The sequence below is a fragment of the Halogranum amylolyticum genome (assembly GCF_900110465.1).
GTDB classification, from domain to species: domain Archaea; phylum Halobacteriota; class Halobacteria; order Halobacteriales; family Haloferacaceae; genus Halogranum; species Halogranum amylolyticum.
Genome location: NZ_FODV01000012.1, coordinates 57,672 through 113,599 on the forward strand (window position 1 = coordinate 57,672; position 55,928 = coordinate 113,599).

Annotated in this window: 56 protein-coding genes and 2 pseudogenes (2 of these 58 cut by a window edge); 39 read left to right on the forward strand and 19 right to left on the reverse strand. The window is 64.8% G+C overall.

Translation table 11 applies throughout. From position 1 onward, the window contains the following. The 4 genes from BSG17_RS17595 to BSG17_RS17610 all read left to right on the forward strand — a co-directional run. Window positions 1-364 carry the final stretch of a TorD/DmsD family molecular chaperone gene (locus BSG17_RS17595; RefSeq protein ID WP_089826436.1) on the forward strand. The gene continues 398 nt to the left of window position 1, outside the view, so 364 of the gene's 762 nt are visible here — the last part of the coding sequence; its start codon lies beyond the left edge, outside the window; its stop codon occupies window positions 362-364. Then, window positions 354-1,442, forward strand: a complete 1,089-nt coding sequence (locus tag BSG17_RS17600) for an Mrp/NBP35 family ATP-binding protein (protein ID WP_089826438.1) — start codon at window positions 354-356, stop codon at window positions 1,440-1,442. The genes BSG17_RS17595 and BSG17_RS17600 overlap by 11 nt, the downstream gene beginning before the upstream one ends. Before the next feature lie 63 nt (window positions 1,443-1,505). Next, window positions 1,506-1,919, forward strand: a complete 414-nt coding sequence (locus BSG17_RS17605) for a hypothetical protein (protein WP_089826440.1) — start codon at window positions 1,506-1,508, stop codon at window positions 1,917-1,919. A gap of 132 nt (window positions 1,920-2,051) precedes the next feature. Further along, complete coding sequence (locus tag BSG17_RS17610) at window positions 2,052-2,501, forward strand: universal stress protein (RefSeq protein ID WP_089826442.1); 450 nt, start codon at window positions 2,052-2,054, stop codon at window positions 2,499-2,501. Window positions 2,502-2,688: 187 nt separating this feature from the next. On the opposite strand, the gene BSG17_RS17615 is transcribed toward BSG17_RS17610, so the two are convergent. The 3 genes from BSG17_RS17615 to BSG17_RS17625 all read right to left on the reverse strand — a co-directional run bounded on the left by BSG17_RS17615 (window position 2,689) and on the right by BSG17_RS17625 (window position 8,184). Next, a complete protein-coding gene (locus BSG17_RS17615; protein ID WP_089826444.1) occupies window positions 2,689-3,414 on the reverse strand; it encodes a hypothetical protein in 726 nt (241 codons plus the stop codon). 114 nt (window positions 3,415-3,528) lie between these two features. Beyond that, window positions 3,529-4,179 (reverse strand): helix-turn-helix domain-containing protein, encoded by a 651-nt coding sequence (locus BSG17_RS17620; RefSeq protein WP_089826446.1) that lies wholly within the window; start codon window positions 4,177-4,179, stop codon window positions 3,529-3,531. A 306-nt stretch (window positions 4,180-4,485) separates the two neighbouring features. Further along, window positions 4,486-8,184, reverse strand: coding sequence for a glycoside hydrolase family 97 N-terminal domain-containing protein (locus BSG17_RS17625; protein ID WP_089826448.1), 3,699 nt, complete (start codon window positions 8,182-8,184; stop codon window positions 4,486-4,488). A gap of 279 nt (window positions 8,185-8,463) precedes the next feature. On the opposite strand from BSG17_RS17625, the gene BSG17_RS17630 reads away from it, so the two are divergent. The 11 genes from BSG17_RS17630 to BSG17_RS17680 all read left to right on the forward strand — a co-directional run bounded on the left by BSG17_RS17630 (window position 8,464) and on the right by BSG17_RS17680 (window position 19,613). Further along, entirely contained in the window at window positions 8,464-10,419 is a 1,956-nt protein-coding gene (locus BSG17_RS17630) for an acetate--CoA ligase (protein WP_089826450.1), read from the forward strand. Between the two features lie 138 nt (window positions 10,420-10,557). Next, window positions 10,558-12,366, forward strand: coding sequence for a bacterio-opsin activator domain-containing protein (locus BSG17_RS17635; RefSeq protein ID WP_089826451.1), 1,809 nt, complete (start codon window positions 10,558-10,560; stop codon window positions 12,364-12,366). A 231-nt stretch (window positions 12,367-12,597) separates the two neighbouring features. Then, window positions 12,598-14,589, forward strand: coding sequence for an acetate--CoA ligase (gene acs, locus BSG17_RS17640; protein WP_089826453.1), 1,992 nt, complete (start codon window positions 12,598-12,600; stop codon window positions 14,587-14,589). A gap of 59 nt (window positions 14,590-14,648) precedes the next feature. Continuing rightward, window positions 14,649-15,107: a DUF4212 domain-containing protein gene (locus BSG17_RS17645; RefSeq protein WP_089826455.1), complete on the forward strand. Its 459-nt coding sequence runs from the start codon at window positions 14,649-14,651 to the stop codon at window positions 15,105-15,107. After that, the gene (locus BSG17_RS17650) at window positions 15,104-16,786 is read left to right on the forward strand and encodes a sodium:solute symporter family transporter (protein WP_089826457.1); all 1,683 of its coding nucleotides are present in this window, start codon (window positions 15,104-15,106) and stop codon (window positions 16,784-16,786) included. Before BSG17_RS17645 ends, BSG17_RS17650 begins: the two co-directional genes overlap by 4 nt. A 2-nt stretch (window positions 16,787-16,788) precedes the next feature. Further along, window positions 16,789-17,247, forward strand: coding sequence for a universal stress protein (locus BSG17_RS17655; RefSeq protein ID WP_089826459.1), 459 nt, complete (start codon window positions 16,789-16,791; stop codon window positions 17,245-17,247). 1 nt (window position 17,248) lies between these two features. Further along, complete coding sequence (locus BSG17_RS17660; RefSeq protein ID WP_089826461.1) at window positions 17,249-17,497, forward strand: DUF8119 family protein; 249 nt, start codon at window positions 17,249-17,251, stop codon at window positions 17,495-17,497. A 272-nt stretch (window positions 17,498-17,769) separates the two neighbouring features. Continuing rightward, window positions 17,770-18,171, forward strand: a complete 402-nt coding sequence (locus tag BSG17_RS17665; protein ID WP_089826547.1) for a DoxX family protein — start codon at window positions 17,770-17,772, stop codon at window positions 18,169-18,171. A gap of 85 nt (window positions 18,172-18,256) precedes the next feature. Next, window positions 18,257-18,766 (forward strand): metal-dependent hydrolase, encoded by a 510-nt coding sequence (locus tag BSG17_RS17670; RefSeq protein WP_139246682.1) that lies wholly within the window; start codon window positions 18,257-18,259, stop codon window positions 18,764-18,766. A 2-nt stretch (window positions 18,767-18,768) separates the two neighbouring features. Further along, window positions 18,769-19,338, forward strand: a complete 570-nt coding sequence (locus tag BSG17_RS17675; protein WP_139246683.1) for a hypothetical protein — start codon at window positions 18,769-18,771, stop codon at window positions 19,336-19,338. Window positions 19,339-19,406: 68 nt separating this feature from the next. Further along, window positions 19,407-19,613 (forward strand): hypothetical protein, encoded by a 207-nt coding sequence (locus BSG17_RS17680; protein WP_089826466.1) that lies wholly within the window; start codon window positions 19,407-19,409, stop codon window positions 19,611-19,613. 147 nt (window positions 19,614-19,760) lie between these two features. Here BSG17_RS17680 and BSG17_RS17685 read toward each other — a convergent pair whose 3' ends face one another. Further along, a complete protein-coding gene (locus tag BSG17_RS17685; protein WP_089826468.1) occupies window positions 19,761-20,138 on the reverse strand; it encodes a hypothetical protein in 378 nt (125 codons plus the stop codon). Window positions 20,139-20,289: 151 nt separating this feature from the next. On the opposite strand from BSG17_RS17685, the gene BSG17_RS17690 reads away from it, so the two are divergent. Further along, window positions 20,290-20,571 carry a hypothetical protein gene (locus tag BSG17_RS17690; RefSeq protein ID WP_089826470.1) on the forward strand — a complete coding sequence of 94 codons (282 nt, stop codon included), beginning with the start codon at window positions 20,290-20,292 and terminating at the stop codon, window positions 20,569-20,571. Window positions 20,572-20,635: 64 nt separating this feature from the next. Here BSG17_RS17690 and BSG17_RS27135 read toward each other — a convergent pair whose 3' ends face one another. Then, window positions 20,636-20,785, reverse strand: coding sequence for a hypothetical protein (locus BSG17_RS27135; protein ID WP_170864852.1), 150 nt, complete (start codon window positions 20,783-20,785; stop codon window positions 20,636-20,638). 191 nt (window positions 20,786-20,976) lie between these two features. Between BSG17_RS27135 and BSG17_RS17695 the strand changes: the two genes are divergently transcribed. Both BSG17_RS17695 and BSG17_RS17700 read left to right on the forward strand, forming a co-directional pair. Further along, entirely contained in the window at window positions 20,977-21,855 is an 879-nt protein-coding gene (locus BSG17_RS17695) for a universal stress protein (RefSeq protein ID WP_089826471.1), read from the forward strand. 91 nt (window positions 21,856-21,946) lie between these two features. Beyond that, window positions 21,947-22,378, forward strand: coding sequence for a hypothetical protein (locus BSG17_RS17700; protein WP_089826473.1), 432 nt, complete (start codon window positions 21,947-21,949; stop codon window positions 22,376-22,378). A gap of 33 nt (window positions 22,379-22,411) precedes the next feature. On the opposite strand, the gene BSG17_RS17705 is transcribed toward BSG17_RS17700, so the two are convergent. Next, entirely contained in the window at window positions 22,412-23,044 is a 633-nt protein-coding gene (locus tag BSG17_RS17705) for an RNA 2'-phosphotransferase (protein ID WP_089826474.1), read from the reverse strand. Window positions 23,045-23,362: 318 nt separating this feature from the next. Between BSG17_RS17705 and BSG17_RS17710 the strand changes: the two genes are divergently transcribed. The 6 genes from BSG17_RS17710 to BSG17_RS17735 all read left to right on the forward strand — a co-directional run bounded on the left by BSG17_RS17710 (window position 23,363) and on the right by BSG17_RS17735 (window position 28,800). Then, on the forward strand, window positions 23,363-24,682 hold the full coding sequence (locus tag BSG17_RS17710; protein WP_089826476.1) for a metallophosphoesterase: 1,320 nt from the start codon (window positions 23,363-23,365) through the stop codon (window positions 24,680-24,682). Window positions 24,683-24,772: 90 nt separating this feature from the next. Then, window positions 24,773-26,056 carry a TIGR00341 family protein gene (locus BSG17_RS17715; protein ID WP_089826477.1) on the forward strand — a complete coding sequence of 428 codons (1,284 nt, stop codon included), beginning with the start codon at window positions 24,773-24,775 and terminating at the stop codon, window positions 26,054-26,056. A 253-nt stretch (window positions 26,057-26,309) separates the two neighbouring features. Beyond that, window positions 26,310-26,927 (forward strand): HdeD family acid-resistance protein, encoded by a 618-nt coding sequence (locus tag BSG17_RS17720; protein ID WP_089826479.1) that lies wholly within the window; start codon window positions 26,310-26,312, stop codon window positions 26,925-26,927. 39 nt (window positions 26,928-26,966) lie between these two features. Then, window positions 26,967-27,572, forward strand: coding sequence for a hypothetical protein (locus tag BSG17_RS17725; protein WP_089826481.1), 606 nt, complete (start codon window positions 26,967-26,969; stop codon window positions 27,570-27,572). Further along, the gene (locus BSG17_RS17730) at window positions 27,569-28,237 is read left to right on the forward strand and encodes a DUF2238 domain-containing protein (protein WP_089826483.1); all 669 of its coding nucleotides are present in this window, start codon (window positions 27,569-27,571) and stop codon (window positions 28,235-28,237) included. The genes BSG17_RS17725 and BSG17_RS17730 overlap by 4 nt, the downstream gene beginning before the upstream one ends. Next, window positions 28,234-28,800, forward strand: coding sequence for a DUF308 domain-containing protein (locus BSG17_RS17735; RefSeq protein WP_089826486.1), 567 nt, complete (start codon window positions 28,234-28,236; stop codon window positions 28,798-28,800). Before BSG17_RS17730 ends, BSG17_RS17735 begins: the two co-directional genes overlap by 4 nt. A gap of 60 nt (window positions 28,801-28,860) precedes the next feature. Here BSG17_RS17735 and BSG17_RS17740 read toward each other — a convergent pair whose 3' ends face one another. After that, complete coding sequence (locus BSG17_RS17740; RefSeq protein ID WP_089826488.1) at window positions 28,861-29,931, reverse strand: Gfo/Idh/MocA family protein; 1,071 nt, start codon at window positions 29,929-29,931, stop codon at window positions 28,861-28,863. A gap of 78 nt (window positions 29,932-30,009) precedes the next feature. On the opposite strand from BSG17_RS17740, the gene BSG17_RS27140 reads away from it, so the two are divergent. After that, window positions 30,010-30,180, forward strand: a complete 171-nt coding sequence (locus tag BSG17_RS27140; protein WP_170864853.1) for a hypothetical protein — start codon at window positions 30,010-30,012, stop codon at window positions 30,178-30,180. Window positions 30,181-30,234: 54 nt separating this feature from the next. Here the strand turns inward: BSG17_RS27140 and BSG17_RS17745 are convergent, their stop codons facing one another. Then, window positions 30,235-30,765: an SHOCT domain-containing protein gene (locus BSG17_RS17745; protein ID WP_089826490.1), complete on the reverse strand. Its 531-nt coding sequence runs from the start codon at window positions 30,763-30,765 to the stop codon at window positions 30,235-30,237. A gap of 70 nt (window positions 30,766-30,835) precedes the next feature. On the opposite strand from BSG17_RS17745, the gene BSG17_RS17750 reads away from it, so the two are divergent. After that, complete coding sequence (locus tag BSG17_RS17750) at window positions 30,836-31,081, forward strand: hypothetical protein (RefSeq protein ID WP_244531587.1); 246 nt, start codon at window positions 30,836-30,838, stop codon at window positions 31,079-31,081. A gap of 208 nt (window positions 31,082-31,289) precedes the next feature. Here the strand turns inward: BSG17_RS17750 and BSG17_RS17755 are convergent. The 3 genes and pseudogenes from BSG17_RS17755 to BSG17_RS17760 form a co-directional block, all read right to left on the reverse strand. Further along, window positions 31,290-31,787: pseudogene (locus tag BSG17_RS17755) on the reverse strand (halocyanin domain-containing protein); the annotation flags it as partial. 30 nt (window positions 31,788-31,817) lie between these two features. Further along, window positions 31,818-31,946, reverse strand: a complete 129-nt coding sequence (locus tag BSG17_RS28320; protein WP_280141192.1) for a hypothetical protein — start codon at window positions 31,944-31,946, stop codon at window positions 31,818-31,820. Further along, window positions 31,921-32,610, reverse strand: a pseudogene (locus BSG17_RS17760) (RNA-guided endonuclease TnpB family protein); the annotation flags it as partial. The pseudogene BSG17_RS17760 and the gene BSG17_RS28320, both read right to left, overlap by 26 nt. Before the next feature lie 232 nt (window positions 32,611-32,842). On the opposite strand from BSG17_RS17760, the gene BSG17_RS17765 reads away from it, so the two are divergent. Then, window positions 32,843-33,658: a hypothetical protein gene (locus BSG17_RS17765; protein ID WP_089826494.1), complete on the forward strand. Its 816-nt coding sequence runs from the start codon at window positions 32,843-32,845 to the stop codon at window positions 33,656-33,658. Window positions 33,659-33,799: 141 nt separating this feature from the next. On the opposite strand, the gene BSG17_RS17770 is transcribed toward BSG17_RS17765, so the two are convergent. The 5 genes from BSG17_RS17770 to BSG17_RS17790 form a co-directional block, all read right to left on the reverse strand. Then, window positions 33,800-35,056, reverse strand: coding sequence for an RNA-guided endonuclease TnpB family protein (locus BSG17_RS17770; RefSeq protein WP_089826496.1), 1,257 nt, complete (start codon window positions 35,054-35,056; stop codon window positions 33,800-33,802). Between the two features lie 343 nt (window positions 35,057-35,399). Beyond that, window positions 35,400-35,732: a hypothetical protein gene (locus BSG17_RS17775; protein WP_089826498.1), complete on the reverse strand. Its 333-nt coding sequence runs from the start codon at window positions 35,730-35,732 to the stop codon at window positions 35,400-35,402. Window positions 35,733-35,992: 260 nt separating this feature from the next. Then, complete coding sequence (locus BSG17_RS17780; protein ID WP_089826500.1) at window positions 35,993-36,352, reverse strand: hypothetical protein; 360 nt, start codon at window positions 36,350-36,352, stop codon at window positions 35,993-35,995. A 140-nt stretch (window positions 36,353-36,492) separates the two neighbouring features. Then, entirely contained in the window at window positions 36,493-37,896 is a 1,404-nt protein-coding gene (locus tag BSG17_RS17785; RefSeq protein ID WP_089826554.1) for a GntP family permease, read from the reverse strand. Between the two features lie 236 nt (window positions 37,897-38,132). Further along, a complete protein-coding gene (locus tag BSG17_RS17790) occupies window positions 38,133-39,476 on the reverse strand; it encodes a cytochrome P450 (RefSeq protein WP_089826502.1) in 1,344 nt (447 codons plus the stop codon). Between the two features lie 155 nt (window positions 39,477-39,631). On the opposite strand from BSG17_RS17790, the gene BSG17_RS17795 reads away from it, so the two are divergent. The 5 genes from BSG17_RS17795 to BSG17_RS17815 all read left to right on the forward strand — a co-directional run bounded on the left by BSG17_RS17795 (window position 39,632) and on the right by BSG17_RS17815 (window position 45,881). Beyond that, complete coding sequence (locus BSG17_RS17795) at window positions 39,632-40,315, forward strand: helix-turn-helix domain-containing protein (RefSeq protein ID WP_089826503.1); 684 nt, start codon at window positions 39,632-39,634, stop codon at window positions 40,313-40,315. A 339-nt stretch (window positions 40,316-40,654) separates the two neighbouring features. Then, window positions 40,655-41,779 (forward strand): MFS transporter, encoded by a 1,125-nt coding sequence (locus BSG17_RS17800; protein WP_089826556.1) that lies wholly within the window; start codon window positions 40,655-40,657, stop codon window positions 41,777-41,779. Between the two features lie 736 nt (window positions 41,780-42,515). Beyond that, window positions 42,516-44,906: a penicillin acylase family protein gene (locus BSG17_RS17805; protein ID WP_089826505.1), complete on the forward strand. Its 2,391-nt coding sequence runs from the start codon at window positions 42,516-42,518 to the stop codon at window positions 44,904-44,906. Further along, window positions 44,903-45,301: a hypothetical protein gene (locus BSG17_RS17810; protein ID WP_089826506.1), complete on the forward strand. Its 399-nt coding sequence runs from the start codon at window positions 44,903-44,905 to the stop codon at window positions 45,299-45,301. The genes BSG17_RS17805 and BSG17_RS17810 overlap by 4 nt, the downstream gene beginning before the upstream one ends. A gap of 106 nt (window positions 45,302-45,407) precedes the next feature. Further along, complete coding sequence (locus BSG17_RS17815; protein WP_089826558.1) at window positions 45,408-45,881, forward strand: FKBP-type peptidyl-prolyl cis-trans isomerase; 474 nt, start codon at window positions 45,408-45,410, stop codon at window positions 45,879-45,881. A 24-nt stretch (window positions 45,882-45,905) separates the two neighbouring features. On the opposite strand, the gene BSG17_RS27145 is transcribed toward BSG17_RS17815, so the two are convergent. Beyond that, the gene (locus tag BSG17_RS27145) at window positions 45,906-46,055 is read right to left on the reverse strand and encodes a hypothetical protein (RefSeq protein WP_170864854.1); all 150 of its coding nucleotides are present in this window, start codon (window positions 46,053-46,055) and stop codon (window positions 45,906-45,908) included. Window positions 46,056-46,167: 112 nt separating this feature from the next. Between BSG17_RS27145 and BSG17_RS17820 the strand changes: the two genes are divergently transcribed. Further along, on the forward strand, window positions 46,168-47,529 hold the full coding sequence (locus BSG17_RS17820) for a PQQ-dependent sugar dehydrogenase (RefSeq protein ID WP_089826508.1): 1,362 nt from the start codon (window positions 46,168-46,170) through the stop codon (window positions 47,527-47,529). Window positions 47,530-47,758: 229 nt separating this feature from the next. On the opposite strand, the gene BSG17_RS17825 is transcribed toward BSG17_RS17820, so the two are convergent. Beyond that, window positions 47,759-48,133, reverse strand: coding sequence for a CBS domain-containing protein (locus BSG17_RS17825; protein ID WP_089826510.1), 375 nt, complete (start codon window positions 48,131-48,133; stop codon window positions 47,759-47,761). Window positions 48,134-48,336: 203 nt separating this feature from the next. Here BSG17_RS17825 and BSG17_RS17830 point away from each other — a divergent pair, with 203 nt between their 5' ends. The 3 genes from BSG17_RS17830 to BSG17_RS27150 all read left to right on the forward strand — a co-directional run bounded on the left by BSG17_RS17830 (window position 48,337) and on the right by BSG17_RS27150 (window position 50,277). After that, the gene (locus BSG17_RS17830) at window positions 48,337-49,584 is read left to right on the forward strand and encodes a digeranylgeranylglycerophospholipid reductase (RefSeq protein ID WP_089826511.1); all 1,248 of its coding nucleotides are present in this window, start codon (window positions 48,337-48,339) and stop codon (window positions 49,582-49,584) included. Window positions 49,585-49,630: 46 nt separating this feature from the next. Then, the gene (locus tag BSG17_RS17835; protein WP_089826513.1) at window positions 49,631-49,978 is read left to right on the forward strand and encodes a DUF7964 domain-containing protein; all 348 of its coding nucleotides are present in this window, start codon (window positions 49,631-49,633) and stop codon (window positions 49,976-49,978) included. Between the two features lie 155 nt (window positions 49,979-50,133). Beyond that, window positions 50,134-50,277, forward strand: coding sequence for a hypothetical protein (locus BSG17_RS27150; protein ID WP_170864855.1), 144 nt, complete (start codon window positions 50,134-50,136; stop codon window positions 50,275-50,277). A gap of 224 nt (window positions 50,278-50,501) precedes the next feature. Here BSG17_RS27150 and BSG17_RS17840 read toward each other — a convergent pair whose 3' ends face one another. After that, window positions 50,502-51,083 carry a hypothetical protein gene (locus BSG17_RS17840; RefSeq protein ID WP_089826515.1) on the reverse strand — a complete coding sequence of 194 codons (582 nt, stop codon included), beginning with the start codon at window positions 51,081-51,083 and terminating at the stop codon, window positions 50,502-50,504. A 272-nt stretch (window positions 51,084-51,355) separates the two neighbouring features. On the opposite strand from BSG17_RS17840, the gene BSG17_RS17845 reads away from it, so the two are divergent. The 3 genes from BSG17_RS17845 to BSG17_RS17855 all read left to right on the forward strand — a co-directional run. Beyond that, window positions 51,356-55,192 carry a PAS domain S-box protein gene (locus BSG17_RS17845; RefSeq protein ID WP_089826517.1) on the forward strand — a complete coding sequence of 1,279 codons (3,837 nt, stop codon included), beginning with the start codon at window positions 51,356-51,358 and terminating at the stop codon, window positions 55,190-55,192. A gap of 150 nt (window positions 55,193-55,342) precedes the next feature. Next, entirely contained in the window at window positions 55,343-55,717 is a 375-nt protein-coding gene (locus tag BSG17_RS17850; RefSeq protein ID WP_089826519.1) for a DUF7344 domain-containing protein, read from the forward strand. Beyond that, a protein-coding gene (locus BSG17_RS17855; RefSeq protein WP_089826522.1) for a DUF7344 domain-containing protein crosses the window boundary here: on the forward strand, window positions 55,707-55,928 show its 5' portion. It continues 120 nt past the right edge of the window; the window shows 222 of its 342 coding nt (coding positions 1-222); it begins with the start codon at window positions 55,707-55,709; its stop codon lies beyond the right edge, outside the window. Before BSG17_RS17850 ends, BSG17_RS17855 begins: the two co-directional genes overlap by 11 nt.

A 55,928-nucleotide genomic window follows, 5' to 3' on the forward strand; every position in this document is an offset into this window, starting at 1 on the left:
ACCCGGACGAGGCGACGGCGTCCCCGACCATCTCGCCGCGATCTTCGAGTTCCAGCAGGCGCTGTGCACCCACGAGGCGGCCCTCGACGACGACACCGCGGCGTTGGACGGGCTCCTGTCGCTGCAGCGCTCGGTGTTCGGCGAACTCGCCTGGCTCGACGCGTTCGACACCGCCGTCCAGAAGCGAGACTCGGCAGTCGGCGTCTTCGCGACGCTGAGTCGACTCGCCCGAATCTTCGTCGCGTGGGACGCTCGCGAATCACCGGCCGCAGTCAGTGATTCCGAGACGCCCGCGTCGCCCGACCACACAGCCGAACCATCCGACGAACACGACCACCCGACCAAGACCACCAATGACAGCTGACTCGACGACTCTCATCGACGCGCTTCGAACAGTGACCGACCCGAAACTCGACGACGACATCGTCGCGACCGGCCTCGTCACCGACGTCCGAGTCGACGGGGAGACGGCACGTCTCGAACTCGACCTGGGGGCCCCGCACGCACCGACCGAAGCGGCGATCGCAGACGACGTTCGTGAGGCAGTTCGGTCGGTCGGGCTCACACCCGACCTCCGAGCGACGCCGACAGCGGCGGCCGAGAGAAGCGTCCTCCCGCGAGTGAAGAACGTGGTCGCCGTCGCCTCGGGGAAAGGCGGCGTCGGGAAGTCGACGATCGCGACGAACCTCGCGGCCGGGCTCGCCGACCGAGGCGCACGGGTCGGGATTCTCGACGCCGACGTGTACGGGCCGAACGTTCCCCGGATGCTCGGCGTCAACGACGACCCGACTGTCTCGTACGACGGCGAGACGGACCGCATCGTCCCACCGGTGGCGTACGACGTCTCGGTGATGAGTGTCGGACTGCTCGTCGACGAGGGCGACCCGGTCGTCTGGCGTGGGCCGATGGCCCACAACGTGCTCTCGGATCTGTTCGACGACGTGGTCTGGGGTCCGCTCGACTATCTCGTGGTCGACCTCCCGCCGGGGACGGGCGACGTACAGCTGACGATCCTCCAGCGGCTGCCCGTGACGGGCGCAGTCGTCGTGACGACACCGCAGGACGTCGCCACCGACGACACGCGCCGTGCGATGCGGATGTTCGCCGAATATCAGACGCCCGTGTTGGGCGTCGTCGAGAACATGTCGACGTTCCGGTGTCCGGACTGCGAGACCACACACGAACTGTTCGGGCGGGGTGGCGGAGAGACGCTCGCGGCGGAAGTCGACGTGCCGCATCTCGGTGACGTCCCGCTCGACCCCGCCGTCCGAAGCGGTGGTGACGGCGGATGCCCCGTCGTCCTCGAAGCGAACGAGACGGGAGAGGCGTTCCGCGACCTCACCGGTCGTGTCGCCGACGCCGTCGGCTATCTCGGTCGACACGCCCGCGCGTCGAACGCAGCGAACGCGTCACCCGTGTCCCCCTCGGAAGCAGAGGATTGAGTCTGTCAGTCGACGACGGCAGTCGCCATTCTTTTCAGCCACTCGACGGAAGCTGTCGCTACGATGGTCCTCCCGAGACGAATGCTCGAAGGAGCCGGCGTCGCCGTCGGTCTCTTCGTGCTCTTCGGTGTCGTGACCGGGCTGATTCCGAACCCCGTCTACGTCCGAATGGTTCCGCGAACGCCGCTCGACTATCTGTATCTCACGACGACGTCCGTGTTCGCGGGTGCGTTCGTCGCCCAACGACCAGTCACCGTCGGTTCGGGCGACGACCGCTTCGCGGCCGGCGGGGTCGTCGGCGGATTTCTCGCGTTCGGCTGTCCCATCTGCAACGTCGTCTTGCTCACACTCTTCGGGTCGTCGGCGCTGATGACGTATCTCGAGCCGTACCGTCCGCTGCTCGGAGCGGTGACGACGGTCTTCCTCGCGGGACTCTTGTACTATCGCCACCGGCGCACCTGTGAGACGTGCGACTAGCGTCAACTGCCTCGAGGTCATCCCCCGTGGCATCAGCCTCGAAACGCTGTGAAACAGCTCGGCTCCCGGTCGCTCTGATGGCGCGAGAACCGGGGCGGGTATTTATGGCCCGTCCGGACGAGCCTCCTCCCGATGTACGAACGTATCCTCCTTGCGACCGACGGAACCGTCGCGTCGACGAACGCCGAAACGCACGCGATCGAGACGGCAGCCGAACACGGGGCCACGCTCCACGCGCTGTACGTCGTTGACGAGAGCGTCTACTCCGCCTATAGCGGCGACGAGTACGTCGACGAGGCGGAGGGGCCGGAGCACGGACTCGAAGAGCACGGCCAAGAGACGCTTCGGCGGATCGAAGCGCAGGCCGACGAGGCCGGCGTGACCGTGGTCGACGCGCTCGAACACGGGATGCCCCACGAGGTCATCGTCGACTACGCGACCGAGGAGGACGTCGATCTCGTCGTCCTCGGGACGAAGCGCCGTCCCGACGAGTACCGAAGTCTCCTCGGGAGCGTCACCGACCGTGTCCTCCGACTGACCGACCGCCCGGCGCTTGTCATCAAGACCGACGTCGAGGAGTAGCACCATCGAGAGTTTCGGTGCCGATACCGATGTGACTGGGTGCGTCTGTCAGTGACCCACGACTGAAGTCGTGGACTTCCTCCTCGAATCTCTGTGAACGGTTCCAGTTCGAACGTCAGAAAGTGCGCCAGAATGCTCTTGTCGGTGTCGTAGACAGGAAGCGGGAGCAGCGACCGGATCCGTGTGGCTAGTACTCGACCCCAGTACCGGTCGATATCCAATCGAACTCTTCGATTCTGTCGTTGCCGCGGTCGTCCTCCTGGCTCTCCGCGACGAATTCGAGGACGGCCGCCACTTCCTCGAAGTTCTCGCCGCGAGCGAGAGTGTCCGTCTGCGGGTTCCAGTCGACGAACCCGTAGTCGTCGAGCGTGTCGAGGTGGACACACCTGAGTTTGCGTTCGAGGACGTCGGGGTCGTCGTCGACAAACGCGTGAGACGACTCTGACTCGCAGTCTGGATGCTCTGATTCCCGGTCTGGATGGGCCGTTGGGTCAGCGAGGAAGCGGAGAACGTATCGTCCGAAAGGGTGACCGAGTGCGTCGAACACCTCGTCCAGCGAACAGTCGGTCGGTGGCTCTGCGTCGGAAAGCGGACGCCGAGAGGCGAGACGATCGAACAACGGAGACAGTTCGTCGAATCGCTCGCCACGAGTGATGGTGTCTGTCTCGCGGTCCCACTGGACGAATCCGAGGTCGACGAGTTTCGAGAGGTGGTCGTAGTAGCGTCCCTTCTCGAGGAGGTCCGAGTCATCGATCTCGTCGACGACCCAGTCCGAGGCGACGCCGTGTTCGGCCCGGTGATCGGAGCCGGCGAGCGCCACGAAGAGACGTCGACAATGCTCGTGAGCGAGAAGGTCGAACGCCTCCTCGGAGAAGCGGTCGACTGTCACGAACGCGGTGTTGTCAGTTGCCATTGGGTATCCTGTGGCGCGTTTGCGCCCAGTGAAACGTATCGACGGTGGCAGTACCGAAACGCGCCGTGGTTGACGTGGCTACGTGTTTTTACGTAAAGACGATATGACGTTCGGTCAGTCGACAGACACGGCGTTCGTGACGAGTGTTTCGACACCACCACGGATGCGTTTCGAGGCGGCTTGCGGCGTGATCCCCAACTCGTCGCCGATCTCCTTGAGCGAGACTCTGCTCGGGGTCTCGAAGTACCCACGTCTGCTCGCCACGACGAGCGCCTCTCGCTGGCTCGAGGTGAGACCGTCCAAATCGTAGGCGTCCGACGCCGGTTCGCTGACGCGGTGAACGGTCAGCGGCAGTTCACTGTCGGTACACGCCTGTTGGAACGACGCGAGCGACTCGTGGGTAGCGGCCCGTAACCTGAACTGCCACGTGTCGTCGGTTCCGACGGCCGACTCGACGATGACGTCGTGACTGCGAAGCGCTTGGAGGAACCCGTCGCTGTCCAGCGTATCGGCCCACTCGATGTGATAGAGTCGCTTGTCGGGGCCGACATCGACCTCTCTGAGGCGCCCGACCCGAGGATCGCGACGCACCGACTCCTCAAACGCAGCGTAGTCCTCCGCCTCTGCCCAGAAGTAGGGTGCTAGCATCTCACCCGTCGGAACGAGTTGTGTCAACTCGATTCGGACGGGTCGGTAGTCGTTGAGAACTTCTCCGAGCTGAAAGGAGTCACTCGGAACCGAAATCTCGGCGAGGACGACGCTCACGGGTTACACTCCTCTGGAGACAGGTGAGAACAGTCGATCGGAGTCGAACGGTCCGGGAGGTGACGTCTGTCTGTTCCGACCTCCGTTTCGAGATCGTCACCCGGTTGCTCATGGGAACGATGACCGCCGACTCCTGTACGCCACGACCACCATCCGCTTCGGGTTCCGTCTTCAAAGGTAGCCATCGTACACATGCGTACTCGGAGAATATCTACGGGTAAAAATTTATTAGCCAACAGCTATTTCACGGACCCCTGCCCGAGACAGGCGCTATCGCGCCCACCGTCGATCGGGGGAGTCGGGCGCCTACAGCGGACGGAACGGGAGCGTCGCCCGCTGACCACTTGTGTAGGCCAGTGTGTCGGCCTGTGAGACGCCGTCGGGCGTGACGAGATCCATGACGAGCGGCGCCTGGTCGACCGCGCCGGCCTTCGCGCCGCCGAAGACGTAGCCGGCGTTGGATTCGGCGACCGGTCGCAGACTGCCGCGGTCCTCCGACTGGACCATCGCGACGACCTCGAGGTCGGCGGCGTCGACGCCGTCGAACGCCCCGCGGTCGAGGCTCATCGTCACGGTTCCGGCCGACGTGTCGACGCTCTCGGCGACGGACACGGCAGAGCCGTCGTCTCTGGTGAGCGGCGCACCGCTCGACGTCACCGCACTCTTGGTGAACCCGCTGATCTCGAGGCGGTAGTGCCACGGCCGCTCGAAGTCGACGTTTGCCCCGAGATCGTCGAGGCTTGCGGTGCTGCCGCCGTCCTTCGACGGATCGCGAACCCAGACGACGAACAGCTGCGGCGAGAAGCCGCGGCCACTCCCGAAGGCGTTGTAGAGCGTCTCGACCTCGAACGTGAACTCGTAGAGACTCGGCGTCTGCGCGACGGTGAACGACTGGAGGTCGAACGCGCCGGGCCGGAACGCCTCGTTCGTCGGGTAGGTGTACGTGCCGGGGCCGTCGTCGTCGCCCTGCGGGTCGGCGACGGAGGCGACAGTCACCGGCGGCTCGATTGTCACCGTCTCGGTCGCCAGCGTCGTCCCGTCTGCCGTCCGGACGGTCAGATCGTACGTCCCCGGGTCGTCGATGGCGTACGAGAGCGTGACCGACTGCTCGGTCGTGTTCGGCGGGAAGCGGACGTTCGTCGTCGCCGACAGCTCTCCATCGAGGAGTAGCTCGACCGTCGTCCCGCCGACGTAATCGCTGTCGTTCGACCCGGTGGCCGTGACGAACTGCTCTTTGACGAACGCCTCGTCGTCGACGTCGACGGAGAGCTCCTGCGTCGGTCGCTCGTAGGTCGGCAGTTCGGCGATCTCTGTCCCCGTCGCTCGCCGGAGTCTGATCGCCGTCCCGCCGGATTCGACCATCGACGCGAGGATCGTCGTACTCGGGTCGACGAGCACCTCGTCGATACGGACGTCGGTGAGGTTCTCGTCGAACGAGGCGTCGACGCCGTCCGAGTAGATCTCGGCGACGTACTTCGGCCCTTTCGGCTCGCGACCGTTGCCCGGTACGCCGTTCGATCGCTCGGCGTCTCCGTTCGCTCCGTTCCCGCCCGGACGCAAGAAGTCGAGCGGGACGTCCAGCGCACGACCGTTCTCGTCGGTCATCGCGCCGACGTACCAGACGTCGTCCTTCCGGCGCGCGGTGACCATGTAGCCGCCGATCTCGGCATCGAGTACCGTCGTATCGTCCCAGCCGGCGGCCGGGACGTCCTCGACGAACTCGAAGGCGGGCACCGTCGGTCCCCGAGTCGGCTCCGTCGCGGGCGTCGGCATCGACTCGCCGACGGGCGTCAGCGCCACCGAGTCAAGGTTGAAGCCACCCGTGTCGTCGTCGGTCAGCGTCAACGTGACGTCGGTGTTTCCGGCGTCGAGCGAGACGGTCGTGGCGGCGGTCGTCCACTCGTCCCAGTAGTCGGTCGGCGAGAGCGTGAGTCGAGTGCGCTGCTCACCGTCGACGGCGACGGTGACCGTCCGCGGTGTGTCTGCCGGGACAGCGTTGTTCTCGCTGTCGCTGGCGTACCGTAACTGCAGGTCGTAGTCGCCCGCCTCGGCGACGTCCGAGACCGTCCACGAGAGACTCGACCCCGTCTCGACGGTGTTGGGGTCGAACTCGACGTACCGCCCGCCCTGTGCGTTCGCCCACGTCGCCGACCGCGCGAGTCCGTCGCGGTCGGCGAACTCGGCCTGCATCACCTCGCCGACGCCGGCCTCGGCGTCCTGCTCCGCGAGGTAGGAACTCGGGAGGTCCGCGACCATCTGCAGGCCGCTGAAGTAGGTCGGGTACATCGCGAGCTGTTTCGCGCGCGTCGTCTCGATGCCGCCGGATCCCGAGTCCATGTCGAAGATACCCGGCGTGTACTCGACGGGGCCGCCCAGCATCCGCGTAAAGGGGAACGTCACGTGGTGCGAGGGGCTGACCGTCCCGAAGGAGTCGTACTCCTGGCCGAGCACGCCCTCGCGGGTCATCACGTTGGGGTAGCTCCGCCGTTCGCCGGTCGGTTTGATCGGTTCGTGCACTTCCAGCATCTGTCGGTGTTTGGCCGCCTCGCGATAGACGAGGTAGTGGTGGTTGACCAGCGGCTGACAGTGGTGGTTGTACGTTGTCCCGTCGATGGAGACGCCGCTGTCGGCGACGTAACCGGTCTTGATCGAGCGGATGCCGAGGTCGTCGTAGTCGGCGAAGGGGTTCGGGGAGTCGTCCAACTGCGACTCGTAGTTCGAGACGTTTCCGGCGGTCTCGTTGTGGGCCGTCATCTCTACCGGCGGGTCGAGTCGGCGGCCGAACTCGGTCACCTCCTCGATGTCGAAGTCCGGGTAGGTGTCGTCGAAGTCCATCGTACTCCCGTCGCCGGGATAGGAGCTCCACCCTTCGTTCCACCCCTCGACGAGCACGCTCGGGATGCCGTGCTCGCTGGCGAACTCCATGTAGCGCTTCATTCGCCCGGTCTGTGCGCCGTGGTTGCCCGACTCCGCCCCCGTGTACTCCCAGTCGGCGCGCCCCGTGATCATCAGCCACCAGACGCCGAGGAACTTCTGGGGTTCGATCCAGTCGGTTCCCTGCGGGAACTCCGCGGAGTCGCGCGGTTCGTTGAGGTTAACGACGAGACTCGACTCGACGAGCCCGCCCGGCGAGTCGGCCACCTGGAGCGTCCGCCACGGCGTCCGATGCGGTGCCGACGCCGTCACTTTCGTCCCGTCCGGCAGCGGTGCCAGCGTCGACTCGAAGGTGGTCGACCCCGTCGAAACGGGTTCGACGCCCATCGCCGCGTAGTCGACGAGGTCCGCCTCGTGGACGCTCACGTAGCAGTCCTCGGCGGCCTTCATCGTCATCGGGGTGTGTGCACCGCCGAACGGACTCAGCTGTCCGACCTCGCTCAGCGGCGACTCGGTGTACTCGTACTCGTAGCTGTTGAAGTCGTTCTGGATCCACCAAGAGGTGTAGTCGCCCGCGAACGCGAACTCGGTGCGTTCGGAACTGATCGTGAAGTCCCCGAACCCGCTCTCTTCGGGGAAGACGTACCGGAACCCGACACCGTCGTCGAACGCGCGCAGTTCGAGCGTGAGCGCACGCTCCGCGCCCCCGGACTCGCGAAGGCCGACGCGGAGCGCCTCGTAGTGTTCGCGGATCTCGTCGTACTGGTCCCAGACCGGCGTCCACGTCTCGTCGACACCGGTTCGCTCGGTGCCGGTGACCGTCACGTCCGCCTCGAACGGCGCCTGACGTTGGAACTCGAAGCCGAGCGCGGAGTCGTCGACGACGGTCCGCCCGTCGTAAGCGACGCGATACATCGGGACGCCGTCGGCGACGTCGACGGTCACCTCGACGCAGCCGTCCGGTGACGTGAGCGTCTGGACGGCCGAGTCGTCACCCGTCGTCACCTGTGTGGCCGTCTCGGCGGCGACGTTCAGCGAGAAGGTGGAGGCTGCGGCCAACGAAGCCAACCCGCTCACGAACGTCCGTCGATCGAGGTTTGCTAACGAACGATTACTTTGTTCATCAACCATTACGAACGACAATTGATAGCACGGTATTAAATCTAGTGGGTAGTTGAGAGAACGTCGTGTCAGAGAGAAAGGAACTCGAGCGACTGGAGAGAACGTGAATCCTCTCTCAGTAGTGTTTCGAGACACATCATCTCTGCAAGTGAAGATCGGCGTTTAGGGGTGTTGAAGAGGTTCCTTTCGAGAGAAGTACAGACCGAAGCCACCCCTACCCATTCGCCTCGTCGAACGAACGGTTCGGGGCAAACAACTTTGGGAACCCTTGCCAAAGTCCAACCACGAATGAGCGACGGGAGGAACGAGATCGCGACGGGTCAGTCGCGGATGGACGACCGGATCGCCCCTCCACCATCGTTCGTCGAGCAGGCGAACGTCACCGACCCGACCGTCTACGAGACGTTCGACGCGGAGTGGCCGGACTGTTGGCGACGTGCTGCCGACCTGCTGACGTGGACGCAGTCCCCCGAGTCGGTGCTCGACGACGGCGGCGACAGCGACGGCGTCCGATGGTTCCCCGGCGGCCGTCTCAACGCGTCGGAGAACTGTCTGGACCGCCACGTCGACGCCGGGCGCGGGGACCAGACGGCGATACAGTGGGAGGGGAAACTCGGCGAGACCCGGACGAAGACGTATCGGGAACTGCATCGGGACGTCAACGCCTTCGCGGCCGGACTGCGCGACCTCGAGGTCGAGGCAGACGACGTCGTCACGCTGTTCATGCCGGTCATTCCCGAGTTGGTCGTGGCGATGCTGGCGTGTGCGCGCATCGGCGCACCCCACTCGGTGGTGTTCGCCGGGTTCTCCGCGGACGCGCTCGCGACTCGGATGGAGCGCGCGGAGTCGGACGTGGTCGTCACCTGCGACGGCTACTACCGCCGCGGTAACGCCGTCGACCTGCTGAGCAAGGTCGACAACGCCTGTCTCTCGGTTTCCTACGAAACGACCCAGGTGGTGGTCGACCGCCTCGGCGACGAGCGGTATCTCGGCGACCACCGACGGTACTGCGACCTGCTCGCGGCCCACGACGGCGAGACCGTCGACCCGGTCGAGCGCGCGGCCGACGACCTCCTGTTCTACATCTACACCTCGGGGACGACGGGCGAACCGACGCAGGTCCGCCACACGACGGGTGGGTATCTGTCGCACGTCGCGTGGACGAGCCACGCCGTGTTGGATCTCGAACCGCGGGACACTCACTGGTGTACCGCCGATATCGGCTGGATCACGGGCCACTCTTACGTCGTGTACGGCCCACTCGCGCTCGGCGCGACGACCGTCCTCTACGAGGGGACGCCCGACCAACCGGAGAAAGATCGGTTCTGGAAGATCATCGAACGTAACGCCGTCGACGTCTTCTACACGGCACCGACTGCGATCCGCGCGTTCATGAAGTGGGGAGCGGACCACCTCGCAGACTACGACCTCTCCTCGCTGCGCCTGCTCGGGACGGTCGGCGAACCGATCGACGAGACGGCGTGGAAGTGGTACTACAAGCACATCGGCAACGAGGAGTGCCCCATCGTCGACACGTGGTGGCAGACCGAGACCGGCGGCATGATGCTGTCGACGCTACCCGCAGTCGACGCGATGCGGCCCGGGGTCGTCGGGCGACCGCTCCCCGGCGTCGAACTAGCGGTGGTCAACGGACTCGGCGAGGAGCTGCCGGACGGCGAGACGGGACAGTTGGTCGTGACGAAACCGTGGCCGGGACAGCCGAAGTCGCTCTGTGAGGGCACTGAGTGGGCGCAATCGATACACCTGACAGAGAGTATCGACCGCTGGCGCTACGCGACCGGCGACAGCGCGATGCGACACGACGACGGCTACGTCAGCCTTCTCGGCCGGCTCGACGACGTGCTCAACGTCTCCGGCAAGCGCCTCGGGACGACGGAGATCGAGTCGGCTATCGTCGCCATCGACGGCATCGCGGAGGCCGCCGTCGTCGGCGGCGACGACGAGCTGCGGGGGTCGACCGTCCACGCCTATGTCAGCCCAGAAGCGAACGTCGCCGCCGCCGACGACCTCCGGACACGGGTGCGGGAGGGCGTCGAGGACGCTATCGGCCCCGTCGCCGTCCCGACGGAGATCACGTTCACGAGCGCACTCCCCAAGACGCGTTCGGGGAAGATCCTCCGACGTTACCTCGAAGCGATCGCGAACGGGGAGGACCCCGGCGACACGAGCGCCCTCCGAAACCCGGAGGTCGTCGGCGAGCTCGAATCACTCGTAGACGACTGATTTCGCTAAAGATCGAAATAGCGAAGCTATTCTTCTCCGCTCGCCCCGAGTGCGCATCGTGAGCCATCTGATTCCGACTGTTCGTCGGTGTAACAAGCCGAAGTCTTTTTCGTGTTCTTCGAAGAAAGCGAAATAGACATGGCTGCCTCCGCGAGACGAGCGGTCCTCACACCGGCGGAGTTCGACCAGTTCCGACACGTGACCGAGACCTACCGAGAGGATCTCGTGGTGGCGCTCGCCGGGCGCGTCGGACTCCGACCGGCGGAGATCGCCCGACTACGACTCGCCGATCTCCAGCAGTATCGACGCGACGGACGACCGCACTACCTGTTGACTGTCCGCGAAGACGACGAAGGGGAGACGCGGACGGCGTACGTCCCGCGGGACGTCGCACACGACCTCCAGAAGTTCGGGAACAGCCACGACGACGACCCCGCTGACCCCGTCTTCGGCGTGAGTGCACGGCGGATCCAGATGCTCGTCTCGGCGGTGAGCGACCGGACGACGACCGACCGGCTGCAGTCGGTGTCGTCGCGCGAGCTCAGACAGTCCTTCGCGTACCGGCTCCTCGTCGACCAAGGGGTCGATCCGCGGATCGTGCAGGCGGTCGGTGGGTGGAGCAGCCTCGACCGTCTGGCGGCGTTTCTGGACCGGCCGACCGAAGACGACATCCTCGAGGCGTGTACAGCCGCCGAGGACCGTCTTCGAGGCGGTGGAAGCCGGCGTCACCGCCTCACGAACGGAGACGGCACGTCCTCGCGTACCAGCCTCGACGGCGCGTCCTCGTCCGCGCGTACCGCTCCCGACCGAGCGTTCACGCGCCGGACGGACGAACTCGTGACCTGTATCGAGGAGCTCGGCGAGCGACTCGACGACGCCGCCACGCGCTCGGAGGTCGTCACCGCGGCGTGTGCGGCGCTGGCAACCTGCTTCGACGGCGTCTGGTTCTGCGGCGAGAACGGCGACCTGCGCGAGAGCGCCGGCGGACGGACAGTCTCCTCGACGACGGTCCGGAACACGCTCGAGGGGACGGACGTCCTCGACGTGCTCGCCGACGGCGACGAGACGGTCGTCGTCGACGAGGTCGCCGACGATCACCGCTCGTCGGACGAGCGGCTCTGTGTCGTCGCCGTTCGATCCAGCGATGCGCTCCACGGCTACCTCTGTGTGGCCGATCGGACGTTCGACGCCCCGAGTCGTCGCGTACTCGCCGACGTCGGGCGTCGAGTCGGACGGACACTCGTCGCCGTCGAGCGCAAACAGCTCCTCTTGGCCGACACGGGCGTCGAACTCACCCTACAGACGACCGCCCGCGAGTCGGTACTCGTCGACGCCTCGAGTCGACTCGACTGCCGGTTCGAACTCGAAGGTGCGGTTCCGATGTCGGGTGGGTCGCTCCTCCACTTCGTCACCGTCAGCGATGCCAGCGTGGGTGACGTCCTCGAGTTCGTCGACGACACCGAACAGGTGACCGACGCCCGTCTCATCCGTGACTACGGGTCGGAGGCGCTCCTCGAGTTCGTCGTCTCGGGCACGGCGCTCGTCCCAACGATGGTCGAGACCGGCGGGTCGGTCCGCACGCTCACGGTCGAAGACGGCACCGCACACGTCACGGGCGTCTTCTCCGGGCACGCCGACGTCAGAGGCATCGTCGAACAGTTCACCGCGACCTTCTCGGACGCACAGCTGCTCTCGAAGCGCGAGATCGAGGAACCGGTCCAGACGACCGCACGCGTCGAACGGGTCGTCGACGAGGAGCTGACCGAGAAACAGCGGGCGGTGCTCCGTGCGGCGTTCCTGTCGGGGTACTTCGAGTGGCCACGCGGAAGCACCGCAGAGGAGTTGGCCGCCTCAATGGACATCTCCTCGCCGACCCTCCACAACCACCTGCGCAAAGCCCAACAGAAGGTGTTGGCGGCAGTGTTCGCCGACGCCTCCGAGCGGTGAGACGACTCTCTCGCTCTCCTCCCGCGACACCGCCGGTTCGACGAGTCGACCGCCGGGTCGATACTAACTGTTTAGCCCCCCTCGGAGCCGGTCGCCGTGTCGCAAACGAGCGACCTAAACGGTGAAACAGGCGTATCAGGCCGTGTAGCGCACCAATCCAGAGATTTTCACGATTGTTAGCTAGTTAGGCGGGATGTTTATAGGGCTCTCTACTGCTTGTCAGAGTACCACATGTCAGAGGGTGACCCAGACGTCGAACTCGAAGCACGACTCGCCGAACAGGAACGGTTCGAACCGTCGTCGTCGTTCGTCGAGCAGGCGAACGTCTCCGACCCGGAGCTCTACGACGAGTTCGAAGCGGAGTGGCCGGCGTGCTGGGAGCAGGCAGCCGACCTTCTCGACTGGGACGACGAGTACGACACCGTCCTCGACGACTCGAACCCGCCGTTCTACGAGTGGTTCACGGGCGGGTCGATCAACGCCTCGTACAACTGCCTCGACCGCCACCTCGAGGAGCGCGGCGACGAGGTCGCCATCGAGTGGGTCGGCGAACCGGTAGACGAGGACGACCGGAGCTACACCTACGAGGAGCTCCACCGCGAAGTAAACGAGTTCGCGGCGGCGCTCCGCGAGATGGGTGTCGGCGAGGACGACGTCGTCACGATGTACATGCCGATGGTACCGGAGTTACCCATCGCCATGCTGGCGTGTGCGCGCATCGGTGCGCCCCACTCGGTGGTGTTCGCGGGGTTCTCCGCGGAGGCGCTCGCGACCCGGATGAACGCCGCCGACTCGGAGTATCTCGTCACCTGTGACGGCTACTACCGCCGCGGCGACCCTCTCGAGCACAAAGAGAAGGCCGACGAGGGGCTGGCGGGCGTCGACCACGACGTCGAGACGGTCGTCGTCGACCGCCTCGGCGACGTGTACGATCACTCGCTCGCGGAGAACCACCACGACTACGCCGAACTCGTCGCCGAACAGGAGGGCGCGGAGGTCGAACCGGTCCAGCGGGACGCCGAAGACATGCTGTTCCTGATGTACACGTCGGGGACGACCGGGGAGCCGAAGGGGGTCAAACACACCACCGGCGGCTACCTCTCGTGGGTGACGTGGACGTCGCAGGCCGTCCTCGACATCAAACCCGAGGACACCTACTTCTGCTCGGCCGACATCGGGTGGATCACGGGTCACTCCTACATCGTCTACGGACCGCTCTCGCTCGGGACGACGACGATGATGTACGAGGGGACGCCCGATCACCCCGAGAAGGACCGCCTCTGGGAGATCATCGAGGAGTACGAGGCGGATCAGCTGTACACCGCGCCGACGGCGATCCGCGCGTTCATGAAGTGGGGTCCGGAGTACCCCGACGACCACGATCTCTCCTCGCTGCGCCTGCTCGGAACGGTCGGCGAACCGATCAACCCGCGGGCGTGGAAGTGGTACTATAAGCACATCGGCAACGAGGAGTGCCCCATCGTCGACACGTGGTGGCAGACCGAGACTGGCGGGATGATGGTGACGACGCTGCCGGGCGTCAAAGACATGAAACCCGGGTCGGCAGGTCCGGCGCTCCCCGGACTCGACGTCGAGATCGTCGACACGCGAGGTGAACCCGTCGAGGCGGGCCGAGCGGGCTATCTCACGGTGAACAAGCCGTGGCCGGGGATGCTCCGGACGCTCTACAACAACGACGAGCGGTACATCCAGGAGTACTGGGCGGAGTACTCGGACGTCGACAGCGACGACCCCGACGACTGGGTGTACTTCCCCGAGGACGGCGCGAAGATCGACGAAGACGGCTACATCACCGTGTTGGGCCGCGTCGACGACGTACTCAACGTCTCCGGTCACCGACTGGGGACGATGGAGATCGAGTCGGCGATCGTCGGCGTCGAGGGCGTCGCCGAGGCCGCCGTCGTCGGCGGTCAGCACGACCTGAAAGGCGAGGCCGTCTACGCCTACGTCATCACCGAAGACGGCTACGAGGGCGACGACGAGATGCGCGAGCGCATCGTCGAGGGCGTCGAGGACGCCATCGGCCCGATCGCTCGCCCCGAACAGGTCGTCTTCACCCCCGAGCTCCCCAAGACGCGCTCGGGGAAGATCATGCGCCGCCTGCTCGAAGACATCGCCAACGGCGACGACCTCGGCAACACGTCGACGCTGCGGAACCCCGACGTCGTCGAGGACATCGCATCGAAAGTCGGCGACGACTGAGAGACGACCCACCGTTTTTCGATAGGACACACAGACGACAACACACGACAACCGAAACTATGACAGACAGACACAGGCACGATTCCGAGGAGCAGCCGTCGGTCGAGACCGACGGTGGCACGCTCACGCAGGCCGCACAGGCACATCGAAACACGAACTATCTCGACGAGGAGGTGAACCTCCTCAAACCGAGCACGGCGTTCATGCGGGACCACCTCAAGATGGTCTGGATCAGCTTCCTCATCTGGGCGCTCATCGTCTTCGGCCCGGTGACGGCGACGCTCCTCGCCCCCGGCGTGATGACGACGACGATGCCGGTCATCGGCTTCCCGCTGCACTACTTCCTCGTCGCCTTCGGCGCACCGACCGGGGCGCTGATCCTGGCGGCCGTCTACGCCCGCCAGCGGGACAAACTCGACGAGAAGTACGGTATCGATCACAGCGTCGTCGACACGGACGAGGCCGAGAGCGATGAGCTGAGCGAGGCGACCGCCACCGACGGAGGCGTCGACCGATGACGGTTCCGCTCCAGGCCGAGGCGCTCGACATCTCGTTCAAGCTCGTGCCGGCGATCATCGTCTTCCTGATGATGGCGTCGTTCCTCGTCATCGGCTACATCTTCAAGGTGGCCGACGCCGAGGGGATGTGGGTCGCCGGCCGCGGGATCGGTAACATCGAGAACGGGATGGCCATCGGTGCCAACTGGATGTCGGCCGCGTCCTATCTCGGACTGGCAGGCCTCGTCGCCTTGTCGGGGTTCTACGGACTCGCGTTCATCGTCGGCTGGACCACTGGTTACTTCGTGCTGCTGATCTTCCTGGCCGCACAGATGCGCCGGTTCGGGAAGTACACGGCACCGGACTTCGTCGCCGACCGGTTCAACTCGCCGACCGCTCGCGCACTGGCGGCGTTCACGACGCTGCTCATCGCGTACGTCTACTCGGTCGGCCAGGCCCGCGGGATGGGACTGGTCGGTCAGTACGTCTTCGGGCTCGACATCATCCCGATGATCGTCGTGATGATGACGCTCACCGTCGGCTACCTCACGCTCTCGGGCATGCTGGGAGCGACGAAGAACATGGCCGTCCAGTACGTCATCCTCATCGTCGCGTTCCTCGCGGGCGTGTACGTCGTCGGCTTCACGCAGGGGTACTCGACGATCCTCCCGCAGATCGAGTACGGGATGCTCATCAACGACCTGAGCCGAGAGTTCTCGGCTCCGTTCGTGAACAACACCTACTACGTCTGGATCGCGACGGCGTTCTCGCTCATCGTCGGGACCTGTGGGCTGCCGCACGTGCTCGTGCGGTTCTACACGGTCAAGAGCGAACGGACGGCCCGCTGGTCGACCGTCTGGGGGCTGTTCTTCATCCTGCTTCTCTACTGGGGCGCACCCGCGATGGCGGCGTTCGGAGTCGACCTCTTCGCGCAGGTGAACAACCTCTCGCCGGAGGCCGTCTTCAGCGGCGAGCAGGCGATGACCGGCGCGGAGGGTGACGTCATCGTCGTCCTCGCCGCGCAGTTCGCCGACCTCCCCCGCTGGTTCGTCGGTCTCGTGGCGGCCGGTGGGATGGCGGCGGCGATCGCGACGACCGCCGGGCTGTTCATCACGGCGTCGTCGGCCGTCGCACACGACATCTACTCGGAACTCATCAACCCCGACGCGACGCAGCGTCAGCAGGTGCTCATCGGTCGTGCAACCATCGTCGCCATCGGCGCGCTGGTGACCGTCACCGCCTTCAACCCGCCAGCGCTCATCGGCGAGCTCGTCGCCTACGCGTTCTCGCTCGCAGGCACCGTGCTGTTCCCGATGTTCTTCCTCGGACTGTGGTGGGAGAACACCAACCGACAGGGTGCGCTGGCCGGAATGACCGTCGGTCTCCTGCTGTGGATCACGTCGATCATCAACAGCGTGCTCCCGGCCTACGTCGGCTTCCTCGCCGACCTCGCCGGTGGCTCCGGACAGGCGCTCATCCCGATCTACGCACAGTACGTGCCGCCGATCGGCGCTGCGCTGGTCGGGACGCCCCTGGTCTTCCTCGTCACCATCGCCGTCTCGTTGGTGACGCCGGAGCCGCCGCTGGAGACCAAGCGGATGGTTCGACAGTGTCACAGCCCCGAACCGATGGGCCAGCAACAGACCGCCGAAGACATCGTCGCCAACAGTGACAGTGGCGGAACGCCCGCGGACGACTAACAATGTACGAACACATCCTCATCCCGACCGACGGAAGCGACACGGCGAACGTCGCCGTCGAACACGCTGTCGACCTCGCTGCGAAGTACGGCGCGCAACTGCACGCGCTGTACGTCGTCGACATCGACGCCGTGAGCTTCGGACTCGGAACCGAACAGGTCGACCGTATCACGCAGGGCAACTTCGGTGAGATGACCGAACTGCAGGAGAAAGCCGAGAGAGCCACCGGAACCGTCGTCTCGACGGCCGCCGAACACGACGTCGACGTCCACGAAGAGGTGCGCGTCGGCACGCCACACAAGGTCATCGCCGACTACGCCGAAGACAACGAGGTCGACGTCATCGTGATGGGAAGTCACGGCCGGTCGGGCGTCCGGCGGGCGCTCCTCGGGAGCGTCACCGAACGCGTACTCCGGTCGACGCACATCCCGGTGTTCGTCGTCGACGAGCGGAGGGAGTGAGATGACCGACGCCGACTCGACCGACGGCGGGATCGTCGCGACCGTCCGCAACCACGTCCGCGAGCACCGCGGCGGGATGGTCGTCGACCTCGTGTTCGCGCTCACGTGGGTGACAGTTGTCACCGTCCTGTTCCAGGTCGTCCAGGGACCGAACTGGGCCTACCAGCTCTGTCTCGCGTCGGGCGTCGTCGCCTACTACGGCTTCTTCACGTCGCTGTCGCTCGCCAAGGACCGACAGTCGACGCGGTAGCGGCGACCCACGCCGCCTCCCTCGTTCTCTCGTTCCGTACCGCACCCGGGCAGCAACACGACCGACACCAGGTTGTCCTCGTGTTACCTGTTGTTATTTGGTTCTGTTAATGTAACACTGGAGTGTATGGAACAAAACTGTCGACGCGAGTACAGAATCGAGAAGCGACTGCCGACTTCCGGGGGACGGTGACCCACGTGTCACGTTCGCTGTCGAGCGAGCAGAGCGCACGGTTGGGGCCGGTACTCGTCCGACTCGCGCTGGCGATCCCGATGGTCGTCTCCGGCGTCGGGAAGGTCCTCGGAGCCGGACCGAAGGCGATGGGTATCACCGGGTTCGCCGGGTTCCTGGCGAGTCTCGGCATCCCGCTTCCGACCGTCGTCGCGTGGGGCGTCGGACTCCTCGAACTCGTCGGCGGCGTGCTACTGATCGTCGGCCTGTTCGTCCGTGTGACCGGGGCGCTGCTCGCGGTGAACATGCTCGTCGCGACCGTCCTCGTCCACCTCCCAAGCGGTTACCCCACGTCGGACGGTGGCGTCGAACTGACGCTCACGCTGTGTCTGCTCGGGTTGTCGCTCCTCGCGAGCGGCCCCGGTACGCTCTCGCTCGAACGGACGTTCTTCGGCGACGAACTGCTCGCGTCGACCGGACGCGAGTCGACGCGGGCCGACTGATCGGTTCGAGGCCCGTCGTCTCGGTGTCGGAGGCGACGACGACCGGCCACATTGTATTTCAAACGTTCGGCACGTACTGGACAGTGTGCAGTCCCCTGGCCACATCGGCATGGCACTCCTGTTTGCCGTCCCTGCGTGGTTCGTCTTCTCCGAGGCGAAGGCGAGTCTGGCGTTCACCGCGCTGACGGCGTCGATGGGAATGTTCCCGGACGGCGACCTGGTGTTGATGCAGTACTTCTTCGTCGAACACCACGGACTGACGCATAGCTTCGTGTTCATCGTCCCGGCGGCGTTGCTGCTCGGTGCGGTCGTCACGGGTGGCTATCTCCTCGTCCGCGACGACACGCACACGTCGACGGCCGCCGTCTACGCGTTCGCGACGATAGCACTGTTCACGGGGATGACGGCCCACGTGGTCGCGGATCTGGTGACGACGCCCGACATCGCACCACCGCTCAAACCGCTGTACCCGCTCGTTACTGACCGGGTGATCCTCGATGTGGCGTTCGTCAAGTCGAAGCTGTGGAACCTCGGGACGCTCGCGCTCGGCATCGTCGCACAAGGTAGCCTCGCACTCAGAGCGTATCTTCGGTGATCATGAACAGACGAACGTTCCTCACGACGGCGGCGCTCGCGACGACCGGACTGGCCGGTTGTAGCTCAACTTCGACCGACAGTGGCGACAACAAACCCGGCGGACAGCCGACGAAGACCACCGCGGCCAAGCAGTCCGGAGGACAGCGACTCGCGTTCGGCGAGACGTTCGAACTCCCACAAGTACGGCTCACGCTGGAGACGCCGCGTGCGACGAGCCGCTACACGTACACCGAAGACGGTGAAAAACAGACTGCCGAGGCGGGAGAAGGAAAACAGTGGGTCGTCGTCCCGGTTCGCACAGTGAACACCACCGACCGGACCGTCCGACTTCCGTTAACGCTGAATTTCAAAGGCGTCGTGAACGAGCGCGTCTTCCACCCCGGACGGAACAAGAGCGTCCCCGCGAAGTACATCGGCGGGAAGGTCGACAGCGGCGAATCCCGCGAGGGCGACGTGATGTTTCTCACCCCGGCGGACGTCTCCGTCGACGAGTTCCGTATCCGCTACAAAGAGAAGCGATCGAGCGGGTCGCACGAGGTCTGGTGGCAGGGGTCCGGACAGAGCGACTGAGCGCGAAGTGACGACCGACGGGTCGCGACAGCCCACAGGACTATCCACGACGGCGGCGAAGGGTCGATATGACCGACATCGGCAGTCCGGCCGGGTTCGACATCGCGACAGTGTTGACCGGTTCCGGCGTGACGCTCCTCCTCTCTGCAGGGATCGCGCGGTACGGCCACCGTTTCGAGTACAATTCGGGCGAACTGTACGCGCTCTCCGGTGGGGTCTTGATCGCGCTCGGCGTCGTGTTCGGCCTCCTGCTCGTCCTCACCGGCAACCGGTGATGCGTAGCCACTCGGGGACGTGACGAACCGAGGCGTCGAGAAGAGCGGCGCGTCGACGTCGGCTACACGCCGGGCGTCGGATCCGCTCGCGTCGAGTATCCGCTGATCTCACGGTAGAACGGTGTCGGCGTCCGTGACCCTCCTCGCTCAGGCGAGCGCCACCGTCGCGACCAACCCGACGAAGCTCCAGAGCGCGACGCCGAACAGGAGGAAGACGACCGAACGCGAGCGAATCGACGGGACGACACCCTCCTCGCTGCGCCCGGGCGTGAAGTCGCCGCGACCGAGCTCCGCCGAGCCACCGGATTCGCCGCTGACGTTCCCCTCGGCGGCGATCCCCGGCCCGGAGTCGCTCGCACCGGCGAGGATGCCACCGACGAAGAGTGTCCCGATGAGGAGGGGTAACAGCACGTACCGGACCGGGAACGCCGCGAGGTAACTCGCGCCGACCGCGACCGCGACGACGACGGCGGCGACGACGCCGCCGTAGACCGAGAGTTCACGTTTGACGTACGGAGGGACCATACCCAGCTTCTTTCACGGGGATATATCAATATTCCGTCCCCCCGAACGACGGAAAGAGAACCGTTCCTCCGACGAACTCGAGGTTGCCGTCGTTGGCAGGTCCCGAGTAACCATACACAACGACTATATCGACACACGTTAACATACAACTATGTTCCATCCGGAAGGAGGATCGCTCACCGACCCCGAACCGAGACGACGGACGGTTCCGGCGCGGGAACACTACATCTGCGGGAGCGTCGCGTTGGTCGTGGTCGGACTGTTCGCGTTCGCTACGTACTCGCTTCTCGTCGGCGTCGCGATGAACTTCGGCGTGCTAGCGACGACGATGTTGGTGTTCGCCCTCGCGATCAGTTGGTTCCTGCTCTGGGAACTGTTCGTCGTCGCGTGGGAGTGGCGAGCGGGACGGCTCTCGCTGTCGCTTAGAGAGTGAGACTCGGACGTTCGTCGAGCGGGGCGGCGTGAGCGTCGAGCGGTGACGAAGCGTGCCGAGCGCCTCACTCGAGGAGTCTCTCGAATCCCTCGTCTTCTTCCAACAACGACGCGACCTTTCGGACGTGGAACTTCGTGGTCTCCGACTCCGCACGCAGAAACGCTTGGCGGAGATGGTATTCGATCTGACGGTGGGCCTCAGGTGGGTCGGCCATAATCAGTACTGTCTCTGACGCACCGTCGGAACCTGAACGCGTCGCCAAACTGATTAGGTTAGCGTCACCGACCATCGTTCCGACGGGGTAGTGTCGTGCTCTGACGGGAACCTGAGCGCTTGGTGGTACTCGAGAGACAGACGGCGTGTCGACGCCCCTCCTTTTTGTATCGACGCGTCGATGTGTGAGACGTGTTCACCGACATCCTCTTTCCCACCGACGGCAGCGACGGAACTGCGCGTGCACTTGACCACGCGATCGATATCGCAGCGGCTCACGACGCGACCCTGCACGTCCTCAACGTGGCCGACACGACTCGCGACAGCGTGACGAACGTCCGCGGCGACGTCGTCGACGCGCTCGAGGAGTCGGGGACAGGGGTCGTCGACGAGGCCGCCGAACGAGCGAGCGACCGCGGCGTCGAGACGGTTACGACCGTCGAACAGGGTGAACCGTATCAGACCATCGTCGACTACGCAACGGCGCAGGACGTCGGCCTCGTCGTCATGCCGACCCAGGGTCGCAGCGGCCTCAGTCGTCTCTTGCTCGGCAGCACCACCGAGCGCGTGGTCAGACACTCGGACGTCCCCGTCCTCACCATCGGCCCCGACGCCGACCCGACGTACCCGTACCACGACCTGCTTGTCCCGACCGACGGCAGCGACTGTGCGACCGCCGCGCTGACGCTCGGGGCCGACCTCGCAGCCCTCGACGACGCGACACTCCACCTGCTGTCCGTCGTCGCCGTCACCAGCCTCGGCGTCGACGTCCGGGCGGACATCCAGATCGACGCCTTCGAGGAGGGCGCCCAGGAGGCCGTCGACGAAGCGGGGACGGTGGCGACCGACGCGGGCGTCGACTCGATCACGAAGTCCGTCGAGATCGACACGTCGATCCACCGGGCGATCCTCTCGTACGTCGACGAACACGACATCGACGTCGTCGTCGTCGGAACACACGGACGGACCGGGTTCGACCGATACATGCTGGGGAGCGTCACCGAGAAACTCGTTCGCAGTGCGCCGGTGCCAGTGTTGACGGTTCGCGACGCACCCGACGACGAGGAGTGAGCGTTCGAGACTCCTTGCAAGCGAAAGCCACAGCCCTATCTCCGTGGCGGGGCGCAGTCACGAGTAGAACTCCTGTCGAACGCTACTCACCATGACAGACACTTCAGACGACAGACGGCTCGAACGTATCGAACAGGGACTGGAAGTGCTCTTCGCCTCGGAGGTCGCAAGAGAGGTGTTCGCAGCGGTCGACTTCGAGGCACTCCTGGCCGACGAACCGGCGGTCGACGCGGTCGACGTCGACCGACTCGCGGGGGCGATCGGTCGACCGCTCGGACGTGCGATCGCCCAGTACGTCGTCGACAGCGACGGGACGGTCGGCGTCGCCAAACGGGCACTCGGGAGCGAGATCGGCAGTCGGATCGCCGCCGAGACGTTCCGGGCCGCGACGGAGAACGTCGACGTCGAGGCGGTCGTCGAGACGCTCGTCGAACTGGACGAGGAGTCGCCGGGACCGGAGCTCCAAGGAGCCATCGACGACTACGTCGAACACAGCAGCAACGAACAGCCGACCGAATCCTAATCGAACTGCGAACGGGCGACGGCGTCGACCGACTCATTCGGGGCGGGACTCGACCGAGAGATACCGTGGCGGCACGTGGTCGACGGTGTACGTCTCGGGGCCTCGCTCGTCGACGCCGAATCCGTTTGCGACCATCGCGTCCGCGTCGACGACGACCACGACCGGGTCGTCGTCGTGCCGTCTCCCGACGGTACGTGCTTCTTCGCGCGTCGTCGAGAGATGCACCCGTTGGCGTCCCATCGGTCGGAGTCCCGTCTCTCGGATCGACTCGATGTTTCGGCGCGCCGTCCCGTGGTACAACTGCGATGGGACCGCCGACTCGGTCGGTTCGAGCGTCACGTCGATCGAGTGGCCGTAGGCCGCTCGGATGCGACTCGATCGCCGTTCGAACCGCCCCTTCGGGTCGGTAGCGACGACCCCGTCGACGTGCTCGCGCTCGGCCCACGAGTACTTCCGCGTCACGGCGTCGACGAGCGCGTCGTAGTCGACCCAGCCGTGTCCGTCGGGCGAGAGGCCGGCATCGTCGGGGAAGTGACGGAGCGCACCGCTCGCGAACTTCGAGAGGCGGACGCGTCGGTCGTCGCCGAGGACGTCCGCGCCCGCAGCGTCGCACTCCGGACACGACTCTCCCGCGAAGTAGCCGTGGTTGTCACAGGCCCTGATCACACCGACGGGGAGTGGCGGCAGCGACTACTGTCTTGTGGGCCGTGTCCCTACTTGGGTGCCGATGCTGTCGGGTGTTCGATAACCGGCGGGCGTATTACCTGAATTCACCGTTGAGCATCTCGGCAGCAGGGTCCATCGAACAGACGGACGGATCGTCGACCGACTCACAGATCCGATGTCCGCACTGTAGCGAACCGGTCGGCAACCTCGAGCACAGCGAAGAGCGAGACGTGGCGTGAGTCGAGTTCACGCGCTTTCGTCGGTGTCCACCGAGTACCGACAGAAGGATGTTGTTGTGAGATAATATCACTCATTGAGATGGCCACCCAGTATTACTTCATCAGTGACCTCCATATCGGAGGTGATGAACATCTCTGCCAGTGTGACTTCGAGGACGAACTGATCGAGTTCCTGGCTCGACTGGAACAGGAGGGTGGCGATACGGAACTGATTGTCTCAGGAGACATCTTCGGACTGTGGGAACTGACCGAGGTCGACGGTCCGGATAAACTCGCCTATCTGACTGAGCAGTTTCCGGCCCTCTTCGAGCAGTTCCGCGCAACTGGCGAGCGGATCCACATCACGTTCATCCCGGGCAATCACGACTACGAACTCGCCTGCTACCCCGAATTCGTCGACTTTCTCGTCGACTACAACGTCGACCTACAACAGGAACTCCACCTCGAACGAGCGGTCGGTGACGACACGATCTGGATCGAGCACGGGATGCAGCACGATTCGAACAATCGGATGCCCAACTTCGGAGATCCGCACGCGAACCCGCTGGGGTACTTCGTGAACCGTCACGTCACGAGCACGGCAGGCCGACTCTCCGGACGGGGTCGATACAGTTGGCTCAAAGACATCCAGTCTGTCGCTCCGATGGAAGAGATCCCACGCTGGATCTTCTCGAAGTACTTCTACCGAGAGATGAGTCCACTCCTCAGATACGCCATCGTCCCGTTCCTTCTCTTGTTCAACTTCAGCGTCCTCTACACACTCGTGTTGGTAGCAAGGCAGTTGGGAATCTTCCAGCCTCCCGTGTTGGACGATGTCCTGTCCCGGTTCGGTATCATCGGAGACGTGGTCGGAACCGTCATCGCCGTCAACGTGGCCATCGTCGTCCTTCTTACGGTCATCTCCGTTCCGCTGTATCTCTTCACTCGAGACGGCCGTCGGGTAGCCGAACGGTTCGGGTTGTTACAAGAGGTCGGACGGAGAGAGGCAGTCGTTCCGTACCTGAACGCGGCGAGCGAAGTCTTCGCCGCCGATTCATCCACGACTGTATTCGTCTACGGTCACACACACCGCGTCTCGCTGACCGAGTTGGACGGACGCTACGTGGTGAACACTGGGACGTGGCTGAAGCGACTGTCCCGTGTCGAACCACCGGTTACGCTTCTTCCGTCGGTGTACTATCCGTCGTATCGACTGAGCTACTTCCGGATCTTCGCGGAGGACGGCCACACGATCATCGAATACGACGAAGTCTCGAAGGAAGCAACTCCCGAACTCACACTCTTAGAACGTCTCTTCACTGCCCGTCAGAAGCCTCGAGAGGAGATTCCGAGGCGAACCGTCGTCGACCGGCCCGCATCGTCGTTGTCCACCGCCAACCCGGAGTCGAAGGCGGACTAACGCTTCTGTGCCATGTCAGCTACTGAATCCCCCGAATGTCCGGAGAAAGTCAAATCCACGTTATCTATTCCAACAGCGAACTAGGACGACATGCGACTCGTACAGGTGCTCATACCGAACGGAAGCCGAGAGTCAGTACTCGCCGTACTCGACGGCGAGGAGATCGACTACGCAGTCTGGGAGGAGACGGGACGTGGCGATTTCGAGGCGTTGGTCTCGTTCCCCGTGCCGCCGAGTGGCGTCGAACCGATCTTAGAGAGACTGTACGAATCCGGGATCAGAGACGATGCGTATACGATCGTCATGGCAACCGAGACCGTCGTCTCGAGTCGCATCGACGCGCTCAAGCAGCGCTACTCGGACGTACGAATCTCTCGAGAGGAACTGCTCGCACGCGCCGACGACCTCGCGCCGCGCAACTCGACTTTCTTCGCGTTTATCCTCCTCAGTACCGTCATCGCGGCGGCCGGGTTACTTCTCGACTCCGCCGCCACCATCATCGGTGCGATGGTCATCGCGCCGCTGATGGGGCCGGCCATCTCGGCCAGTGTCGGGACGGTCCTCGACGAACGTCAACTCGCCAGACGTGGTGTCCTGCTTCAGGTGACGGGGCTACTCGCAGCGATCGCTGTCGGTGCGGTCGTCGGGTGGCTACTGAAGGAGTCCGTCCTTCTCCCACCCGGACTCGACATCCGGGAGATCGGTCAGGTCGCCGAACGAATCTCACCGAACTTCCTGTCGTTGTTTCTGGCGTTAGGCTCCGGTCTCGCCGGAGCGATCAGTCTGATTCGGAACACCGGGTCGACGCTGGTTGGCGTCGCTATCGCCGTCGCTCTCATCCCGCCGGCAGCGACGTCCGGGCTCGGCATCGCGTGGGGACTCCCGCTCGTCGCCATCCCGGCCGCGGTTCTCGTCTTGGTGAACCTCCTCGCGATCAACCTCTCGGCGTTGGTCATGTTCTGGCTGTCAGGCTACCGACCGCTCGACACGGCACAGACCGGAACGGCCCGCAGGTCGGTCATCTCACGGGTCGGTACCATCGCAGTAGGAATCGCTGCCCTCTCGATCGTCCTGGCTGTCGTCACACTCGTCTCGTTTCAGATCGGAGTGTTCGAACAGCAGGTGGCCACCGAGACCGAACTACTGGTCGATGGGGTCGGAGGGGGTATCGAGTACATCTCCGCGTCGACCGACTACGACGGCGTCTCGATGCTGCTGGACGAACCGGCAACGGTCGAGGTGTTGGTCGGCCGATCGAACAGCGCGACGGCACCACCCGACCTCGCAACGCGGATAGACGATCGCCTCACCGCTGCGACTGGTCGCGACGTCGTCGTCCGAGTCGGAGTTCTCGAGGCCCAACAGTCCAGCTGAAACAGGGTCACCGTAGAGGTCATGGCCTCTCGCAAGAATCGAACCCCCATGTTAGCCGAGACTCACTGGACCTCCGACCGACGACAATAAAACCCCTCTGAGTGGTCGTCTCTCGGGGGTAACACGACGGTCTTCGGCCAGTTCGCGCCACACGTGTGTGGATAATCCAACGTGTTCACACAGTTATTCGATTCAGACAACCCATCTTTTGCTAGAACCAGTTTATCTCCGATCCGACGGTAGTATACCTGTGATGGCTTCGACAACAGATTATTCAGAACCAGACACGAGTGACGAACTCTCCAACACCCTTCGGGACAACTGGCGGCCCCTGCTGTACGCTGGGGTACTACTGGCCGCCACTGGACTGATCGCTATCCTCGCACCGTTCCTCACCGGGATCTCGATCACGATGCTCGTCGGAGTACTGCTCGTCGTCGGCGGGTTGTTCCACTTCGTCGGTGCGTTCAAGGGGCAGGGGTGGGCGGGGTTCGCTTGGCAGATCGCGCTCGGTGTGATCGGAGTCGTCGCCGGTGCGATCGTCCTCCTGAACCCGATAGTCGGACTGCTCACGTTGACGCTCGCCGTCATCGGCTATCTCGTCGCCTCCGGCGTCGTCGAGATCGTGATGGGGCTTCGCCTCCGCGGGGAGAAGAACTGGCTCTGGAGCGTCCTGAGTGGCGTCCTCGGTATCGTCCTCGGAGCGATGCTGTGGGCCGGGTTCCCGAGTACCGCCCTCTGGACAGTTGGACTGCTGTTCGGTATCAACCTCTTGACGACTGGCGTGTCCATGGTCGCGGTCGCGCTGGGCGGACGCAGTCTCGCCGAAACGGAAGACAGCAGCCAGTTCGCCGGAGCCGGTGGTGTCTGAACAGTCCACTGTCCGGTTCGACACGACCTGGAGGATCCGATGACCTCGTCCGAGACAAACGAGTGGTTCGTCACTGGTTCGCGTCTCAACGCGATCGTCGCGTGGGCGGTCGTCGCGGTCGTCGCTGCGACCGCCGTTGCGGCGTTCTTCCGAGCCAACGTCGTCGACGTCGCGCTCGCGCTCACCGTCGTCGCCGTGGCCGCCGTCCCCGCGGTCGTGAGCGGGTCGTGGACGCGGACGATGCCGTGGCCGATGGTGCTCGTCGCCTCGATTCCGCTGCTCGTCCGAGTGTCCCAACCATCGTTTCTCTTCGAAATCGTCGTCGGTCTCTCGCTCGCGACGCTCGCGATGCTCGTCGTCACCGCACTCCAGATGACGACGCCGATCCGGATGACACCGAACTTCGCGGTGGGGGTGGTCGTGGTGGCGACGCTGGGGCTCGTCGGGTTCTGGGCCGTCAGTTCTGCACTGTCGAGTCGCTATCTGGGAACAGCGTTCTTCGGGACGAATCAGGCGCTCATGTACGCCTTCGCTGCGGCAGCGACCGCGGGTATCCTCGCAGGGTTCGCCTTCCGGTGGTACTTCGCCAGACATCTCGCGACCGACCGCGTGAGACAGTCGCCCGACGAGCGGGAGGCCGTATGAGTCTCGCTCGACGCTTGCACCTGTCGGAACGACGGGAACTTCGATTCGTTCGTGGACTGCAGACAGTCATCATTCTCGTCCTCGGACTCGGTCTCTGGTTCGGGAACGTGGGCGTCGTGGTCAACGCCGGTGTCGGACTGATTGCGACGTTCGTTCCGACGTATCTCGAACGAAGTCACCGAATCGTGATGGACGCCGGCCTCGTACTGTGGATCACGGCTGCGATGTTCCTCCACGCGTTGGGAACACTGCCACTCCCTGGACTGGACTTTCTCAGTCCATATCAGGCCGTCTGGTGGTGGGACCATCTCACCCATACGTTCTCGGCGTCGCTGGTCGCCGGTATCGCCTACGCGACGCTTCGGGCGGTCGAGGTCCACTCCGACGGGATCACGCTCTCGCCAGCGTTCAGATTCGTGTATCTCCTCCTGTTCACCATGGCGTTCGGCGTCGTCTGGGAGCTTCTGGAGTTCGCCATCGGCGAAGTGGCCCGACTATCTGGTACCGCAGGAGTGCTCACTCAGTACGGGCTGGACGACACAGTACTAGACCTGATGTACGACACCGTCGGCGGACTGCTGGTGGCCATATTCGGAACGGTCCACCTTACGGGTCTCTCGGATCAACTGGCCGCCCGGCTGGATGCGAGGTCGACGAAGCGATGAGTACGCTCACCGACGACCGACCGTCGACGCCGTCGGCCCCGGACGACCAGTCGAACGATGGAGTCGAGGCGACCGTCGGTGTCGTCGCCATCGCCGTCGGCGTCGTCGCCATTGCGATGCCGCTTCTCGTCGGAGCGCTCGTCAGTGTCTGGCTCGGGGTGCTCCTCGTCGTCCTCGGAGTCGTCCGTATGGAGGCGCTGAAGTCGCGCTCGTCGGTCGACGTCCGCCTCCTCGCTTCCGAAGCACTTCGTGCGACGGGATACGTGATCGTCGGAATCGTGCTCGTCGTCTTCCCACTGGAGCCGACTCGGCTCTCGTATCTGCTGGCGATTCCGCTGCTACTCGACGGGGTCGGTCGGCTCGTCGGTGTCATCCGCGGGACAACAGACACGCGTTCGGTACTCCTCGGCGTCGGCCTCGTCAGTCTCGCCGCACTACTCGTCGTGCCGTGGCCCGGTACTGCCGCCTGGGTGCTCGGTCTCCTGTTCGGCCTCGGATTGATCCTCGTCGGAGTGTCAGCGATCAGCCGACTCTGGAGACGGTCTTCGAGCACGGCAGGCTGACAGCGAGGATGGCGGTGCGAGCAAGAGACGTCGACCACCGCTGCAGATGTGAACGAACCGCTACTCCAGCCTCACGTCGTCGGGGTCGACGGTGACGAACGACCCGTCGTCGCGGGCGGACTCGTAGGCCGCCTCGGTGACGGCGGTCACGCGGAGACCGTCGAGAGCGGTCGCAGCCGGTTCTGCGCCCGTCCGGATCGCCTCGACGAACGCGTCGACCTTCGTCTCCCGGTCCTTGCGCGAGAGACGCGGGCGGTACTCGCCGCTCTCGTCGTCGATCTCGGCGTACTCGCTCGGCTCCCAGTCCTGGCTGTCGAGCGTGACGGCCCCTTTCTCGTCCCACATACGAACGTGCTCGCGCATGCAGGGCGTCTCTCCCGAGAGCGAGAACGACGCGGTCGCCCCGTTCGTAAAGCGGATGGTGACGTTCGCGCGGCCGTCGACGCGTTGCTCGTCGTCGACGAAGTGCATACTCGCCGAGACCGCCTCGGGGGTCAACTGCGTGCTCCACAGCACGCCGTCGAGCAGGTGACTGCCGGTGTCGTAGAGATAGCCGCCACCCGAGAGATCGGGGTTCTGCCGCCAGGCGCCGTCGAACCGGTCGACCCAGTCCTGACAGACTTCGGCGGTGATCCAGCGCGGTTCGCGGTCCGCCTCGGCCCACAGCTCTCGCGCCTCGACGAACGCCGGGTAGAAGTGTCGCTGGTAGCCGACCATCAACACCTCGTCGCGCTCGCGGTCGCGTTCGACGAGATCCCGCGCGTCGTCGAGATCCGTCGTGAGCGGCTTGTCACAGAGGACGTGGAGGTCGTGCTCGAACGCCGTGAGAATCTGGTCGTAGTGGAGGGTGTGCGGCGTCCCGATGAGTACGGCGTCGAGCGTCTCGGCGTCGAGCATCGTCTCGTAATCGGTGTACTGCGACGCCGTCTCGACGCCGAGTTCGTCGCCGGCCTCCGCGAGTACCTCCTCGTCGATGTCGACGACAGCGTCGACCGTGGCGCCGTCGTGTTCGACGAACTCGCCGCCGACAGCCGTCCCGATGAAGCCGCCGCCGACGACGCCGACCCGGAGCGGGTCGACCGTGCTCGTCTCGCCAGTCGTCTCTTCGTGGTCTACCGCGGTGTCGGCCATATCGATATCGACTCTCGGGCAGTCGAAAAGCGCTGTGCTTCTGTGTCGGAGTTGCCTGCGAGGGTTCGAGAACTCGATGTGGGCGTTCCACGGCGAAAGGCTTGGCGTGGACGGCGACGCCACGGGACGACAGTGGGTGGGAGCGTCAGCGGGGGCGTCGGCGACGTCCACGCCGGGGTGACGCCGGTCTCGATGGCCCGGACCGATGCCGACGAACCCCACATCCACACACCGGGGGAACGAAAGTGAGCGTATTGGTGCGAGAGACGAAAACGGCCCGGAACACGACGCCCGGGCAGCCACTCACCGCGAGCGCTCCTCCTCGACTGCCGCTCGCCGCTCGCGATCGGCACGCGCGTCGTCGAGCGAGTCGGTTGCGACGAGCCGGTCGAGCTTTCGTTCGAACTCCGCTTCGGTGAGCTCTCCTTCGACGTAGCGTCGCTGGAGGTCGTCGAGCGCCCGCTCGGCCCGTTCCTCGTCGGACGGTGCTGGCGGAGCGAGGAAGTCGGCGAAGACGACCGAGTCCAGCGGCGAGTACGTCCGTTCGATGCGGTCGACGAGCGCGTGGGCACGCTGGCTCCGCGGGACGGAGAGTCGACGGAGGACGGCGACGGTCAGCCCGACGCCCGACAGCGTCGCGACGGTGAGCAGGACCGCGAGTGCGACGAAGAAGGGGAGCGCGAGTTCGACGAGCGGACCGACGACCGGCCCGCCGCTCGCGAGCGCGGCGTAGACGACGACACCCAGATACCCGACGACACCCGTGAGCAGACCGACGGAGAGGAGCAGTCCGACCAGCGAGGTGACGAGGAGGTGGCGTTTGACCCAACCCATGACAGGAGCTAACGCGTCCGAGGGGGGTATATCTCACGCCGAGCGGGTACTGCACCGACCCGAACCTACAATGCAGTCTGACGGATATATGGGGACGATGCGGAACAGTCGGACCCCACTCAGCGCGAGTGCCGAGGAGGCGCTCGACCTGCTCCGCCCCGAGATCGAAGCTACCAGCGCAGGGCTGTCGCAGTCGGCCGCAGAGTCGCTACTCGAGAGCGAGGAGTTCACCGGCGACGACGCCGCGGCGGTCCTCACCGAACTGCTACAGAAAGGCTATCTCTACGAGGTGGACGGACTCCTTCGGTTGCCGTGAACCGCTGTCCGCGGCGAGCGTTTCGTCGACAGCAGTGAGGAGAGAGCCTCGAACGGCGACGCGGTCAGAGGTCGGGACGGGGTCCCCGTCGCTTCGCCTTCTCGCGCGTCCCGAACCCGAACAGTGCAACGAGACCGCCGACGAGTCCGACCCCGCCACTGAGCGTGAGCGTAGTCGCCAGTCCGTCGTCCTCGTCGGTAGACTGCGGATCGCCGACGACGACCGCTCCCTTCATCCCCATCGCCTGGTGCGGAACGCAGGCGTACTTCCGGACGCCTGTCGACTCGAGTGTCTGTTCGAACGTGTGGCCGGCTTCGCCGGTCATCTCGCTCTCGAAGCTCCCGTCTTCGGCGACGACGTTGTGCGTCCCGCCCTTTCCCGACCACTCCCAGACGACGGTCGTTCCGGGATCGACGCGGACGGCGGCCGGGCCGAACCCGAAGTTGCCACCGTTGGCCGACGTGCCGACGGTGATCGTCACCTCTGCGTTGCCGGTCTCGTCGACGACTCCCTCGTAGTTGTCGACGTTTCCGAACCACCCCGCGAGGTCAGACTCACCGGACGACTGTGCCGCGGTACCTCCCGCCGACCCGAGTGCGAGACAGGCCGTCGTCGCACTCACAGCACCCCGTGACACCGTCCGCCGCGTCACGTCCGGGTCACGTACCGCTGACGTCGCATCGCGTTCGCGTGTCGTGGATGACATGGATGACATAGGTTGCGTCCTCGTGGTCGGTTAGCCCTCGTAGCCGGCGTACTGCATCAACTGATCGAAGATCTCCGTGTCCATCGCCTCCTTGTGAACTGCCTCGGGGTCAAGCCCCGAGGCTTCCCGTGGGTTAGTCGGACACTCCCACTCGACCATCGGCCTGATAGCCTCGAACGGTCGGGTGGGTCACGGTCGGGGCGTCCACGGCCCCCGATACCTGCCGTCGCACCTTCCGAACAACGGGAAGGCTGTTGAGAGCAGGCACATTCCAATCGAGTTTCTTCACGCCTTTCACGGCGATATTGACGCTTGCACCACGGTCGCTGTGGTCTTGATGGGAACACGACCGACACTTGAACCGCTTCTTGTTGCGATTACCACGCTCTGTGTGTCCACACATCGGACACCGTTGACTCGTGTACGACGGGTCAATCCACGCAGTCGGGATGCCCTCGAAAGACGCCTTGTACGACGTGTAGTACTGAAGAGCACGGAACGGGAGGTGGTGCAAGCGCCGATTCATCCGCGTACCGTAGTCAATACTATCGCGCATCTCTTTGAGGTCTTCAAAGACGATGCACGGCTTCTCGAACTGACGACTCCACTCCACGATGTGCCGAGACACCTTGTGGAGTCGGTCACGGACAAGCCGTTCTTCACGCCCTTCGAGCGTGTCGTGAATGCTGTCTTTCCCCGCGTTCTGGACGCGCTTTCGCATCGTGAAGTAGCGGTGGCGCTCGAACTTGATTTCGGGGAAGTCGATGACCAGCGTGTCCTCGACGCCATCCTCGGAGAGTGCGGTGAGTGCCACGTTGTCCTTAATCTCGAACGCCAAGGTCTGTGACGCACGTTATCATCCGGAGAGCGAGCGACGGCCAAGCGGCCGTTAGGTCGATGTCGATGGGAGTACTCGGTCTACACACTGTCTTGAATCAGCGCCGACTCCGAGAGAGACGTCAAACCGTTCTCGCAGGTACCGCCCACTCAGGACCCCGCTCGACCGGTGCGCTCCGGCACCGCGCCGTACTCACCTCCGTTGCTCACAACCGACAATGGTAGACGACAGTTCATCGACATCGTCGCGACGTGACCGAACGACACGCCGAAGACTCCTCACCGGACTGGGAGCCGCGATCACCGCCGGATTCGCAGGATGTGTCGGCGGTGGCGAGACGACCCGCTCGACCGAGCAGGTCTCTGGCCGCCTCTCGCGGCGGTACGCGGTCGACGTCGACGGCGGGAGAGCGGCGTTCCAGGTCGACATCCCCAAGTCGGCGTACGCCGCCGCCCGCGACCGCGACCGGTCGTTCGCCCGCGCGGTCGACGCCGCCCGCGACAACGACGCACTCGAACGGGTGGGGCGACAGATCGCTGACGAGTACGCGAGCGACGCCGACCGACTCCTAGCTGCGCAGGCGGTCGTCGCCGACATCGAGTACACGACGGACCGCGCGACGACCGGTCAGCGGGAGTACATCCGGTATCCGGCCGAGACGATCGCCGAGGACACGGGCGATTGTGAGGACCTCGCGCTCGTACTCGCCGGCGTGCTGTCAAGCGACGCGCTCGGCTTCCGTACCGGGTTCGTGATCCCGGAGGGGCACTGCGCGGTGCTCGTCGATCGCGATGACGTCCCCGAGTCGCTTCTCGTCTCCGACCCGTTGACGGTGACCGTCGGAGACCGAGAGTACGTCTACCTCGAATCCGTCGAAGACCGCTCGCCCGGGTCGTGGGCCCGCGACTACGGGGAACGACCGCTGCTCGTCGCCTACCGCGATCGCTGGTATCCGCTCGACGCCGGTGCACTCGTCGATCACTCGCTCGAGACCGTCGCCGGTGGCTCCGGATCAACCTCACAGTTCTTCTGATAGGGGTTATCGTCGCCGGCCGGAAAATCAGTGATCTCCGGCGACCACGGGTTCGGTTCTCACGGAGAAACCCTCTCAACAGCTCCGGTGACATCCTCTTCGCCGTCAACGGCGAGGCTTCCCACGCATGGGGAATACCAGTTAGTCGTCGCTGGCAGAGGATTTCGACTCTTGAAACGCCGTGAGCGTCATCTGCGCTGGGACGCTCTTCTCACGGTGAGTCGTGGCGGTGTCACTACCGCTCCCATCCCGAGGTGAGTCATCGCGTTCCGCCTTGTCAAGCGGGACGCTCTCTCCCCACGGGTCAACCCGTCGTGCAATATTTGCGGAAGCGTTGATGTCGGCCTGAAACGTCGAAACGTGGCAGTCGTTGTGTGGACACCGAAACTCGGCCTGCGAGTCCCGCCGACCGATACGGTGGCACGAGTGGCACGTCTGCGAGGTGTACGCCGGATTCACGTACTCAACCGGGACGCCCGCTTCCGTCGCCTTGTCTTCGATGCGTCCTTGGAGTCGGGCGAACGCCCACGAGTGAAGACGACGGTTCATGTACTTCCCGTAGTCGAGCCGTTCGCGGATGTACGTCAGATTCTCCATCACCAACACCGGGTTCTCGAACTGTCGGGCGTACTCAACGGCCTCCCGAGACGCCTTCTCCACGATGTCGGTGAGCGCATTCTGGTAGTGGTCGTATCTCTCGTCGGTACGCCACTCCGAAGCGTCACGCTCTTGGAGTCGTTTCAGGGTCGTGTACATCTCTTTGCGGAGATGCTTCGCTCTGCTTCCGCTACGCACGAGCGGGTCAGTCGGAGAACCATCCTTGAGGGCACAGCCCGTGATGAGGGCGGTTTCTCCGATGTCTAAGCCGATATGCGTGGCGTCACCGTCTGTTGCTGGTTCTTCGACTGGGTACTCGACGGTGACGTGTAGTACCCAGTTCTTCCGGTGTTTCTGGAGCCGAATCTGACCAGCCTTTGCATCTTCGTTCACGAGATCGTGCCACAGTTCTTCTTGTTCTGGATTGATTCGGAGTGGAATCCAGAAGTTCGTCCCCCGACCGGGACGTGGAACCCACCACGTAAACTCGTAGTCGCGTTCTTCGGAGTGGTCAAACTTCGCGGCTTGGTTCGTGAGCCGTATCGGATGGTCGTCATCCAGTTCGTTGGCATTGTACGTCTTACGGAGTTTCGGGACGTAGTTGCACAGGGCTGCCTTCGACTGATACGGTAGGTCGTAGGGCGTCACGATGTCGCTGACTGCCGACATGGTACTTGCCCCGGCGTCGAACGCCTCTTGTAGACTGTCACGATACGTTTCGAGCAGGTCGTAGAGTTTTGACTCCTTGTGTGTCGTCGGTGGGGCGAACGTCGCTTCGAGCGTCTTAGTCGCCGTTTCCATCGGAGTCTAATCCTTTCTCGATGAGTTCTGCGTAGGCTCGTGGATGCCTGATTCCGTGTTTACGAGCATATTCTTTGACTCGCTCGTGGAGTGAACCACCACGGTCTATGTCTATTTCAGTTCGAACACGATTTTGTACGTTTCTTTGTAACTAAAAGGTTGGAATCGGGTATTCAGATGAACAACGTAGGGCGGGTTGTGTCCCAGTTGTCGGATTCACGCCCGCCCTGAGGGGCGGGAGTCTCTCCTTGCTAAAAGATAGCCCCTACGAGACGGTCACTCGAGCGCCTCGGCGACGCGGAGACCGGACGCGCCGACGGTGTCGCCACCGTCGCTGCCACGCTCATCGCAGTTCGGCGTGTTCCGTCGACCGATCGCGGTTCTGCTGTGGCTCGTCGTCCGTCTGTTCGTCGTCTCCCTGCTCGCCGGTCAACTCCTTCCGGAGGAGGTATCTCGTGAGACGGTACAGGACGTAGCTGAAGACGCCGAACGCCACCAGTTCGATGAGATAGAGTTCGGCCGCCTCGACGAGCGTCACCTGTTCGAGCACGACGCTCCGGGTCGCCGACAGGACGGCGTAGGCGACGAAGAGTGTCAGCGCCGGCATCGTGACGAGAAGCACGCCGACGACGAGTAGCCACAGTTTTTCGACGTCGGAACCGGTGTCGGTCGTCATCTCGCTCCTCCCGGCGGGCCATCTGTCTCACGGGAAACTGGAGGGGGATCCGCCGTCGACTGTCGCTCTCGGTGGGACTCCATACTCGACTTTGTAGACGATAGCGTATAAATCGTTCTCTCAAATGACGGTTCGAGAGAATCACCTGGGTATTATTGCTGAACCGGGATCATACGGCCGGGATAGGGAATATCCTCCCATGGTCAGTTCAGTAATCAAAAAAGTCGCGCCCCCCGGTATCGGTACCGATAACCAGAGGCCTACGAACGCTGCTCGTCGTCTGAGTCGCCGACGTTGATCTTCAGACTCTCGCCGCTCTCTTGGTCCTGGTCCTGTTGTTCGCTGCCGAACAGTCGCTGTCGGAGGTTGCCGGCGAGCGACTCGACCTGGTTACGCACCGTGGCGACCTCCTCCTCGAACTCCTCGACCGAGCGTTCGACGTAGTAGACCCGCTGTAGCGGGATGCGGCGGACGATATCCTGGCCGTCCTGTTCGTCGGTCTTGAGGATCCAGTGGTCCTGGAAGTACGCGACGTGTTCGTTGTCGACCTGCTTCTCGACGGTCTCCCCGTCGGGATCTTCGTAGACGATCGTCGCCTGGCCGAGTTCTTCGTCCGTCATAGCGACACCGTCGCCCGCGAGGTAGGTATGTGCTGTGGCCGTCGAGAGTGCGAGCGGTCACGAGAGTCGAATCGGGCGAGAGTCGCGTCGGTCACGAACGGGCGCAGAAGGAAAGGAGTGAGTTCGGATCGGGCGTGCTCCTACAGCGGGAACAGCGTCGAGAGCACGAGCACCGAGACGAGACCGGTGACCGAGATGATCGTCGTCACGACGGTCCACGTCTGGAGCGTCTCGGCCTGCGTGAGGCCGCCGATCTCCTTGACGAGCCAGAACCCCGAGTCGGGGTACCACGAGCAGATGTTACCGCCGGCGCCGATCGCCATGACGAGGTACGCCGTGTGGACGTTCAGTTGCCCGGTCAGCGGTGCCATGATGCCGGCGGCGGTGAGCATCGCGGCCGTCGCCGACCCCTGTGCGATGCGGACGATGGCGGCGATGAGCCACGCGGTGACGAGCAGGCCGATGCCGATTCCCTCGAGGCCGTTGGCGAGGTACGACCCGATCCCCGAGGCGGCCAGCAGCGCGCCGAACGCGCCACCCATCGCGGTGATGGCGGCGATGTTGCCGCCGCTCTTCAGCGCCTCGGTGAGTTCGCTCTCCCACTCGGAGCGTGCGAGGTCGGTCCACCGGAGGTAGATGAGCGCCGCGGCGATGGCCGCGACGGTCAGCGCGACGTTCTTGTCGCCGAAGAACGCGACGGCGGGTTCGATAGTCGTGAGTGCGCCCGAGAGCGCAGGGAGCGCCTGCTGCAGCGGGCCGAGAGCCGTCGACGCCCCGACCAGTGCGACGGCGATGACGATGGGAGCGACCGACTCCAGCACGCCGGGGAGCGCACTCGAGTCGCGCTCGGCGCGTTCTTCGAGCTCCTCGGTCGTCGTCCCCATCGTATCGCGCAGCGGGATGTCGATGCGGTTGTTGATCCACCGGCCGTAGACGAGTCCCCCCATCGTCGCTGAGGGAACCGCGACGGCCGCGCCGACGAGCATCGTCGTGCCGAGGTCGGCACCGATCTCGCTGGCGACTGCCAGCGGGCCGGGCGTCGGCGGGACGAACACGTGAGTCGTCGCCGCACCCGCGCCGACGACGACGATGTAGAGCGCGTAGTTGTCACCGATCCGGGCGCGCATCGACCGCGCCAACGGTGCCAAGAGGTAGAAGACGCTGTCGAAGAACACCGGGATCGCGAGGACGGTCGAACTCCCCCACAGCGCGACGTCGGAGTTCTCTCGCCCGAGGAGCGACTGGAACGAGCGGACGACGCGCTGGGCCGCCCCGCTCTCGAGCATCGACTTGCCGATGATGGCGGCCATCAGGATCGGGATCCCGATGCCGGCCATCCCGTTGCCGAACGCGGTCGCCGTCTCGGTCGCCGCCTGACTGAACGCGAAGTCGGGGACGAACACGGCGTTAACGAGGCCGACGGAGAACGCCGCGACCGTCAATCCGATGAACGCCGGGAGGTCCCAGACGACCAGTAGTAGTACCACCAACGCGAGTCCGACCGCGAACGTCACGAGCGGACTGTGTGCAAATTCAATTGCCATGTGTGCCGCGTTCGCATTTCTGTACTCCATTGAAAATAATTTCTAACGACAATGGATAACATAAACGTCCGGGATATAGAATAAACGATTACCGTACTATTTCAACAATCATTATGGAGTCGATGGTCTGTGCTCTCGTCGACGACGACGGGGAAGAGAGACGACCGGCAGTGAGTCCGGAGACGGAGAGGAGAGTCGGAAGAACAGACGGGGAGACGGTCGGCGACGGTGTCCAGTCAGCGACGGGAGACGGTCGTCAGTACGTCGTCTTTCGGCCGGGCAGTCACGGCCGCCGAGAGGTTCAGCTGCGTGTCTGGCGTGAGTTCGAGGTGGAACCGCTGGTAGATGGTCGCCAACAGGAGGCGCGCTTCGAGCATGGCGAAGCGGTCGCCGATACAGCGCCGCGGCCCCGCCGCGAAGGGGAAGTACGCCAGTTTCGGTAGCGACTTTTCGAATTCCGGGGTCCAGCGGGTCGGTTTGAACGCCAGCGGGTCGTCGTACCACCGCGAGTCGCGGTGGACGACCCACTGGTGCATCCGAACCGTCGCGCCCGTGGGGATCTCGTAGCCGCCGACGACGTCCGGTTTGACCGGTTCGCGGACGATGCCGGGAACGGGCGGGTAGAGACGCATCGACTCCTTGACCACCTGTTCGGTGTAGGTCAGTTCCGAGAGATCGGCCATCGTCGGCGTCTCGCCGTCGAGCACCTCGTCGAGTTCCGCGACGAGTCGTCGCTCGGCCTCGGGGTGGCGGGCGAGCGCGTAGGCCGTGAACGTCAGCGAGAGGGCGGTCGTCTCGTGACCGGCGAGTAGCAGCGTCACTACCTCGTCGCGGATCTGTTCGGTCGAGAGCCCTTCGCCCTCCTCGTCGGTCACGTTCAACAGCATCGAGATCACGTCGCGCTCGCCGGGGTCGTCGCGACGGTGTTCGATCATTTCGTAGACGACGCGATCGAGTCGATCGCGGGCGCGTCGGATCCGCCGCCGCGAAGGCGTGGGAACCCCCTCCGGGAGGACGTAGTTCGAGAGGTTGTCGGACGCCTGCATGAACTCCTCCAGCGCGAGCGCCACGTCGTCGACGTACCCTTCGATGTCGACGCCGAACAGTGCCCGAGCGACGATGTGGAGCGTCACCTCCATCATATCCTCGTGGAACGGGCGCGTCTCGCCGTCGGCCCACGTCGACAGCAGGTCCTCGATACAGTCGGTCATCATCCCGGCGTACTCCTGGATGCGGTCCGGGCCGAACGCGGGTTGGATGAGGTGGCGGTTGCGACGCCAGATCGCCCCCTCGCTGTTCAGGATGCCGTTGCCGGTGATGGGAGAGAGCGTCCGCTGGAACGCATCACCCTTGATGTAGTTCTGGTTGTTCTGAACGAGGACGTGCTCGATGTGTTCGGGGTGGTTCAACTGGTAGACCGGTCCGTCGATCTCGGTCCATCCGACGACGTCGCCGTACTCTCGGGCGTTCTTCGTCATGAACTCGAAGGGGCGACGCACGAACGCGAGATAGTTGCCGACGACCGGGAGACCGTCCGGGCCGGGTGGCATCTCCGCTGCGGTGGGCGTGTCGCTACTCATCGACTCTCGCTTCGGCCCCGACGCCCCTCTAGCTGGTTGCGAGCATCCTAGGTGTATTCAAGTAGCGTCGGCGACGACGTTCGGGACGGACCGGCCACGAGACGGGGACGACCGAGCGGTCGAACCGTCGGTCGGCCGAACACGGGAGACTACCGATGCGCTATGCGACAGTGACGCTCCGCTGGACCGACGGACAGCTCCACCCGGTCGACGACGTCTTCGCGCGGGAAGACGCGATCGCGGTCGAGGCGATCCACTACGTGAGTCCCGGTCCCACGGGACAGTACGTCGAACTGCTCGAACTGCGCGGCGACCTCGATCGAGCGGCGACAGTGCTCGAGGCCGCATCGGACGTACTCGCCTTCGACATCACGGGGTCCGAGGGCCGCGGCGTCGCGTACGTCCAGTGTCGGACCGCCGGACTGGTGAGCGACCTGCTCGCGACGCTCCACGACCACGAGATCGTCGTCGACTGGCCCGTCCACTACCGAGAGGACGCCACGGCGCGCGGTCTCCGGCTGACGGTGCTCGGAACCGACCGGGCGATCCAGCAGGCGGTGGCCGACCTCCCGCCGACGCTCGATCTCACCCTCGACCGGATCGGCGAGTACGAACCGGAGACGGGACGGCTCTCGGGACTCCTCACCGACCGCCAACTCGAGGTACTCGACGTCGCGGTCCGGGCGGGCTACTACGAGATCCCTCGCCGGACGACCCACCGCGAACTCGCGGCGGAACTCGATCTCGCGACCGGGACGGTCAGCGAACATCTCCAACGGATCGAGTCGAAACTGGTTTCGGCGCATCTCGGTGGTCGAACGCCGACCCCACACGACTGAGTCGCAGAAATAGTTGTACAAGTTCTCTTCGTCTACGCGTCAGACCGGTTTGTAAATACAGCGAGCAACCCCATTTTCTCTTCGTTTTTCTACTTTCGATGGTTAATATTGTGAAAACACGGGAGTGAGCACTTCAATTCGCCTTATTTATTTTGAATACAATCAGAACTATAAATGAGATGGGTGTTTACTATTGCTAGTTGTTTAAGTAGTTACGTCGATCGTCTCCGGAGAGATCTCGTTCGCGATCGAAATCCACTGATACTACCCCTCCGTAGGGAGACCGTGACCAGAGTGTCGGCGACGAGCGAGCGACTGTTCGCTGGCTATCCCGGACGGATGCTGGCGACTCTCTCGCTGTCGTGGGGGGTGCTCCAACTGGGACGGAACCTCCTGTCGCCGTTGCTGCCGACGATAATCGCCGATCTCGGCATCACGGACGCGACCGCAGGCGTCGCGCTGGCGGTGTTTCAGGGCGTCTACGCGCTCACGCAGTATCCCGGCGGCGAGTTCTCCGACCGCTGGACGCGCGCGACGCTCATCGTCCCCGGCCTCGTCGTCCTGGTACTCGGGTTCGCGACGTTCGGCCTCGTGGGCGGTCTGGCGGGGTTCCTCGTCGCCGCCGCCGTCACCGGCCTCGGGAAGGGGTTGTTCGCCATCCCCTCGCGTGCGCTCCTCTCGGATCTCTACGTCGAGCGCCGCGGCCGCGCGCTGGGACTGTACGCCGCCGGAACCGACTTCGGCGGGCTGCTCGCGTCGGGGGTCGCTATCCTCACGCTCACCTACGCGACGTGGCGCACGCCGTTCGTCCCGGTGGCGCTCGTCCTCGCCGGACTCGCCGTCCTCTTCGCCCACTGGTCGACGGAAGGGTACGCCGTCGGCACGCCGTCGCTCGACGTAGGCGGGACCGTCGGCCGCCTCGTCGCTACCCCCGCCCAGCGGCGGACGCTCGTCGCCTTCGCGCTGTTCTACTTCATGGTCGGCGGGTTCGTCAACTTCTTCCCGACGTTCCTCATCGAGACCAAGGGGTTCTCCCATCGACTCGCCAGCGCGGCGTTCGCCATCGTCTTCGCCGTCGGCATCGCCGTCAAGCCGGTCGCGGGAAGTGTGAGCGACCGGTTCGGGCGCGAGTCGATCGCCGTCAGCGGTCTCCTCGTCGCGGCCGTCTCTCTCGGCGTCCTCGCCGTCACTGACGTCCGGCTTCTCGTCTACGGTAGCATCCTCGTCCTCGCGTTGGGCTACAAGATGGAGTTCCCGCTGGCCGACACCATCGTCCTCGACAACGCCCCCGACGGCGACATGGGCGCGGACCTCGGCGCAGCACGCGCGCTCTTCCTCGGGGCGAACGCGCTGGGACCGGCGTACGTCGGTATCGTCGCCACCTACGCCGATTACGTCGCCGCGTTCGCCGGGCTCGCCGCCTGCCTGCTCGTCGCTGCTGGACTGCTCTACTGGGAGCGGTGAGTGTGCTCGGCGTCGAAAACGGAGAGCGACCGGTCGGCGTGTGAGAGAGGATGCCTCTGTGCTGTCGTCGCGTTCGTCGCGTGCCCGTGATAGCTGTTGGCCGTGCCCGTCGCGACGGTGGCGGCGGTCGAACCTGCCCAGCTCGGTAGTTCGGCTCTGCAGGACGGACGCTCGGATCGACGTCGCCGGGCGTTACATCGATACGTGTGTAAACTCTTGGAGGGGAATTGGTGTCCTCTCAAATCAAACTAAAGTATGTGGAAATTCGAGAGGAGTGGACGACTTCGGATCGACCGTCCGATCGATTGCACGGTCAGGGTTGAAGGCAGGCTCTAGCTCGTGATTCGGGGTCGACTAGCCGTGCAAGAGGAGCCTCTCTTGCCGCGGTCGACGAACGGCCGTTCTGCGGACGAAAAGTTGAGAAACAAAGGTTACGTCTCGATCGGGTTCGGGGTCGGTGCGATAGAGCGTGTTCCGACGGAATCGAGCGTTCGAGCCCCCTATAAGGCCGTAATCGTTCGACACGACGCCGACCGAGCGGGCCTGGCTGAAGGCGTCAGCGCTTGACGAACGTCGAATGTTGAGGTCTTCGCTCGCGCTGCCGAGAGTATCTAACTACTTTTATACGCACAGCAGCGAAGAAACGTTCTCGACGGGTGCGTTGCCGCCGGTTCTGCTCCGCGTTCGGCGTCGGTGTTACCAAAATACTTATTTGTAATTTAACAGTTCTCTCGCCATGGACCGAGATCCCACCCGACGGGCGTTGCTCGGAGCCGTTCTCGGTGCCGGACTCGGTGGTGCGGCGCTTTCACCTGCGTCCGGGTATCTCGACACGTTCGCTCCGCTCAGCGGCCGGGCGTGGGCGGGGGCGAGACAGACTGTCCCAGACACCGTCGATAGCCCACACGGAAGTGCGACAGTCACCTACGACGACTACCACGTCCCGCACGTGGAGGCGACGAATGAGGAAGCCGCATACTTCGCGGTCGGGTACGTCCACGCGGCCGACCGACTGTTCGAGATGGATCTCGTCCGGCGACTGATGGACGGACGGCTCGCGGCCGCCGTGGGCGAGCGAGCGCTCGACTCCGACCGGTTCCACGCGAAGATGGACTTCCGCGGCGCCGCCGAGGCGTCGGCCGAAGCGTTGTCCGGGACGCGTGCCGAGGCGCTCACAGAAGCCTATGCCGACGGTGTCAACGCCTACGTCGAGACGGGACCCGAACCACTGGAGTTCGGACTGCTCGGATACGAGGCGACCGAGTGGACCGTCGTCGACACGCTGCTCGTCAGCACGCAGATCTCGTGGGGGTTGACCGGGAGTTTCACGACGCTCAAGCGAGCGGTACTCCGACAGAAGCTAGACGAGGAGACCTACCGGCGGTTGTACGAGATACCTTTCGACCACGGTGCACCGATCGTCCGCGAGTCGACGACGGGCACGGTCGAGGGGGTCGATGGCTTCGAACGCACCGACCGGACCGACGCGCTTCGAGACGTCGATTCGGAGTTCGTCGACTGGTTGGCGACGTTCGAACCGCCGCCGCTGTGGGGGTCGAACCACTGGGCGGTCGCGGGTGAGCACACCGACAGCGGGTCGCCCATCCTCGCCTACGACCCGCATCTGACGCTGATGGCCCCGCCCGTCTGGTACGAACAGCACGTCACGGTCGGCGACGTCGACGTCCGCGGTGCGACGTTTCCCGGCGTCCCGTTCGCCATCGTCGGCGAGAACGCTCACCGCGCGTGGGGGTTCACCAACACCGGCGCGGACGTCGTCGACTTCTACACCTACGAGACCGACGGCGACCGATACCGGTATCGCGGCGAGTGGCGCGAGTTCGAGACCGAGACCCGGACGATCGAGGTCGCAGACGGCGAGAACCGGGACGTCGAGGTGCGCAAGACGGTCCACGGGGCCTACCTCGACAGGGAGGTGAACGGCGAGACCCGCCACGTCGGCGTCTCGTGGACCGGGATGAGCGGGACGCGCGAGGCCGAGGCCATCTACGAGTTCGGTCGGTCGACCGGCGTCGACGACTACCGCGAGGCGTTGCGGAAGATGGACGTTCCGACGCAGAACGCGCTTTACGTCGACGACGAGCACGTCGACTACAAGGTCAGCGGCCGGATCCCGGTACGCCGTGTCGACGGGAAGATCGTCCGCGGCGACCGCGTGTTCGACGGGTCGGCCGGCGAAGCCGAGTGGGAGGGGTTCGTCCCGTTCGGTCAGAGCAGTTGGGAGGGGTTCGTCCCGTTCGAAGAGAAACCGGGCATCGTCGATCCGGGATACGTCGGGACGGCGAACCAGCGGCCGGCCGACGACCCGACGTACCCGATCGGCCAGCACTACGCCTCGGGGTTCCGCGGTATCCGCATCTACGAGCGACTGGACGAACGCGTCGAGAGTGGACGGCCGGTCGACCGCGAGTTCATGCAGTCCGTCCAGCGCGACACGCTGGACGTCAGAGCACGCATGCTCGTCCCGGCCATCCTCGACGTTCGCGACCGGTTGTCCGACGCGGTAGAGCCGTGGGTCGACGCACTTGCCGACTGGGACTACCGGATGGACCGCGACTCCGAGGCAGCACTCGCCTTCCGCTGGTTCTACGAGTACTTCCGCGAAGCGGCGTGGCAGGAGGATTTCGAGGCGATTGGGTTAGACAAAGCGTGGTGGCCCCAGGAGTGGATACTCGTCACCCTGCCGCCGGACCACGAGTTCTTCGGCGGTGACCGCGCCGCTGTCGTCGCCGACGCGATGGAGCGAGCGGTCACGAGGATCGACGAGGAGGGATGGGCGGTCTACGGTGATTACCATCGGACGACCATCGACCACCAGTTCGGCGGCCAACTGTCGGCGCTGAACTATCCGCAGTACCCCACGGACGGGACGGCGTTCACCGTGTTCAACGTCCACGACGATGCGAGTCACGGTAGCAGTTGGCGACAGGTCTCGCCGATGGCTGGCGACTCCGTCTCGGTCATCCCCGGCGGACAGGACGGGTCGTACTTCTCCGAGCACTACCACGACCAACTTCGGCTGTGGGCCGACGGCGAGTACAAGCCGATGTCGTTCACCGTGCCGGCGGACGGCGAGACCATCGACTTTCGAGGTGGGGACGAATGAGCGAAGACGGAGCGACCGGTCTGGGAGGCGGCGGCTCCAGCCTCGACGGTCGCGAACCCACGTGGACGCCGCAGTGGCTGGCAGCGATTCGGAGACGCCGTCGGTACCGACTCGTCGCACTCGTCGGGGCGACACTCGTCGGCGTCGGCCTCGCCTCGGTGCACTGGCTCGGTCTGTTCGTCGCGGGAGCGCTCGTCGGACTCGTCAGCGAGACGCTATCGCGGGCCGTAGTTGCCGGCCTGACCGTCGGTCTCCTCGTGTTGGTCGCACAGCTGTTCGTGACACCCGCGATGAGTGCGAGTGAGTTCGTGACCCTAGCTCCCGCCTCGTACGTGGCCATCGTGGCTGCAGTGGTCGCTCCGGTGTGGGGGTCGCTCGTCCGAGGCGTCCTGTAGGGACCGACGGTCGGTGTGTTCTGTGGAGACCGCGATCGTGCAGGTCACTGACGCTCGACGAGTGTCGATGACGACGCTTATCCGCCTCTCGACCACACCGTCGCCTATGCCAATCGAACCCGGTGACACAGTCACCGTCGAGTACGTCGGCCGTCTCGAAGACGGACACGTTTTCAACACGTCCCGGTACGAGGTCGCGGCGGAACACGGATTGGTCGAAGCGCAGGGGGCGACGCGGGAGGAGTACACGCCGCTGACGTTCACTGTCGGGACGGACGCCGTCATCGCGGGTCTGGACGAGGCGCTCGTCGGGATGACGGCGGGTGAGACGGCGTCCGTGACGGTTCCTCCCGAGGAGGCCTACGGGGAGTTCGACGACGAGCGCGTCCGTCGTTACGACGCCGAGACGTTCGAGGCGATGGTCGGGCAGGATCCCGAGGTCGGTCTCCACGTCCACGCGGAGAACGGGCTCCACGGCGACGTGACCGCCGTCCGCGACGGGGAGGTCGAGGTCGACTTCAACCACGAACTCGCGGGTAAGACGCTCGTCTTGGAGATCGAAGTCGTCGACGTTCGGTGACGAACCTCGACGACCGCGACCGACTCACAGGTCGCCGCGACACTCGGGACAGCGCGTCGTCACCGACAGCCCCATCGTCCCCGTCTGCCGACGTCCGAGCGACGCCCCGCAGTGAGGACAGGTGGGACCGTCGTCCGGCATGTCGTCCGTCTGGTGGGTGGAGGTGTGCGTCATCACCTATGTGACACGTCCCCAAGGGGCTTAAGCGCTGTTGCCGAACGAGCGGCGCGTCGCGAGAGACCGACACACACACACGTATTTCCGTCTCACGGCCGTGTCTCCGTCCATGACACGGGGGTCGACCCGACGACGGCTGCTGTCTCGCGGTATCGCCGGTGCGCTCGCGGCGCTCGCCGGCTGTAGCCAGACGTCCACGACGTCGACGCGGACGGACGGAGCCTCGTCGACGACGGAGTCCCCGAAGTCGACGGCTGCGACCCCGGACGCGGTCGCACTGGAGACGGTCGCGACCGGGTTCGACGCGCCGGTCGCCGTCGCGTTCGTCCCCGGCGAAGACCGGGCGTACGTCGCAGACCAGGTCGGCGAGATCGCCGTTCTCGAGTCGGAGAGCCGCCGCGACGAGCCGTTTTTGGATCTGCGAGACTCGATCGAGTTCGGCGGCGAGCGGGGGTTGCTGGGGCTGGCACTCCACCCCGAGTTCGCCGAGAACCGGCGACTCTACGTGCGATACAGCGCGCCGCGACGAGCGGGGACGCCGTCGAACTACAGCCACACGTTCGTCCTCGCGGAGTTTCGGGCGACGGCAGACGGACGGCGGGTGAACCGGGAGACCGAGCGGACGATACTGGAGGTCCCGGAACCGCAGGGGAACCACAACGCGGGTGACGTCGCGTTCGGACCGGACGGCTACCTCTACGTCGCCGTCGGTGACGGCGGTGCCGGCGGCGACCAGGGAACCGGCCACGTCGAAGACTGGTACGACGGGGTCGACGGCGGCAACGGACAGGACGTGACCGAGAACCTCCTCGGGAGCATCCTCCGCATCGACGTCGACGAGCGAGCGGACGGGAGACCGTACGGGATCCCCGACGACAACCCGCTCGTCGGCCGTGATGGCCTCGACGAACACTACGCCTGGGGGTTCCGGAACCCGTGGCGGTTCTCGTTCGACGAGGCGGAGCTGTTCGTCGGCGACGTCGGACAGAACCGATACGAGGAGATCGACCTCGTCGAGGCGGGCGGCAACTACGGGTGGAACGTCAAGGAGGGATCACACTGCTACGGAGCCGACGAGTGTCCGGACGGAACGCCCGACGACGTCCGCGGCGGGGAACCGCTCGTCGACCCCATCGTCGAGTACCCTCACGCCGGGGACGGCGTGAGCGGTATCTCCGTCATCGGCGGCTACGTCGCTCGCGGACCCGCGTTGCCGGCGCTGGAGGGGGCGTACCTGTTCGGCGACCTGCAGACGGACGGACGGCTGTTCGCGGCGAGACGGCCGGACGGCGGTGGCGACGGTGGCGGCGGACGGTGGTCCGCGACGGTGGTCGATGTCGTCGACCGAGACCGTGGAAAACTCGACCGGCTGCTCTCGTTCGGCCGTGACCACGACGGCGACGTATACGTGCTGGGCGTCGGGAGCGACGGGGGCGGCGTCTATCGGCTCGTCACGCCGACCGAGGGGTGAGAAAGAGGGCGTCGGCGTCGCTCGCCGCTGCCGCGGACACAAGGCACTTACCGAAGGCGGCTGACTCTCCGATGACAGCGGTTCACAAGTCGACTGGGGTTTCAGGCTGCCGACCGCTGTCCCCGCTCGCACCAGGCTGCCACCCTGGTGTCTCTTTGTCTCCCCCGACGCCACGGTCCCCAGAGCGATCAGTCGTCGGAGAATCGGATCGACCGACGACGTCGTGGTCTCAGGACAGTTGAGCGGCGACGTCGGTCGACGAGACCATCCCGACGTAGTCGTCGTCGACGACCGGGAGATGTTTGATCTCGAAGGTGGTCATCATCGCGGCGACCTCCTCCATGAATAGATCGGGGGTGACGGTCTCGACGGGAGTCGTCATCACGTCGGCGACGCGGACGCCTTCGGGGTCGCCGCCCTCGGCGACGACGTCGAGGACGTCGGTGCTAGTGATGATCGCCGCCTCGGTCGTCGGGACGAGAAGCGAACTGATCCCTCGCTCGCGCATCTGCGTCGCCGCCTCTCTGACCGTCGCATCCTTCGAAATCGTCGCGACGGGCGACGACATGATATCCTCGACGCGTGTTCGACTGTCGGTGTTCATACCATGTCACTGTCTGCAACTGACTTGGCTGTTCCCCCGACGTCGCCGGCGGTCCGTCACGTATCGTGTCCTCTCGGAGAGAACGTAGTTCGGGCCGCAACGGCGCAGAATCCGCGCGACGAAACAGGGTGAATTATACATAACCCGTTCGACGGGTGAGGCAACGAAGCGGGACGGATCGACGTCCGTCCCACCTCCCTACCATGAGTGAGTCATACGATGTCGTCGTCGCCGGTGCGGGTCCCGCAGGTGCGCAGTGTGCGCGCGACCTCGCCACTCGCGGCCACGACGTAGTGCTTCTCGAGACGGAAGCAGAGGCAGAGTTCCCGCGAGCGAGCAACAAGTCGACGGCCGGCACGTTCCCGTCGACGATGACGACGTTCAACGTCCCCGACGAGGTGGTGATGAACTACACCGACGACGTCGTCATCGAGTCGCCCAACGACTACTACAAGTACGGGCAGACCGGTGCCGTCCTCGAGTTCGCAGACTTCAAGAACTGGCTCGTCGACGAAGGCCGCGCCGAGGGTGCGGAGGTCCAGTTCGACGCCCGCGTCAGCAGACCGCTGATGGAGGGCGGCGAGATCGCTGGCGTCGTCTACAACGGCGACGAGGAGATCCGCGCCGACATCGTCGTCGACGCGACGGGACCGAGCGCCCCGCTGGCGCGGAAGCTCGGTATCGCCGACCTCAAGCGGGAGCACCAGGCGATCGGCATCGAGTACGAGTTCACCGGCATCGACACCGACGCCGACGGCTACGCGGACGTCGCCGACGCGATGATGCTCCGTCTCGACCACGACATCGCGCCCGGCGGCTACTCGTGGATCTTCCACACCGGCGAGGACACCGCGAAGGTCGGCGTCTGTTACCTCCAGAACGGCGCTCACTCCGACAACGCCCGCGAGGGATTCACCATCGACGACTATCTGGAGTACTGGCTCGACAACGACCCGCGCTTCGCCGAGGCCGAACCCATTGAGGGCAAACAGCACCGCGGGTCGGCGCACATCCAGATGCCCACCTCGCTGTCGACGGACAACTTCATGGCGGTCGGCGACACGGTGCCGACGCTCGACCCGCTGTGGGGCGAGGGGATCGACAAGTGTATGCGCTCCGGGCGGGCCGCCGCGGCCACCGCAGACAGCTGTCTCACTCACCGGAGTCGCGACACCAGCGCCCACAACATGGCGGTCTACGATCGACTGTGGCACCGCGACGTCGCCCCCGACATGCGGAAGCGACTCGTGATGACCGAACTGCTCTACCTCAGTTCGAACGACCGGTACGACGACCTCATCGCCGACCTGAACGACAGCGACGCCGAGATCGCTCAGAACGCCAACCGCGGGAACCTCCTCTCGATGCTCCACCTCCTGAAGCGCGAAGACGTGCCGGTGCTCGCCCGGTACGCCCGGATGCAGCTCGAACGCCGCTTCGACTTCCTCTAGAGACCGAACCGCAATCTTCCTCAGCCCCGCTCCCCAACGGCGAGTCGTGACGCTTCTCGACTCGCTTCCGGCCCGTCCGCTCACGCTCGACGAAGGCGAAGAACTCGCAGAGTCCGACACCGTCGCTCCACTCACCGTGCTGACTGCCGACGCGGACGAACACCGACAGGGCGTCTACACGCTGTTCGTCACCAGCGACGGCGGGTCGCGGGCGTCCGTCCTCGGCTTCGACCCCGAGGCCGACGGGTGGACCGTCGTCGAGTCGTGGACCGAAACCGAATGGACGCCCCGGAAGCAGGAGGACGCGCTCGCGGCGTTCGTCGAGAGCCACTACGGCGACGTCGAACAGGAACGGATGAGCGCCGCCCGCGGAGCAGGCTCCGAATCCCCGTAGGACGGTCGACGCCGCATTCGGGGTCGTGCGTGGTCATCTCGCCGAATCTATCGATGATCGATGCGTCCGACTAGGTTGTGTTCTTTATTCCCTTCGACGAAATAATGTATGCATTGTCTTGTATTTACAGAGACACTTATACACAGAGACAAACGATGACACGAAAGTTCGAGTGTCCAGGCTGCGACAACGTCTGGCTCAAGAAGTCGGGACTGCTCGGCGTGCGACGCGAGGGGTACGCGAAGGTGAGCGACCGCTCGGGGATGTGTGACCGCTGTCGCTACGTCGAAACCTTCTGAACGTCCGCTCACGCCGCCAGTCGTCGGTCCCCGCCGCCGACGTGACACAATCCGTAGTCGACACCTGCGACGAGCAGCAGCACTCCGAGAAAGACGAACCACGCATCGAGTCAAACGCCGCGTGAACGACACCTGCGAGGAGGGCGATGGAGAGCTATCTGTTCGGGGACACGAATGGCGGACCGTTCGGTTCGGTGATGCTAACGGTTCGCTCGGCGACGCGCTCAGTCCTTGATCTCGGCGAACAGCTCCCGGTCGGCCTCCAGCGACGCCGACAGCTCCTCGTCGGTGTCGACGCCGAGCAGCGACTCGAATTCCAGCGGGTAGTGGTAGCTGTCGCGGCGGGCGTTCCGCCGGGCGTTTAGCACCTGACGGTACTTCCGCACGGCCTCCTCACTCGCGTCGAGCGCCGACGCGCAGGCGGTGTCGTCGCGTCCCGCCTCGAGGAGTCGCAGGAGTTCACGCAGGTCGAACGGCGCTTCCGAGTCCTCCGGCCGGAACAGCTGGAGGTCGAGACGAGCCTGCGCGACGGCGTCGGCGTCGACGCCGAGGTCGTCGGCGACGTCGGCGTCGGAGCGTCCGGCGTAGAAGCCTCTCACGACGGTTACGAGTGCCGCGTCGTCGAGCGGCGAGCGGAAGTCGAACCGCTCGCGCATCTCGGCGACCAGGTCGGCGAGCGTCTCCTCGATCTCGCGGTCGCTGGGGACGTCACCGACCCGCGTCGCTGTCTCCTGTCTGTCGGTGAAGGTGGTCACGGGGCTCAACTTCAGGAATATCTCTCGAAGTTCGTCTGTCTTGGTCGTCATAGATGGAGCAGATCGCACGCGGCGGCGCTTGGGGAACGCGGCCCGAAATACGGCGGTCGATAGAGAGCGTATCAACGAAGCTATCAGACTTGTCGACACCAGGGACGCTCCCGAAAGCGGGCGCTCGGCGGCGAAATGGCGACTACAGATAGGTTCCCAGAGGAGATAAACCACTCGACCCGTCGTTCGGACAGAAATATAATAAATACAGAGTGTTTTCTGATTTATACTTTCCATAGCTATATCTATCGTCATACCTGTGTCTGACACGAATGGAGGGGAGAAGCGATCGGAGTGAGACGGAGGGTTCACGCCCTCTCACTGGCGAGTTCGGCACATCGCTCGACTCGGACGAGGCGGCGTTCGCACAGACGCTCGTCGAGACGCTCGCTGCAGGGGTCGTCTCCGTGGACGAGTCGGGGACGATCGTCTACGCGAACCGGGCGGGGGCGTCGCTGGCTGGCTACAGCCCCGAGGAACTCGTCGGCGAGCCGGTCCGGACGATCGTCCCGGAGCGACCCGTCGACTGGTACTCCCGATCGTTCGAGCGCTGTGTAGAGAGAGACCGACCGCTCGAAGCCACCACGTTCGAGCGGTACGTCCGACACAAAGACGGACACGACGTTCCAGTGACGGTCAGCTTCTGCGAACAGACGCAGGACGGACAGCAACTGTTCACCGTCGTTCTCAGAGAGCGGACGGACCGCTCCGAGTCGGCGTCGTCGGCCGAGAACCGAGACCACCAGTTCCGGGCGTTGTTCGAGGCCGTCGAGGAGTACGCCGTCTACCGCCTCGATCCGGACGGACACATCCAGACGTGGAACCGGGGTGCCACGACGATGACCGGCTACGAGGAAGACGAGATCCGCGACGGTCATCTCTCGGTGTTCTATCCGTCGACCGCAGTCGAAGCGGGAATCCCCGACGAGACGCTGGCGACGGCGAGGAGAGAAGGAAGCATCGAAGTCGAGGGGTGGCGGGTCCGCAAGGACGGCACGCGCTTCTGGGCGAACGTCACGATGACGGCGATCCGTGACGACGACGGTGAACTCACCGGCTACGCGAAGATCGTTCAGGATCGGACGGCGGAGCGTCGAGACGAGAGTCGGCGACAGCTCCTCGCCGACGTTAGCCGCGGACTCGCCAAGTCGGAGACGATCGACGGCGGTCTTCGAACGGCGCTGACGACGCTCTGTACGCTGACGCCGGTCGACTATGGCGAGGCGTGGATACCCGCCGACTCGGAGACGAGTCTCGAGCGCGCCGCCGTCGTCGATCCGGACGGTCACGTCGACACGACCGAACGATCGTGGTCACCGGACGACCGGACACGACTCGACGCGTTGGCCGAGCGGGTCGCACGGCGAGGCGAGTCGGCGTGGTCGTTCGATCTTCGGGGGCCGTCGACGGCGGCGGCCGACGCGTGGCAGACGGGAGACGAGTGGAGCGCACTCGGCGTCCCCGTCGAGGCCGACGGGTCGGTCGTCGCCGTCCTCGTGGTCGCCCGCTCGGGAGAACACGACCGGGGCGACCGCGAGGACGACCTACGAGAGACGATCGAGGTCGCCGTGAGCAGCCTCGGTCCGATGATCGCCCGCAAACGGGCCGAGGCCGACCTCGAACGCGAACGGGCGTTCTTGGACCAACTGCTGAAGACGAGTCCGGTCGGTATCGTCGTCGCGGAACCCGACGGAACTATCACGCGCGTGAACGATCACGTCGAACGACTGTTCGGACTCACCGCCTCCGAGACGATCGGTCGGAGGTACGACCAACTGGGGCGGAAGATCTACGACGAGAACGGCGACCGTCTCACCGTCGAGGAGTTCCCCATCACGCGGGTGTTCGAACGGAACGAACCGGTGTTCGACTACGAGTTCGGCATCGCTCGGTTCGACGGCGAGGACCGGTGGCTGTCGGCCAGTAGCGCGCCCGTCCGGACGACCGACGGTGACGTCGAGCAGGTCGTCGCGGTGGTGCGCGACGTGACGGAGAGAAAGCGGCACGAACGGGAACTCCAGCGTCGACTCACCCAACAGCAGGAGCTCACCGAACTCGGGCAGGTGGCGCTGGAGACGAGCGACGTCGACGGACTGTTCGAGGAAACCGTCCACGCGCTCCGTGACACTCTCGACGTCGACGGCTGTACCGTGTTCCGTCACGAGCGGGATCGCGACGAACTGTCGGTTCGGGCGGACGCCGGCAAGTTCTCCGGCGACGACCCGACCGCGGCCGTCACGGCGACGCAGGACTCACAGGTTGGTCACACGCTCCACACCGGCGACCCGCTCGTCGTCGACGACGTCGACGCCGAGACGCGTGTTCGGACCGTCCTGCCGCGCGACCGCGACGTCGTCGCCGGGATCACGGTCCGTATCGGGTCCGAGGAGCGACCGTGGGGCGTGCTCGTCGCCGCCGCCACCGACCCGGAGACGTTCTCGACGCACGACCGCAACTTCGTCCAGAGCGTCGCGACGCTGCTCACCGCGGCGGTCGAGCGAGAGCAGGCGGACCAGAAGGTGCGAGCGTTTCGCGAGGCGGTCGAGCAGGCGGGTCACTCCATCTACCTCACCGACGTCGACGGAACCATCGAGTACGTCAATCCGGCGTTCGAGCGACTCACCGGCTACGACGCGAGCGAGGTGATCGGCGAGAACCCGCGTCTGCTCCAGTCGGGCGTCCACGCGGAGTCGTTCTACGCCGACCTCTGGGAGACGATCCTCGACGGCGAGGTGTGGCACGGGGAGGTGACGAACGAACGGAAGTCGGGCGAGCGGTTCACCGTCAACCAGACGATCGCCCCCGTCACCGACGACGACGGCGACGTCGAGCGGTTCGTCGCGGTGAACGCGGACATCACCGCGCAGAAAGAGCGCGAACGGACGCTCGAACGGCAGCGTCGGTCGCTCGAACGGGTCCGACAGGTCACGGAGAGCCTCCGACCGCTCAACCGGGCGCTCGCACGCGCCTCGACCCGCGACGAGATCGAACGGACCGTCTGCGAGCAGTTGACGACGTCCGACGCGTACCAGTTCGCCTGGTACGGCAGCTACAACCCGGCGGTCCACCGAGTCACGCCGAGCGTCTGGTGTGAAGATATCCTCCCGGGCGTCGACAGTCTCGACGAGGTCGACGTCGAGTGGTGGGAGACGCTCGCTCGGGCAATCGAGACGGGAGACGTCCACGCTGAGACGAGTCTCGACACCGAGGACGGACTGCCGCCCTGGACGACGGTTTCCCCTGAGACAGAGACAGAGTACGAGACGGCCGCGGCGGTCCCCATCGTCTTCGACGACACCGTCTACGGCGTCGCCGGCGTCTACTCGACGCGGCCGAACGCGTTCGACGAGTACGAGCGAGCACTCCTCGGGGAACTCGGCGAGCGCGTCGGCCACGCACTCGACGCCGCACGGAACAAACAGCTGTTACACACCGACACGGCCGTCGAACTCGAGTTCCGAACGCGGTCGCCCGAGTCCGTCTACACCCTCGTCTCCGAGGAACTCGGCTGTCGGCTCACGCTCGAATCGATGGTTCCCACGGCGAAAAACCGATTCGTCGGCTACATCGCCGTCGACGGGGCCGCTCCCGAGACGGTCCGGGACCGACTCGTCGAGTCGTCGACGGTCCACACCACACGCGTCGTCCACGAACAGGGGACGACCGGCACCCTCGAGTGTATCGTCGACAACTCGCCCGTGACGACGCTCGTCAACCACGGGGCGACGATCCGATCGGCGGTCGTCGAAGACGGCGTCGAGACGATCCGAGCGGAGGTGGCACCCGAGACGGACGTCCACGAGATCACCGACGCGATGCAGGCGCGTTACTCGGATACGTCGTTCGTCGCCAAACGGACCATCGATCGACCGGTACGCGAGTTGGCGGCCGAACAGCAGGAGTTCGGCGAGACGCTGACCGACCGGCAACGCGAAGTGCTCGAACTCGCTTACCACGGCGGGTTCTTCGAGTCGCCACGGGAGTCGACGGGTGAGGAACTGGCCGAGTCGCTCGGTATCAGTTCGCCGACCTTCTACGTCCACATCCGAAACGCGTCTCGAAAGCTTCTGGAACAACTGCTCGACGACCCCGACCACTCCGACCGCTGAGCCACGGCGGTTCGGAGCGGACGTCTCCGATTTCGACCGACGACTCGACATCCTCGGAGCGCCTGTCGTCTCCGATATTTGATATAATATTCTAGTCACTAGCTGACTAGAGTGGCAGTTTTCGGGGTGAGAGAGAAACAGCCAACTGGAATGACATCGGCGCACGCACGTCAGTCGGCGCGGTCCAGCCACGAGCTCCCGAAAGACCTCGCGTTCGCACTCTTGAGCGACCAGCGACGTCGGTACGTGCTGCACGCACTCCTCCGGGAGGAGGGGGTGGCGACGATGAGCGAGTTGCGCGACCGCCTCGTCACGTGGGAGGACGACGTCGATGGTGCCGAGATCACGGCGGAACTGCGCGAGGTCCATCTGCCGAAGTTCGAAGCGGCGGGTGTGGTGGCGTACTACACCGCCTCCGACGTCGTGGAACTGCTCGAACCGGCCACCGACCTCGTCCCCTACCTCGAACTCGCCGCGACCGACGACTTCCAGGGCGACGCCGACCCACAGTCGAATGCGAGGTGACAGGACTGCCAACCCGAAGCGACGGTCGACCCGGTACCGACGGCTCGTCGTCGACCTCCTGTGTGAACATACGACGCTGACGGTGGCGGATCTCGCCGACGAGATTGCCGCCCGCGAACACGACGCGTCGCTCGATGACGTCGAACCGACGACCGTGGCCGACGTCTACTTCGAGCTCTGTGAGACGCATCTCCCGACACTGGCCCGCGCG

Coding starts and splice junctions, on each gene's coding strand:
- BSG17_RS17775 (WP_089826498.1), bottom strand. CDS start 35,732: ATGACGACCGACACCGGTTCCGACGTCGAAAAACTGTGGCTACTCGTC.
- BSG17_RS27150 (WP_170864855.1), top strand. CDS start 50,134: ATGACACGAAAGTTCGAGTGTCCAGGCTGCGACAACGTCTGGCTCAAG.
- BSG17_RS17830 (WP_089826511.1), top strand. CDS start 48,337: ATGAGTGAGTCATACGATGTCGTCGTCGCCGGTGCGGGTCCCGCAGGT.
- BSG17_RS17815 (WP_089826558.1), top strand. CDS start 45,408: ATGCCAATCGAACCCGGTGACACAGTCACCGTCGAGTACGTCGGCCGT.
- BSG17_RS17615 (WP_089826444.1), bottom strand. CDS start 3,414: ATGGCAACTGACAACACCGCGTTCGTGACAGTCGACCGCTTCTCCGAG.
- BSG17_RS27145 (WP_170864854.1), bottom strand. CDS start 46,055: ATGACGCACACCTCCACCCACCAGACGGACGACATGCCGGACGACGGT.
- BSG17_RS17805 (WP_089826505.1), top strand. CDS start 42,516: ATGGACCGAGATCCCACCCGACGGGCGTTGCTCGGAGCCGTTCTCGGT.
- BSG17_RS17745 (WP_089826490.1), bottom strand. CDS start 30,765: ATGGGTTGGGTCAAACGCCACCTCCTCGTCACCTCGCTGGTCGGACTG.
- BSG17_RS17790 (WP_089826502.1), bottom strand. CDS start 39,476: ATGAGTAGCGACACGCCCACCGCAGCGGAGATGCCACCCGGCCCGGAC.
- BSG17_RS17795 (WP_089826503.1), top strand. CDS start 39,632: ATGCGCTATGCGACAGTGACGCTCCGCTGGACCGACGGACAGCTCCAC.
- BSG17_RS17630 (WP_089826450.1), top strand. CDS start 8,464: ATGAGCGACGGGAGGAACGAGATCGCGACGGGTCAGTCGCGGATGGAC.
- BSG17_RS17650 (WP_089826457.1), top strand. CDS start 15,104: ATGACGGTTCCGCTCCAGGCCGAGGCGCTCGACATCTCGTTCAAGCTC.
- BSG17_RS17655 (WP_089826459.1), top strand. CDS start 16,789: ATGTACGAACACATCCTCATCCCGACCGACGGAAGCGACACGGCGAAC.
- BSG17_RS17810 (WP_089826506.1), top strand. CDS start 44,903: ATGAGCGAAGACGGAGCGACCGGTCTGGGAGGCGGCGGCTCCAGCCTC.
- BSG17_RS17680 (WP_089826466.1), top strand. CDS start 19,407: ATGACCGACATCGGCAGTCCGGCCGGGTTCGACATCGCGACAGTGTTG.
- BSG17_RS17770 (WP_089826496.1), bottom strand. CDS start 35,056: ATGGAAACGGCGACTAAGACGCTCGAAGCGACGTTCGCCCCACCGACG.
- BSG17_RS17845 (WP_089826517.1), top strand. CDS start 51,356: ATGGAGGGGAGAAGCGATCGGAGTGAGACGGAGGGTTCACGCCCTCTC.
- BSG17_RS17645 (WP_089826455.1), top strand. CDS start 14,649: ATGACAGACAGACACAGGCACGATTCCGAGGAGCAGCCGTCGGTCGAG.
- BSG17_RS17665 (WP_089826547.1), top strand. CDS start 17,770: ATGGTCGTCTCCGGCGTCGGGAAGGTCCTCGGAGCCGGACCGAAGGCG.
- BSG17_RS17800 (WP_089826556.1), top strand. CDS start 40,655: ATGCTGGCGACTCTCTCGCTGTCGTGGGGGGTGCTCCAACTGGGACGG.
- BSG17_RS17720 (WP_089826479.1), top strand. CDS start 26,310: ATGGCTTCGACAACAGATTATTCAGAACCAGACACGAGTGACGAACTC.
- BSG17_RS17625 (WP_089826448.1), bottom strand. CDS start 8,184: ATGGTTGATGAACAAAGTAATCGTTCGTTAGCAAACCTCGATCGACGG.
- BSG17_RS17785 (WP_089826554.1), bottom strand. CDS start 37,896: ATGGCAATTGAATTTGCACACAGTCCGCTCGTGACGTTCGCGGTCGGA.
- BSG17_RS27135 (WP_170864852.1), bottom strand. CDS start 20,785: ATGGCCGACCCACCTGAGGCCCACCGTCAGATCGAATACCATCTCCGC.
- BSG17_RS17605 (WP_089826440.1), top strand. CDS start 1,506: ATGGTCCTCCCGAGACGAATGCTCGAAGGAGCCGGCGTCGCCGTCGGT.
- BSG17_RS17825 (WP_089826510.1), bottom strand. CDS start 48,133: ATGAACACCGACAGTCGAACACGCGTCGAGGATATCATGTCGTCGCCC.
- BSG17_RS17750 (WP_244531587.1), top strand. CDS start 30,836: ATGCAGTCTGACGGATATATGGGGACGATGCGGAACAGTCGGACCCCA.
- BSG17_RS17685 (WP_089826468.1), bottom strand. CDS start 20,138: ATGGTCCCTCCGTACGTCAAACGTGAACTCTCGGTCTACGGCGGCGTC.
- acs (WP_089826453.1), top strand. CDS start 12,598: ATGTCAGAGGGTGACCCAGACGTCGAACTCGAAGCACGACTCGCCGAA.
- BSG17_RS17710 (WP_089826476.1), top strand. CDS start 23,363: ATGGCCACCCAGTATTACTTCATCAGTGACCTCCATATCGGAGGTGAT.
- BSG17_RS17780 (WP_089826500.1), bottom strand. CDS start 36,352: ATGACGGACGAAGAACTCGGCCAGGCGACGATCGTCTACGAAGATCCC.
- BSG17_RS17735 (WP_089826486.1), top strand. CDS start 28,234: ATGAGTACGCTCACCGACGACCGACCGTCGACGCCGTCGGCCCCGGAC.
- BSG17_RS17840 (WP_089826515.1), bottom strand. CDS start 51,083: ATGACGACCAAGACAGACGAACTTCGAGAGATATTCCTGAAGTTGAGC.
- BSG17_RS17730 (WP_089826483.1), top strand. CDS start 27,569: ATGAGTCTCGCTCGACGCTTGCACCTGTCGGAACGACGGGAACTTCGA.
- BSG17_RS17675 (WP_139246683.1), top strand. CDS start 18,769: ATGAACAGACGAACGTTCCTCACGACGGCGGCGCTCGCGACGACCGGA.
- BSG17_RS17765 (WP_089826494.1), top strand. CDS start 32,843: ATGGTAGACGACAGTTCATCGACATCGTCGCGACGTGACCGAACGACA.
- BSG17_RS17740 (WP_089826488.1), bottom strand. CDS start 29,931: ATGGCCGACACCGCGGTAGACCACGAAGAGACGACTGGCGAGACGAGC.
- BSG17_RS17610 (WP_089826442.1), top strand. CDS start 2,052: ATGTACGAACGTATCCTCCTTGCGACCGACGGAACCGTCGCGTCGACG.
- BSG17_RS28320 (WP_280141192.1), bottom strand. CDS start 31,946: ATGGTCGAGTGGGAGTGTCCGACTAACCCACGGGAAGCCTCGGGGCTT.
- BSG17_RS17700 (WP_089826473.1), top strand. CDS start 21,947: ATGACAGACACTTCAGACGACAGACGGCTCGAACGTATCGAACAGGGA.
- BSG17_RS17725 (WP_089826481.1), top strand. CDS start 26,967: ATGACCTCGTCCGAGACAAACGAGTGGTTCGTCACTGGTTCGCGTCTC.
- BSG17_RS17660 (WP_089826461.1), top strand. CDS start 17,249: ATGACCGACGCCGACTCGACCGACGGCGGGATCGTCGCGACCGTCCGC.
- BSG17_RS17600 (WP_089826438.1), top strand. CDS start 354: ATGACAGCTGACTCGACGACTCTCATCGACGCGCTTCGAACAGTGACC.
- BSG17_RS17635 (WP_089826451.1), top strand. CDS start 10,558: ATGGCTGCCTCCGCGAGACGAGCGGTCCTCACACCGGCGGAGTTCGAC.
- BSG17_RS17820 (WP_089826508.1), top strand. CDS start 46,168: ATGACACGGGGGTCGACCCGACGACGGCTGCTGTCTCGCGGTATCGCC.
- BSG17_RS17715 (WP_089826477.1), top strand. CDS start 24,773: ATGCGACTCGTACAGGTGCTCATACCGAACGGAAGCCGAGAGTCAGTA.
- BSG17_RS17850 (WP_089826519.1), top strand. CDS start 55,343: ATGACATCGGCGCACGCACGTCAGTCGGCGCGGTCCAGCCACGAGCTC.
- BSG17_RS17690 (WP_089826470.1), top strand. CDS start 20,290: ATGTTCCATCCGGAAGGAGGATCGCTCACCGACCCCGAACCGAGACGA.